Source organism: Spirosoma spitsbergense DSM 19989 (assembly GCF_000374085.1).
GTDB classification, from domain to species: domain Bacteria; phylum Bacteroidota; class Bacteroidia; order Cytophagales; family Spirosomataceae; genus Spirosoma; species Spirosoma spitsbergense.
The window spans coordinates 92,909-150,579 of sequence record NZ_KB893387.1; the positions used below are offsets into that span (position 1 = coordinate 92,909).

Here is a 57,671-nt window from a genome sequence, read left to right on the forward strand (position 1 = left end):
TTAGGGCCGTCTCATAGTCGCCCCGGGCCTGGTAAATTTGGGAGATGTTATTGAGGGTGGCACCTTCGCCAGATTTGTCGCCGATTTGCTGTGCAATGCCCAGGCTCTTCTCAAAATAGCTTTGTGCTTTTTCGTATTCTGAAAGATCGAACGACAACGAGCCAAGCTGGGAATACAGTGATTGACGTAAAGGCTTGTTCGATGGATCAAAAGCTTCGAGTTGCTGCGTCAATCGATCAATTTCTGCTTCTTTTTCACGCTTCGAATCTCCTCCCAACGACGATCCTTCAAGGCTAAGTTTACTGAACTCATTGGCGGTTTCAACGGTGACCCGATGAAAATCTAGTTCCAGAGACCGTAACGACCACCAATCGGGTACTTTTTCGGGGAGTTTTCGGTAGCTGGCGGGTTCGATGAAACAGACGAACGCGATGTCGAGTTGGGCAAAGGCATCCCGGCGCTGGTTAAAGGCAACACTCACCGTTTCGTTTCCCCCCTGGAGCAGCCAGTCGAAATCGGGAATGAGCAGAATACCTTTTCGAAAGCTGATAATTTCGTCAGCAATTTGGCGATAGTCTTTTCCCCGAAGGCGTAGTTCCAGCAAAGGACGCTCTTTGGCAAAGGTATCCGAAAGCCAGTCGGCGATATCCTTGTACAGGCTGTATCGATTGTGCCCGATCAGAATAAACCGGAAGGCTTCCTGTTTTAATGCATTAGCCAGCAACCGTAGCTCATCCTCAAACTGGGCTTCCATCAGGCTTCATTAACCACGCGATATTGATACAACTTTGAGGCTTCTACCAGCGGATTTACGCGCTTATACGTGCCATCATTGTATTCAAAAATTATTTCTTTTTCAAGCAGACTCTGAATGGAACTGTCGAAGCCGATGGGTTTGCCCGTATCCAGGTCCGTTTTGATGCTTTTCAGTTTCTCGAAATCTTCCGGTTCCAGGTAGCGGGCACTCATGTTGCTGAGTCTGTCAATCGCTTTTTCCATATTCTCACGCGTAATCTGCCCCAACTGACTATCCGATTGCCAGGCCGCCTGCTCGATAATGCGTAGTAACTGACGGGGAGAACCTCCGCTGTATTGGATAGCGAGGTGAACCGTATCCATTGAATCGAATAGAGAAACATCAACCCGTTTGCAAACAAATTCCTCGAACCGCTCAATTGCCTGGTGCACCAAACCACCGTCCCGCTCCCTGATTTTTATAAACGGAAACGTGACAATCTCGCTGAACTGCCGAATACGCTGTTCTTCTTTCATCAACTCGATGGGCAGCGTAAAAATCGTATTGGCGTTGATTTGCCGGATACGATTCGACTCTTCCATAATGATAGCCCGGCGGGTTTCGGCGCTCATAGTCTTTTCCAGCCCATCCACAATAAACAGCACTTCCTGCCCTTTGCCCTCGTTTCGTAATTGCTCATTAATCTGCTCGATAAACGTGTTGAACTTAATCGAGAAGTCGGGGAAGCGGTTCTTGATGGTTGTCCGAATCGCTAAAGCCCGTTCATGACTACCGGAGAGGCCTAACTTCAGTTTAGTCGTAATGCCCAGAAGTTTGCCAAGCAATCCGGGTACAGACAATGGATTACCATCACTGCCCCCCACTTCCAGTTCGGCGTTTGCTTCTGCTTTCAGGCTGTTGTTAATCTCTTTTACCCGCTCCTGAAACCACTGGTTCATACTTTCCAGAATGGAATCATCGACGGATAGATCCACTTCCTCTGCCTGTTTCAGTAGTTTCTCCAACTGAAAAACCAGAATATCCATGTATTCGACATTGTCCATGTCTAATTCTTTGTCCACATTGCAGGTGACCACAAAGAAGCAGTTTGGCGAGTGAAGTTTTTGTGCATACTTCGCCAGTTCGGACGTTTTGCCGGAGCCGCGCATGCCGGCCAGAAATAACAGCGTTTTGTTAAACCGGTTTGGCTGGTAATTGAAACGATATTGCCCATTTGCAATCGACACATTCAGCATTCGCACGACATCCTTTTCCTGAAAATCTCCTCTCAGGTTGGCAAAGTTTACGTAGAACGGATGGTCTGGTGTTACCGGCTCAAATTTGTTTACAGCCGCGTCGATACCATCTAACTGAGTTGCTTTTTCCATACTAACTCAACACGAAAATTCGAACGAAGGTACCACTAATTGTTATCGTGGTTGGTAAAAAAAATGGGGCTATCAGCTCGTCAAAGTATATCGTAAGGCGTGTGATGGTAGAATACCATTTGAACTGGTCACTAACATTTACGTAGTTTTCCGTCATTGATTCCACCCGATGTGAACGTTACCACCGGCTGTAATGGTACCGTAAACGATGTTTTTCTGGGAGGCTGGGTGGGTAGGCATAAGGACAGTTGACTAGTACCTGCAATAAATGAAAAATTAGTGTACATACCTATCAAAAATCAGTTCGACGACTGAGTACCAGCCTTCGATGCCCCGGCGATTACGACCTACTGGCTTATTTGCTGAATCAGGTTCCCGACTGGATGCACGTTGCGGTTGAGTTTCGGCAACCCAGCTGGCACACTGAGACTATAGTTAACCTACTGGAAGCGGATGGGGAAAGAGGTATTTGTGTATTTTAATAATGACGGCGGAGGCAATGCCATACGTAATGCCGAAACGCTCCGGTGGATGCTCGGGTAGCGCTCTTCCCCCCGACAACATCAGTTCTGCCCCTCCCTGAACAGTAAACGAAACGGGGCCTTATCTTTAACCCCCTACAGAGCACGGGGTTTTCCCGCTGCCGATAACCTGCACGTAGCATTTATGAATCAATCTCCAGACACTACCCGTCGGGCTTTTATCAAACTTGGTGCCCTGGCTGCATCAGCCACTTTTCTGCCTCAGTTGATGGCCTGTTCAAACAGTTCCTCCTCATCCTCTACGGAATCAACCACAGCCACGGCAGTGGAGACGACCAAAAAAGTGGGGCTGCAATTGTACACTCTGCGCGATTTGATGGGAAAAGACCCCGTAGGAACGCTCAAAAACGTGGCCGATATTGGCTACAAGGAAGTAGAAGCCTTTGGGTATGGTGATGGCAAGTTTTTTGGCAAAACCCCCAAAGAATACGCGGCTCTGCTGAACGATTTGGGTCTTTCTGGCCCCAGCGGGCACTACAACAGCGGCCTCTTTAAGGGAGCCAAAGACAAACAGGCTCAGGCTGACGTGTGGAAACGGGCCGTGGACGATGCCGCCGAAATTGGTCAGAAATACATGGTCTGGGCGTATCTGTTTCCGCAGGAGCGAACCAAACTGGACGACTACAAGCAGTTTGTCGACCTGTTCAACAAATCGGCGGAGGTTTGTAAGGCTGCCGGGATTCAATTCTGCTACCATAACCACGATTTTGAGTTTCAGGCGATAGATGGGCAGATGCCCTATGATATACTACTGAGTGGCACGGACAAGGATATGGTGCAACTGGAACTGGATTTGTACTGGGCTACCTTCGCGGGTCAGGACCCGGTGGAGTTATTCAAAAAGCACCCCGGCCGGTTCCCGCTCTGGCACGTGAAAGACATGGAAAAAACACCCGAACGGGCCTTTGCGCCGGTAGGTACGGGGTCCATCGATTTCCAGCGCATTTTTGACGCCAAGGAAACGTCGGGAATGACCCACTACTTTGTGGAGCAGGACGTATGCAAACTGCCCCCGCTGGAGTCCATTGCCATTAGCTACAAAAACGTGGAGAAACTGAAGGTGTAAATCCCACTTCACTGCCAACAGGAAACGTATCTGCCACAGAGCCATACCGCTCTGTGGCAGAAGACGGGTATATTTTCCAGTGTGTTGTCGATGGGCCGCTGAAAAAACGGGTTGATACCGTAAAATTTCAAGGCTACATGGCCAACAGATTAGTTATGAATTTAGTTAGTAAGCCGACGCCCTAAGGGCACAGAAGACATTGCCTTTTGACGGACTGATTGGTTTTTTTATCACGCAGGACTCCAGGATTGCACTGATTGAATGGCTGAAAATATTACCTCCTCTACTCAGGAGCCAACTAAAGAACCTTTTTCTGAATACGCCTTCCTGGCCGGGGGCGGAGAAATGGGTGAACGTACCCGCACCTATGACTGGCTGAACTCCCCCATGGGTGAGCCTGGAACGTGGCCAACCAGCCTGCGTACCCTACTGCATATGATGCTGACATCCCGTTTCCCGATGCTTATCTTTTGGGGAGCGGAACTAACCACGTTTTATAACGATGCTTTTCGGCCTAGTTTAGGCAACGATGGGAAGCACCCTTCTTCCTTAGGTCAGCCCGGTGAGCAAAGCTGGGCCGAATCCTGGCCAACTATCGGTCCCATGATCGACAGTATCATGAAAGGAGGGGAGGCCGTTTGGTTTGAAGACCAGAAGCTGCCTCTCTTTCGGGATGGGCAGATGGGATACGCCTACTGGACTTACAGTTTCAGCCCTGTCATCAACGATACCGGCGCGGTAAACGGTATATTAGTCACCTGCTCGGAGACTACCAGAGCGGTGGAGAGTGTTGAGCAACTCAAGGCAACAAATCAGGGATTACAGGAACTGCTGGAACAAAACAGCGTCCTTCGGCAGGAAGAACAGGCCGTTCAGGAACAACTCGAAGATAGCCAGCGCCAGCTTCTTCGTTCCTTTGAGCAGGCCCCCGTTGGTATTGCCATTTTAAGTGCCGACCAATTGATATTCCGTAATGCCAACCCATATTATGGTCAGCTGATGGGGCGGTCGCCCGGGCAACTCGTGGGTAAACCCTTCCTGGAGGCACTGCCTGAACTGGCGGGGCAGGGCTTTGATGGGCTGCTACAGGAAGTAATTGCAACGGGTAAGCCTTTCATAGCCAAGGAGGTAGTCGTTACCATTGCCCGAGAGAATAGCCTGGAAACTATCTACGTGGACCTGACTTATCAACCCCAGTGGGAAACCAACGAGAAGGTGAGCAGCCTATTGGTCGTGGCAACCAATGTTACCCAACAGGTGCAATCGCGCCGGGCCGTGGAGGAGAGTGAAGCCCAGCTGCGTAGTGTGGTGGAGGGTGCCCCCTTCCCGATCGGGGTTTACATTGGACCGCAGATGCGCATTCAACTGGCAAATCAGTCGATCATAGACGTTTTTGGCAAGGGTAATGATGTCATCGGTAAAAGCTGCAAAGAGATCCTGCCGGAACTGAACAATCAGCAAATCTTCGAGCAGATAACGGGCGTTCTTACAACGGGTATTCCCTACCATGCCCGTTATCAGCGGGTTGATATCGTTTTCGATGGACGATTGCAGCCTTACTATTTCAATTATAGTTTTACCCCCCTCTTCAATGCCGGGGGGCAGGTTTATGGCGTAATGAATACGGCCGCAGAAGTGACCGACCTGGTGGTAGCCCGCCAGAAAGTAGAGGAAAGCGAAGTACGTTACCGGCATTTATCCCGGGATCTGGATCTACAGGTGCAGCAGCGAACGGAAGAACTGGCGGCCACCAATGAAGAACTAATGGCCACGAATGAAGAACTAGCCAGTGTTAACGAAGAACTGGCGGTCTCCAACGAAGAACTTATTGAGTCAAATGACTTACTGATACAGTCGAATGACAATCTGGAAAAATTTGCCTACATCGCCAGCCATGATTTACAGGAACCGCTGCGTAAAATTCAGCAGTTTGGCGATCTGTTAAAGTCCCGGTATACTGATTTGGCCGGTGATTGTTTATTCCGGCTAATGAGAGCCAGTTAGATCAGTTGTTTCAAAACCTGTTGAGCAACGCGTTGAAGTTTCGTCGGGCGGAGGTGGTTCCCCGGATTGTTATCCGTTCCAGTCAGGTGCCAGCCTCTGATTTGCCTGTTGACGTAAAGCCTATGCTATCATCTACCCAATACTATCGGATTGATGTGGTGGATAATGGCATAGGCTTTGATGAAAAATACCTGAATCGCATCTTCCAGATTTTCCAGCGCCTGCACACAAAAGATCACTACGCTGGCACGGGTATCGGTCTGGCTATTTGTGAGAAAGTAGCGGTCAATCACGGAGGGGCCCTTACGGCCAGTAGCCAGCCGGGCCAGGGGGCCACTTTTAGTGTGTACCTTCCTCTATAATGGAACTCGTTGGTGAATAGCTGATTTGTGAGTAGGGACTGCTCTACATCACGAAGTAAATTCAGAAAAAAGTTCTGTCAATCGCAACGATGAGCGTTGTGGAGACTCAGCTATTCGGGCGGTCTAATGTCCGGCGTAATTCTTCACCCTCAAAGGGTTTACCCGTGAAGGGCCCCAATACACACCAGTCAAATAAACCAGCCGCCAAAGGCACCATGCCCAATGTCCCCCAGTTTAATTTATCAGACTTGGCTAAACCCGTAGCTACCAGCGTGAAGCCGACAGCAATCCGAACACCCCGCCCGGCCGGGCTAGCGATAAAGCGAAAAAAATCATCCATGACGTTGTTCCTATAAGTTGGTAAAGCTATTAGTAAAGACAAACCAGGGTTCGGTAATGTTTGGTATTACGCGAAATCAATTTAATCACTTATACACCTGGATTGTTCTGCTGCCTCGTACATAAACCCTTAACGTATACCCTCGTACCCATTGGTTACGACTTGTGTAGCTTCTTTTAGCAAATAGAAGGAGAATACGCCAAAGGCGTTCGACAGCCACTTTTTTGACTTTCAGGTGTGTACAAAAACGAGGATTTTTCGACCCTCGTTTTTGGTTGCTCAGTCTTCATGTAGCGTAGATACGTTAAGAGTTACCGTTTTTCAATACAATAGCCCGTGGTGCTTCGCTTACTCGAACTGAAAGGCAAAGTAGGTGCAACTACGCTGACCAACGTTTTGAATGTTATGCGGTACATTGGATTCCAGAAAAATAACATCGCCCGTTGTTGCCGTCTGCAACGCTCCATTGATGCTTTCCTGGGCGCTGTTGTCAACCATAAGCAGAATTTCGGCGGCCCGGTGTGTGTGGGGCGGATGACTCTGCATACCGGGATTGAGGGTTGTGACGTGCATCTCAAACCGTTTTGTCATCACGGTTCCGTAGTCAAACATCCGGCGGATACCTCCTTTGTCGTGCGGGGTGAACGGTACTTCTTCCCAGTCAACCCAGAATGAACCACCCGCCAGCCGGTACAGGTCTAAATCGGGCACTTCATTCGAGGTGTACCGCATAATGTAGTAGGTAAGCGGTTCGGTTGTTTTATTATCCAGGCGGTATGAATCGCCCGGCATAATGACCACGATACTGCCGGGGCCCAGTGTTTTATTCCGGTTACCCAGCTGTAGGGTCAATGCGCCTGCTTTAACGATAATCAGGGCTTCTTCGTCTAACTGCTGCTCAGGCTGCGAAGGCTGATGAGCAAACAGGGTAATGGCGTGAACGGATAAATTGGCAAAATCACGGGTAGTGCCTTCCAGTATAGTTTTATCCTCAAAGCCAGCCTGTTTCACAACGGATGATTGATTCCAGTTGTAAACTTTAGAGGGTATGGACTGAGACAATGCTGGCAGCGTGGCCAAACTGATCAGCCAGGAAAGAAAGACAACTTTCATAGAAAGGGATTAGCGCTGCGTATAGTAAAAGTCTGTTGCCTAACTCAAAGTTAATCAAAAAGCAGGACCGGGTAATCATAGATTACACGCGACCGACCGAACAGAGTTGAGTTTTACCCAAAACAATAGAAGCTCCTCAATATGGGGAGCTTCTATTGCTTAATTTATGGGTTAGCTTTACTGGATAAAGTACTATTAGGACCCATATTTTTCGGTGCGTCACAGATGAATTTAAAAAAATTATCTGGTTATTATAATGACTAAGAAGGCGTGGTAACGGCGGCCGACACGTCATCAACTTTGTTGATCATATCGATCTTCTCAACCGATACAACCAGCGTTGCCAGGGCTTCTTTTGTGCGGGGATCAATCATCAGAACCCAGTCTGTTTTTATGATACGGTGGGTTTTATGCCCGATAGGATCATGTATCGGCGTCGTTGCCGCTTCTTTTCGGGTCAGTGTCATATTGATGCTCTCCCCCTCCTTAAAGGTGGGTACAAAGCTAAAATAGCCATCAGCCACTACCCGGCCAGGCTTATTATCAGATGCCGGCTCAAAAAAAATAACTTTCAGTTTCTCGGATTGACTACTCATTGTTTGCTATTGGGTTAATGGATTTACACCTGGTTAACTGCCGGAGAGCCGTTAAGGTTATGGGTGGTTTAGGTCGTCCGGCAGTTTAAAAGAACGAAATTGACCCGTCAGGTTTTGCATAACGGTACGAATCCGCGTACTTTTGCGACATTGAACGGGTCCCGTAGCTCAGCTGGATAGAGCATCTTCCTTCTAAGAAGGCGGTCATTGGTTCGAATCCAATCGGGATCACTTTTTATAAATAAAGGCTAATCAGGATTTGCGTTAAATACGCTCAAAATCAACTGGTTAGCCTTTTTTTGTTGATTGTATTTTGTTGAAAATAAGGTGGTAAACCAACGTAAATCCGTCAACCAGTCAACAGGCCCCGACTGGTAGCCAGGGCCTGTTGACTGGTTGAGTAATAGGGGTATTAATTCACTTTCAGCACCCTGACGGTTTGTGATTGGCCCTGGCTACTGGCTCGCAGCAATAGGATGCCTGGGGCCAGGTTCGATACATCGAACCGATAATGCTCACTCGCACCCGCCCGCTCCGTGCGTCTTAGATCAACAAGGTGCCCCTTCACGTCAGTCAGCGACAGGTACAGGGGTGTGTTTTCACTACCGGTTACCTCCACCTCGACAACCTGATGTGCCGGGTTACCCAGTAGCTTCACCTGTAGTCCGGCTGTCGGTTCCTGGCTCGCACCCAGCCGGGCAACACCAATGCCCATGCAGTTGGCTAGCCAGTTGTAGTTGAAACTGGCCTCACCCGATGTGCCACTCTGCGTGGCCCTGAGCCTGATGATGGGATTGTCGGTGTACAAATGCAGGGTGTAGGGGCCGGGGTTGGTGGTGGGCAGCATCTCATTGATCACCGAGAAGCTGATGGGCTGGCCGCTTACACCGGCGTACTGAGGGGCAAAGGTCAACCGGCGCTCGGTGGCCGTTACCGCAGTACAGTTCACTGATGTTACGCCCGTGATAGCGAAGGGCGCTGGTGGGGTGAAACCGGCCTGGCAAACGGCCAGCCAGTTGTAGTCGACACTGGCCCCATCCGGTGTGCCGCCCTGCGTAGCCCTGAGCCTGATAATGGGGTTGTCGGTGTACAGACGCAGGGTGTAGGGGCCGGGGTTGGTGGTGGGCAGCATCTCGTTGATTACCGAGAAACTGACGGGCTGGCCGTTCAGGCCGGCGTACTCGGGGGTGAAGGTAAACTGCCGCTCCGTGGTCGTTACCGTCGCACAGCGTACCGGGGTCACGCTCGCAATGGCAAAGGCAGCAGGCGGGGCGCAGTTGATCAGTATCGAGAGGTTGTTAGAATTAAGGTTCGCAGTCGCCAGGTCGGGTCGGCCATCGCCGTTGAAGTTGCCCACCATTACCTGAAAAGGATCAGTACCGACCGCAAAGTTAGTGGGTGCCCCAAAGCCTCCACTGCCAGTACCCAACAGTACCGAAACGTTGCCAGACCCCGTTTTGGCGACAGCCAGGTCAGTCCGGCCATCGCCGTTGAAGTCACCCACCGCCACCGAATAGGAAAAACTACCGATGGGGAATTTAGTGGGTGCCCCAAAGCCTCCACTACCCGTACCCAGCAGTACCGAAACATCGTTACCATTAAAGTTCGCGGTCGCCAGGTCAGCCCGACCATCGCCGTTGAAATCACCCACCGCGACAGAAGTGGGATCACTACCGACGGGAAAGTTAGTGGGTGCTCCAAAGCTCCCACTACCCGTACCCAGCAGTACCGAGACGTTATTAGAACCCGAATTTGGCGTGACCAGGTCAGCCCGGCCATCGCCGTTGAAGTCGCCTACCACGACCGAATAGGGTTTCGTGCCGACGGGAAAGTTAGTCGGTGCGCCAAAGCTTCCACTACCCGTACCCAGCAGCACCGAAACGTAGTCAGAATTAAGGATGGCGACAGCCAGGTCAGCCCGGCCATCGCCGTTGAAGTCGCCCACTGCCACCGATTGGGGACCGGTACCGACCGCAAAATTAGCCGCGGCTCCAAATCCGCCACTGCCATTACCCAGCAATACCGAAACGTTGTTAGAACGCACGTTTGCCACAGCCAGGTCAACCCGGCCATCGCCGTTAAAGTCACCCGTGGCTATGGATTCAGGGTCATCGCCGACCGCAAAGCTAGTGGGTACGCCAAATCCGCCACTGCCATTACCCAGCAGTACCGAGACGTTGTTAGAACCCGCGTTCGGCGTGGCCAGGTCAGCCCGGCCATCGCCATTAAAGTCACCCACCGCCACCGAATGGGGGAAACTACCGCCCGAGGGTACGGCTGTAGCATTGAAACACTGCCCCCGGCCCACTGTGCTGAGGCCGGTTAGGAGCAAACAAACCAGCCACCAGCCGGGAGATACACCCACGCTGACCAGCTTACCGGATAAATAGGAATTTCGACCGCCAAGGGGACGGATTGATAGAAAAGTTTTCATAAAAGGGATGGATTTTTAGGGTAACTACACCTGACTTACACACGCAGTAAACACCGAAAAGTAATCTAGTCTGACGTGTTATCAGGTCAGCATGTGGATAACTGATCAGTGCCTGGCTAAATTGACCTAACGGAGAATAAGGTCAAAACAACGTACTGTACTGGCCGACAATGCTGAGACACGACTACGCCGGGAGGCTACAGTCGCGTGCGCTAAAAAAGACTATCTCTATAACAATAATGCCATAAAATAGGGCAATAGTTATTCGTTTATTTTATTAAACGGTAGTTGGCTCGAATCCCGTTGTGCTGAAAGGCAGTCTATCTACGTAGCTGTTTCAGCTGTGAGCGATAGCAGATGACATATCCCCAACGTCGGGAAAGGCATCCGGTTTGAGTTGATACTATACTGTGAGTACGGGGCAAAAACTAACCCCGTATTCACAGTGTAGGCAGGGCTTTCTTATAAAATCCCGTAGGAATGTAATCCTTGTAGAATTGGGCATATACGGTCCCGGAGAACTCCGTAGGAGTGACATCTCTACGTTAAGATACCACTCCTACGGAGTTCTTGGAGGGAGATGCGGGGTTATTACCTACACAGATGTCACCTCTACGAGGTTCTAACGTTTTATGAGAAAACCCTGACAGTGTAGGTAATCGAGCAAAATTAATTTGCTGTCTTTTTTGTCATTCTGAGGAACGAAGAATCTTCGCCAAGAGCAAAAAAAACGGACTTACCCGAAGATTCTTCGTTCCTCAGAATGACAAAAAACCAGTGAACTACACCGCGTAGGTTCCGTCGGCGGTTTGGCGCAGGAGGGCGAGGGCGGCTAAGGTATCCAGTAGGGGCTGTACTTTGCCGGGGGGTGTTTTCGCAAAAAAGGCGGCAACCTGTTTGGTACTGAGCGGAACACCCGACTGCTGCACCGTATCCCGAACGGCCTGCATCTGTTGGGCTAACTCTTTTGGCCATTCCTGTTTGAACGCCAGACCGTTTACCGCATCGGGGGCACTGGTTTTGGTTGCTGTGGTTGTCAGACCAAGATCCAACTGCTGTTGCGGTCCGGCGTTCCGGCCGGGTGCCGGAACGCCGGACCGCTGATATTCGGGGCGCAAATACCGGATTTGTCCGGCGGCTTCCTCCGCGGCTCGTTTGTGGTTTAGCTGAACAAGGCGGGTTAGTATTTCGCTCGGTCCGTCGCTACGGTCGGGCAGGCCATCCGGCCATCCGTAGGCATCGGCAACGGCCGCGTCTATCTGTTGGTGCAGACTGAGCACCACCGACGCCAACCCCTGTTGGTTGATTGTTTGGTCTTTGGCGTTCAACGGTTCGCTCCCGCGCAACTTTTCAACGACGTTGTAGAGGTCCGTAAGGGTCAGGGTAGAGTGTGCGGCCTGTTGGCGTTTACGGTGTGCGTCTAATTGTTCTGCCAGTTCACGAATGCGTTCCTGCTGTTGCGGTGTGGCATCGGGGAAAGGAAACGGGTCGAAACATCGGGTTTTGTTATATCGAGGTGTATTGCCGCCCAAATCACCACCAGCCGCTAATGCCCAAACTACATGAATATTGCTCGATAAGACGCCAAGATGATAAGAGTCATCCAAGGCGATTGCCACTAACATGTTGTCAGGAATAATATTTGAATCTAGGAATTGAAATACCCGGTGTTTAGCCGTTTCAACTGTGGCTATATAGCGTTTAGTCGGTTTGATAGCTGCTCTTAAATCGTCTCTCGTGCGACCGTGTAGCCACCACTTCTTTTTGACGTTAGGCTCTTTACTTGTGTCCCGTTCTGGCTTTACTCGTTCAAGAACGTGCTGGTAAACAATTGGATATCGTTGTAGGGCTTCGGCATCAGACAAACCAAAAAGGTCAATAATTTTTGCACCTCGACTATTTCCGGTAAAGTCCTTACCGTTTAGATAATCCTTAATTACCGCTACGCTTGCAGGGTCTTTTTGCAAGATGTCATCTGATTCTACTTCGTTTAAAATAAACCCTGATCCGTACAGTTGCATCCCCCTGTTAGATAAACCCTCATTAGCTTTTAGCGACCTAGTAGAGTCAAGTTCAGCACCGATTGTCAAATCAGATAAGATTGTGCCTTGTTGCGTGACAAATGATACTTCGGCGGCATCCTCTCCAATTGGTACACTTTCAGATTTTACCGTTAGTAGACTACCGTTGACCACTCCGTTACTCCGTCGTTCCCCTACTGTCATAGCAACTCTTACAGCAGCTCCATCTAAATTATCTACCCAAGGATGATCTGGAATTGCGAATACTAGAGACGCTTTATTTCTGTTACCCTCAATGTATTCTTGAACAATACGTCGATTGTACGTCTGAGTGATAGAGTTGGTTGTTATGAATCCAAAACGCTCTGATTCGCCTTGTACTAACGTCTTTGCAGCCTTGTACCACCAATACATAACTAAATCAACAGAGTCTGGGATATGACCAAAGTATGCTACACGTAATGCTTCTACGTACCCATCTCCCAATGATTCCTTCATTCGTTTACTTCCAACAAACGGCGGGTTGCCAACAATAAAATCAGCTTGCGGCCATTCGGCGGGTTGCGGGTTTGGGTAGTCGTAAACGGTCGTTTGGGCGGTTTCGTCAGGTACGGGTTGGCCGGTTGCCGAGTGTAATTTGGTCGTTACCCCATCCCACCGTGTAACGGGTTGCCCGCTGGTGTCCAAACGCGGAACAGGCGGGCCGTGTTGCAATACGGCATCCTGTTGGCGTATGTTCTCGTATTCGTCTAACAGCGGTTCGGGTAATTCACTTTCGCCGTGGGTGCGCAGGTGCCATTGCAGATAACCAATTTTCAGCACCACATCGGCAATAGCAGCCGCCCGGGGGTTCAGTTCCAGCCCCAACAGTTGCCGGGGTGAAATGGTCGTACCTCCGCTGAGGTTGAGCAAACCCGTTCCGCCGTAGGAGTTGATAGCCGCCAATACTTCACCCTCCAGGCGTTTGAGGTGTTCCAGCGTTACATACAGGAAATTGCCCGAACCACAGGCCGGGTCCAGAATTTTGATGGTCGTCAGCCGACGTAAGAACCGTTCCAGTTCGGCACGGGCCGCGTTCGGTCGGGCTGGTTTCTCTTTTCCTTCCTCCAACAGTTGTGCGGCCGCAGCCTGCGCAGCCGCCCATTCCCGGCGCAGGGGTTCCAGCACCGTAGGCAGTACCAACCGCTCCACATACCGGCGCGGGGTGTAGTGGGCACCCAGGCTATGCCGTTCGCGGGGGGCCAGCGCCCGTTCCAGCAAGGTGCCAAAAATGGCCGGTTCTACGGCGGTCCAGTCCGATTCTGCCGATTTGAGCAACAAGGCTATCTGATCAGCGGTCAACGGCAACGCCCGGGCATCGTGAAACAGTTTGCCGTTAAACTTTCGTAGCCGGGCCTTCAGTTCGGAAGAAAACCCGCCCGTATCCATCGTATGCCAGAGATTTTCTAAGGCATCGGGCAAAAATTCGCGTAGTTCCGGTTTTGAGTATTCGCGTAACAGACCCGTAAAGGAGGTTTTGGGTATCAGGCCCACATCTTCCGAAAACATGGTAAACAGGCACCGCATCAGGAACTGGGCCACCAGATCGGGCGTATGTCCTGCCCTTTCTAATTGCGCGGATAGGTTCGCTAAATAGCCCGCCAGTTCACGCGTTACGCGGGCGGCTCGTCGGCTGGAGTCCAGTTCGCGGGGGTCGGTAAAAATGAGCCGCAGCATGGCCCGCGTTTCTTCCTCCGCCAGTTTCGATAGGGGGAGCCGGTAACGGGTTTGATCCGGAAATGGTACAAACTGATCACCCACCCCCGAAAAGTTGCTGTACACGTCAATGCAGTAGCCAACGTCAGCCACCAGCACAAACAGGGGCCGGGGTTCGTCGTGGTCCGGCGTTCCGGCTGGCAATGCCCGCACGTAGCTTAATGCCTGTTGGCGGGCGGTCTGCATCATCTGTTGCCATTTGGTTGTGCCGCGTACGGCGTGCCTTTTCCGGCGTTTTTCGGGCGGCAATCCAAGTTCAGCCCGTTCCAGTGCCTTTTGTTGGTCGGGGGTTTCAGTCCCCTGTTTGGTTTCCAGCACAAAACAGCCGCGTTTGTAGAGGTCAATACGCCCGGTACTACGTTTGCCGTTGTCGTTAAATTCAACCGCCCGTTCCAGCACGTAGGCATCCTGAGCGGGGTTGTCGGTAGTGGGGTCAGGACTGGGTGCGCCAATGAGGGTGCAAAGGTCTTGCAGGAACAGACCATAGTTGGCGCGTTCGGCACCACCCGCCGGTTTCCAGCGGGCTTCAAATTCGGAATAGGTCACAAAAAGAAGAAAGTAAGAACAGGTGTGATCAAAAAAGACAAAGGTAAATACGCCCAAAAGCAAATACGCCCAAAAGATAATGATTGCGGGCAAATCTCTGGCTGATTTATTCAGGTATAGTTTGGAGAGAGGGGGAGGGGGGGATTAATTCTCTACCATTGGTTCACTGATTAACCGTCAGCCTGGCCAAAAAAACGGTGCCAAAATTCAGGGGGGATATTTTGATCTTACATGTTTTGACAGGCAATGCAAATGGGTTTCACGGACTAATTAACGGAGTGTAGAACGGCGATATCGGAAGGGCAATTACCTGACAATATTCTACCAAATCTGAAGATTAAGTATATTTCAGTCCGTAGAATTAACTAAACCTTTTTGACAGTAGCCGGTTGAGCTATATACTTAAAAATCAGTTTGACGATTGATTTCCTATTCATTGTCCACTTAATAAAATTCATTCACTACCTGATAAATAAAACGAGTCCCTTTCACTGAGAGGGACTCGTTTTAATAACCATTGAAAATGAGAAAGTTGAAACTAGTAGAATACGTTTAGCCGTTTGACCTGCCATGAAAAAACAACGTCATAGTTCATGTATTTACCAATACTCATCTAAACCGTTTGGCAGGATTTTTGTCAAAACCTAGTTTGTCTGTCTACTTACAGGTATGATCTATCCTTCTCAACAATTTCAATAATAATCACTCAGCGATGCGTCAGGCGTTAATCATTATTATGTTAATATTTGGTAGTCTACTCTCTATTGTTGGCTACTATATGATCTTGATGGATTGGATACAGGATATCGGTGAGGGTGTCTACAAGGAAAACTATTCGGAGCTTGTTTTTGAAACTTTAACCTTAGTATTGTATACTTATTTAGCCGTACGTTTCACAAGAAATAACGTGCATCTGTAGGCTGGACTGATTTTCTGACCGCCAGTAAAAGCTCTGATAACCAACGGAAAAACCTAATAAATTGACCTCTATGACAATAATTTACCCGATCAGCAGAAACAAAATAACCAAATTGATAAATCCTTATGTATCGTTTCTGGTGCTGGGGTTAGTGCTGTTTTTTTCGGAACTCGTACAGGCTCAGTCTACCAGTCGGTCCGGTAAATTCAAACAGGTTTATGTAGAAGCCGGAGGTTTCGTTGTGAGCGGAACAATGCCCTTTTGGTTGCGGGCCAATCAGTCGGGAATTGTCCCATTAGCGGGGTCAACGGGGTCAGTACGGGTAGGTTTTTTCAGGGGATACCGACAGGTAAATTCAGCCGATAGTTTAACTAAACCCAAAAAAGTAGACTGGGGGTATGGGCTGGAGATGGTTGGAAATGCAGGGCAGCAGAGTCAGTTCTTACTACCCCAAGCCTATCTAAAAGCCAGGTTGGGGCGATTCGAACTTTATGCCGGTCGTCGGCGTGATCGAATCGGTCTGGTCGATACGGCCCTTACATCGGGTTCCTACGCCTGGTCAGGGAATGCACTGCCTATCCCCAAAGTGCAACTTGGCACGCTCGGCTATGTCCCGATACCCTTTACAAAGGGACTTATTTCGTTCAATGCCCTGTACAACCATGGCTGGTTCGAAAATGCCAACAAGCAAGTTATAGACACCCGTTTACACCAGGCAGCTCTGTATGTACAGCTTGGTAAGCCCAAATGGGCCGTAAAACTCTACGGCGGAATCAACCATCAGGTCGTATGGGGAGGCTATTCGTCGGTATTAGACAATGGGGTGTCAAATAACGGGGCCTTACCTTCCTCATTAAAGGCCTATTTTTATGCGGTTACGGCACAAACCGCTTCTTCGCTGGAAACGGATCCAAATGTTTCTTTCTTTGACGGGACGAACCGCATTGGCAATCACCTGGGCTCGGTAGACATTGGCACTTCGATTACGTTGCCACTGGGTAGGTTCATGTTATATCGTCAGAACCCTTACGAAACGGGTGCATTGTTTCATATGACAACCCTGGCTGATGGACTCAGCGGGCTTAGTTTCCGGCGGCATCGACCTGGCAAGGGGTGGCTCACGCTGGATGGAGCCGTTCTGGAATGGCTCTACACAAAAAATCAGGGCGGGCCGGGGTTCATTGAAAATGATCCTTATGGCCGTGGTAAAGTCAATTATTTTAATAATGAGCAGTACATTGATGGATGGCAATATAACAGCCGGGTAATTGGCACACCCTTTCTGACTCCCCAGACAGAGGTGAATACGACCTTACCCCGTGGCTATCCTATTGCCAACAATAGGGTGTCCTTGTGGCATGTTGGCGTATCGGGTCGGGTTGTCAGGCAGGTACAGTGGCTAACCAAATTATCTTATAGCCAGAATTTTGGTACCTATGAAATTCCTTATCCCGCTGGGATCAACCAGTTTTCAGGCTTACTTCAACTGACGGCTCCCGTACAGATGCCCGCCCTGGGACAGGTTCATCTCCAGACGGCTCTGGCGCTGGATACGGGTCAATTATTGAACAATTCATCGGGTGGCTATTTCAGTATCCGCAAAACCCTGTCTTACTGACACAGTTTGAATAGCGTTGATGTAAGTTGATAGGCAGCTATTCACAGGGATTTACTGTATAGCCTGCATCAGGTGAGCCCTATTTTTTCCATTAGTCTCTCGAGTTCACCTCCGAGAATCAACCAGCAAACCGGGGGCGTACAAAAAACATACCTAACCAGGCAACCCGTTTGCGGGTAATGATGGAGATTGCACGGGATGCAATGCGGAAGATGGAGCAGGAAAGGCAATAATCGCCCGGAACAATTTGGGAATAAGTGCACACTAAACTTGCAAATTCGGTGTGCCGATAAACCGAATCATCCCAGCAGGCTCCTAACAGAATTTATCAGGGCCAGTATAAGTCTACTGCCGCGCCCAATCCGCAACCGGTAGTCCGGCCGAAAAAAATCGGTGTCAGCATTCGGGGAAAGGGGTATGGATTTGCCTTTAGTGAAAAATCAGAAAAGACGGCTATCTGAACAATGAAGGACGAACGAATCTGAACGTTTGGAGGGGCATTATCCGGCTTTTTACCACGGTGTTTAAGTAATTTTCAGTAGGTATAATTAGTCAAACCTTTTTGAATGTAATGAGTTATTACCGTTGATCGATTCTACAATCAACAGTAAATTTGACGTTTAAAACCACATTCACTACCTAATTAACAAAACCAATTTAACACCTATTAATTGATAAGGTTTCTTTCTCTGAAAGGGGCCTTATTTTTATTCTGCTGACTGAGAAAAACAGACTGTTTTCTCCTGGGAAATTTTAACTGATGGGGGATAGTATAAAAAATAGTTGCTTGATTTAGAAAAACACGACTACCCTGTTAAACTATCCGGCAGGGTTGCTGTCCAAAACTTAATTTGTTTGTTCTGCAAACCTACTCTATTCTTTCTCATCCGTAATTATTTAGCGATGCGTCAATTACTGTTCGTCGTCATTTCAATTATTGGTGGTCTGGCTTCTTTCACAGGATTCTGTCTGGCCCTGATTGACTGGGTGCAGGATATGGAGGAGGGAATCTATCAGGAGAGTCATTTGGAGGCTTTCCTGGAAACGGGTGCTTTAGTTCTTTATACTTCTCTGGCCATACGTTTTATGCGGAATAAATTGAATTTATAAGCTGGGTTAGTTTTCAGGTAGTCAATATAGTTCATTGGCTGAGGACTAATCTCTTTAACTTTATTACAGAATCATTAACGATTTTTGCTATTTTTGTTTAACCGTTAATTGCCTTTTATTCTTACCTTTTGGTAAGTTTTGGGCCGATGCTCATTGAGGAATTAACTCTTTCAGGCTATGGTATACCTGGCCATAGTTTCAGCTTGATTTTATGCCTAACTATCAACCACTTTCAATCTTAGTTGTAGAACCAAATCCTGATCATCATTTACTGGTTGGGTACAGTTGTAAAGTAAATAAATTTCAGGTGAATCCTGTTTTTGCTACGGATTCTTTGTCGGCATTAAGTCATCTGGAAAAAGATACAACCAGTAAAAATCCATTTCCGAAATTGGTTTTGCTGGATCTCTTTTTGCCTGATCCAGAGAGAGGTCTGGCGTTTCTCAAACAGGTCAAAAAAATGTACCCCCGACTACCAGTCATTATTCTGAGTAATCAACAGACTGAACATTATATTCAGCAGGTTTATGATTTAGGGGCTAACTCGTTTATTTCTAAACCATCTACCCTGGAAGGTTGGGAAAGGCAATTTCAGGTATTACTGGCTTATTGGTTCGATGTTGTCACGTTAGCACCTGTCTGCTAAAATAAAAACGTAGCAGGCAGATAGAACCTGAAAAAACGGCCGGGGAATCGCACGGGCCACCCAGCACCCTATCGACTCTGACCAAACCAGGCAGCCATTCCTGGCCACTCGTATCAACTGTGCTATCAACCCGGCCCATCAGTCACTGACCTACTCACCAAATCAGGCGTAGCTGTTCATTGGCTGATTTCACATAAACATCGCCTGAATCTCTTCCTTGAGTGTTTTAAGCGCCATAGAGGTGGGTTGTTTATCCAGCTGAATAATCCGTTCGAAGATTCGCTTCGAGAGGTCGAGGGCGGGGGCATCAGGACGGGTATCGCCCGATGCCTGATTGATGAGCATCATGACATCGTTCATGGCGGCCTGAATCTGATCCCAAACGGCCTGACTCATGTATACCTGCTGCGATAGGTTATGGTTATATTCATCCCGGATTTCCTGCAATAACCGTTGTTGAAACTCCAGCACTGTAGTGGAACTGCCCCCGAGCCGCAGTAATAAATTGTTGGGGCTAATGCGCTCCAGAAACAGAACCATTCGTTCGTATGCCTGTAGCCGGATGGGTACAACCGTTTCAGTATAGCGAGCCTGCACATCGAAGCGATGGCGGCCGGCTTCCCGTTCCAGTAGTAACTTAACGGTCAGGTACATGCCGTACAGGACTAATCCGGCGGGCACAATCAGTTTCAGAAAATCACTCAGTAAGTCCATAGAAAGAAGGAACGTTATCCGTAAAATGGGTAATTTTGAAAAAAGGGTTACTACTGCTTTATGTTGACAATTGATAATCCGGTTTACGTTCGGCCCGAAGCACGTCAGCAAATTCTGGACACGTTACTGGCTAATAAAATTCCGGCAGCCTATGGCTTACGGGTGGGAGTGCGGGGGGGCGGCTGTGGAGCCTCCTGGTTACTGGGACTTGATCTAGCCGGCCCCTCCGACGAAGTGTATAACGTAGAAGGAGTGCAGGTCATTATTGACCGTAAGCATTTACTGTATGTATTGGGTGCCGAAATTGGGTACGAATCGGGTGGCTATACCGTTGATAAACCGCCGTCTGTTAGGTAAATTAAAGTCGGATAGCCGGCCAGAATGAAGAAGTGCCAAAAACTTGGCATGATTTTAGGACGATATCCGATAATAAGACACTACTGCCCGTTAAGTGAAACGTATCGAGAACCATATTTTCCTGTTGTTGGCAGCACTGGCCGTCGGTTTATCGGTCCTGTATTTCCTGCTGCTGGAGCAGAATGCGCCGGGTGCTACGGATGAGCAGTACGTGAGTGCCGTTCAGCAACGGGTGAAGGCCGAGATGCGGATCAGTACGGCCGAACTGGATACGCTGTCGGGTTTATTGATGCAGAAGCCGAATCCAACGTTTACCGATTTAGTCAAAATTCCCTCGAAGTACCCTTACTTCATATTCCACAATAAAGAGTTAGTATACTGGTCCGATTACCGCTTTGTTCCCGACATAGCCCAGCTTTCTACGGTTGCCAGCGTACCAAAGCTTATCAATTTCGACCAGGGACGCTACATCGTCAGCCACCGGCGGGTGGCAGCCGATAAAAAAATACTGGATGTTTTCTCACTGGTCAATATTTATCGCTTATACCACAGTAACAACTCCTATCTGCAGTCGGGCTATAATCCTGAACTGTTTGCTGTTGATCCGCAGGCTGTTACCGACAAGAGACAAAACACTTACCAGGCTATTTACGACAATGCATCGGCCTTTCTGTTTTCTGTTGTACCGCCCAAGGTAGATGCTTACCGAAATCATTCCACGCCGGTCAATACCGTTATTCTGGCCACATTGGGGGTTATTTTCCTGGGTCTCTACGTGTTTCAACTGATGATTCGTCTGAGAGACAGGCGTCAATACGAGAAGGGGCTGGTGGCGCTGGCTGTCTATTTAGTGTTGTTGCGGGTCGTGATGCTCTATTTTGGGGTGCCGTTTTTATTCATAGAGTCCGATCTGTTCAATGCCAAATATTATGCGGCTTCGGTTCTGAATCCCTCCCTGGGCGATCTGCTGCTCAACGCTCTGGTGGTGGCTGTATTGGTATTTTACTGGGTGAAGTACTACTATTGTTCGCAGACGTACCTGTTTCTGGTAAATCTACCCTACTGGCTGAAATTGCTCCTGTCAGTAGGGTGTGTTGTACTCAGTTACGTTGCTTTCATGCTTTACTACAGGGAGCTTAACAACATCTACGATAAGTCGCAGTTTACGCTCGACATCACGCTTAACATTCATTTCTCTTTTCTGAAAGTAGTTTGCCTGGGGATATTCATCGTTATTTCCTGCATCTACTTTCTGGTCATTCATTTGCTGACCAGTCTTTTTATTCGGTACAACCGGTTTCATCACGTTGGTATCGGTTTTCTGCTTATTCTGACCGGTACGTTCCTGAGTGGCGGAATTTGGTTGCTCAGGGGCGAATCGCTGAATAGTATTTTCCTGTTGAACAGTTTCTATTTTCTGATCGTATACGCCAGTAAACTCCCCAGAACACTGTACGCGTTTCGCTATACGACCTCGATATACCTGTTTTTGGCGGCTTTTATCTGTGCCTTCATTACGGCTTACGTAGTGTATAACCAGGAAATTCGGAAGCAACTGAGCCGCGAGCAGGCATTTGCCGTGCAACTGCTGGCCGAGAATGATGACCTCGGTGAGTTTTTGATGAGCAAAGCACTGGAATCGATTAAATCGGATGCCGAAATAGGCCATGCGCTGCAAACGGATACCCTGCTGGTACGTGAACGCATTCAGCAACGGGTAAAAAGTATACACCTCGATAAGTATTTTGACAAATACGATATTGAGGTGTTCTCGTTCCGGGCCAATGGCCGTCCGCTCGATATCAGCCCAAGACCGATATCGCTGGCTGCGTTTAAAGCCCGCTATAACCAGCCTGGTTATAAAACAGATTACACGAATGTGTTCTTTGTCAATGAGGTAAGAAATCAGTTTGTCAAGCAGTACGTATGCTTTGTCCCGATTCAAAAGCAACCTGCATCGCCCGCAGCGACGCGCAGAAAAAATAGTCCTGCCCTGTCGGATACGCTGGGCTATGTGGTACTGGATTTGAGATTGCGTAATGAACGCATGAAAAGTGTATATCCCGAATTGCTGGTCGACACGAAGTTTACCCAGGATCCCGATACGCCTGAATACAGTCACGCTTTTTTCTCCGGTCCGCGACAGGGTAGTACATCACTGGGGCCAGCGCAACACCAGCTTTTATACAGTGGGGCCGGCACGTATAATTACGACCGGAAACTTGATGTCTCCTTACTGAACAACCCTGCCTTGTTCACCACGGGTATATCGAACAATAACTACCAGCACGTGGCCCAGAAGGGGAAAGATGGGCGTATTGTCGTGGTGTCCTCGCCGGAATATCCATTGAGGAATATATTCTCCAACTTCTCCTTCCTGTACCTACTACTGGTTTTTACGGTTATTCTGGTTATTCTGGGGTATGCAATCAATTACCGCTTCTCCAGACTGAATATCAACTATTCGACCCGGATTCAGATTCTGCTGAACCTGGCTTTTTTCATGCCGCTGATCTTCGTGATTCTCATCATTCTGGGCGTTATCAGTTCTACCTACATTGACGATCAGCGGGATACATACATCAGCAATACCCGTAACATCGCGTCTAACTTCCTGCCCTATCTGGAGGAGTTCTATACCCAGAAGCGCAGTAAAGGGTCGATGGAAGAGGAGCTAAGTAAGATTGCCCGCGATGCCAGTATCGACGTTAATTTATTCGATACACAGGGGCAGCTATATACCTCAACGCAACCGCTTATCTATGAAAGCGGATACCTCTCCAAACGCATCAACCCGGACGCCTATATTCATATCATTGAGGATAAAGAAAATCAGGTACTGCTGGATGAATCGCTGGGAAACAAAAAATACCGGACGGCTTATGCCGCAATCAAAGCCTACGATGGTCGGCTGTTAGGCGTATTGAGTATCCCTTATTTTTATGCTCAACCCGAACTCGACCGGAAAATCATTGAAGTGATTGCTACGTCGCTCAGTATCTTCACGGCCCTGTTCATCTTCTTTCTCGTGCTGTCTTATTTCGCATCGCACATGCTGACCAGACCGCTCCGGATGCTGACGCAGAAGGTCAAAAAAACAAATCTTGAATTACCCAATGATCCGCTGCTCTGGCAATCGGATGACGAGATTGGTTTGCTCATTCGCGAATATAACCGGATGCTGCTCAAACTGGAAGAAAGCAAACAGGCACTGGCCCAGACGGAAAAACAATCGGCCTGGCGTGAAATGGCCAAGCAGGTTGCCCACGAAATCAAGAATCCACTGACACCCATGAAACTGACGCTACAGCATTTGCAGCGAACGTTTCCCAGCGCCAGAAATAGTACGGCAGGCGCCAGTGACCCGGCCCGTGGGGTTATTCTGCGAACGTTTGATTCCCTGCTAGATCAGATTGATAACCTAAGCGATATAGCCACCTCGTTTTCGGAATTCGCGAAAATGCCATTGCCTAAAAGAGAGGAATTTGAAGTGACGGGCGTGTTTAACAAAACCATCGACCTGTACGCCGACGATGTGCGGATTTCGCTGCAGCGTGAAGTAGAAACCGGCCCCGTTATAGCCGTTGGTGACCGTCAGCTCATTGGGCGTATTCTGACCAACCTGCTCATCAACGCCATCCAGTCGGTGCCTTCTGATCGTAAACCGGTTATCAAGGTTAAGCTCTATACGAACAGCGATGCGGTACAGATCGAAATTCACGATAATGGCGCGGGTATTCCAGAGGCCATTCGCAGTAAAGTATTCCTGGCTAACTTCAGTACAAAGCGGGGCGGGTCGGGACTAGGCCTGGCTATTGCCAAACGGGGAGTTGAACACGCAGGGGGCACAATCTGGTTCGAAACCACCGAGAATGTCGGTACCTCCTTCTTTGTGTCATTACCCTTAGCGGGTGTCACCGGCCCCCTGGTGGGCGAATCCGTCAATTACTGACCGGGATAGAACAGGCATTTAAGAAGCGCCTGTGATGCCAGGGGCGTTTCTGGACGAATCATTCCAGGGTAACGTGCTTCCAGTTTTCGCCCGACCGAATCCGGTTGAGTTGGGTATGCGTAATGCCAAATTGCTTGGCAATCATTTTCAGGCGATTCTTATCATTCAGCAGTAACTTCTTGATAATCCTGACCTTACTTTCTGTCAGTTTATAATTACGGGTCTGGCGGGGTAGTTGACGGTTTTTGAGACTGGGATTGTTTCTATTGTGTTCAATCATCTCCGCTTTCGTTACCCAGCGCAGGTTTAAATGGTAGTTGTTCTGCTTATCGTGATCGAGGTGGATAACAAAAATCTGGTCGGGGTCAGAGTGGCTGACAAAGTGCTCGGCTACCAGTTTATGAATGTATCGATTCAGGGTTTTTCCTTCCGAACGGATATTGAGTGACCGATACCCCTGAATGACTGATCCTTTAATTAAGCGGCTGGTTTTACCCGCATCGTTCGCATCGGATTGGGCGGACGATGATAGTTGAAAACTGCGTAATCGCCCATAGTTGGATACTTCATAGTGGGGAGGATTCTCAATACCGTCAAACACAATCGGTGTCCATTTTTCATTCCAGAAACTTTGGCTCCCTCTGTTATCCATGACCGACGCTGGTTGTTTTAGGTTGGACTTATGTGGCAACACACGAGCTGTTTGTCAGGTATGCGTACACAATTAATGTTTAACAACTACCGGATGAAATAGTTGTCAGTTTAGTAATATATTGATCGTACTCCATGCACGATAGCATTATACAGTCAGCTATCTGGACAAGCGGTTGATCATGGGCATATTAGTAAAAAAGTAGATAAGATTAATGATTTTGTCTGGTATATCAGGTACGTGACAGATGAAACTACCCGGTTCCGGGATGAGTTTAAATCAGGAGTAAACCTATCTTTTGCTGGAACGATGAATATGGATGAAAGGAAGACGGTGGTTATGGGCGCAACGGAAAAGCCGGGCCGCTATGCCAACTTAGCGGCTCATAGCCTGCTGAGGCATGGTCATGCTATCGAGCTGGTAGGCTTGAAAGCAGGACAGATTGAGGGGAACCCGATCCGGACAGGGCAACCGGCTATCAGCAACGTTGATACGGTAACGATGTACGTCGGGCCACAAAACCAGCCCCCCCTATACGAGTACATTAAAAGCCTGAAACCCCGCCGGGTAATATTCAATCCCGGTGCCGAAAATCCGGCGTTCCAGGAGCAATTACAGGCCGAAGGCATCGAGCCAATTGAAGCCTGTACCCTGGTTATGCTATCAGTAGGGACGTATTGATTGTGGAATTGTAGAGACGCAATACCTTGCGTCTCTACGGAAAATTACCATTTTATCAGCGCCGATGCCCAGGTAAAACCGCTGCCAAAAGCGGCAAGGCAAATTAAATCGCCGGGCTGAACGTGGCCTTTCTCAAAGGCTTCAGTCAGCGCGATGGGGATGGATGCTGCCGTGGTGTTGCCGTATTGCTGAATGTTGTTGAACACTTTCTCTTCCGGTAGGCCCATTTGCTGGCGCACGTACTCCGAAATGCGAATATTGGCCTGATGAGGAACAAGGAGTGCAATATCCTCTGCTTTGTAGTTATTAGCTTCCAGACTCTCGTTAATAACCTCCATAAACCGAACAACGGCGTGTTTGAAAACGGTATTACCGTTCATCGTCACATTGTACTGTTTATCGGCTAAGGTTGTTTCATTGATCCACTGCCCCTCGCGGCTGCTACCCGGATCACGCACGTACAACTCTTCTGCATAGCGACCGTCGGCGTGCAAATGGGTCGATAAAATACGGTGCTCAGGATCGGTGGTAGCCTGAACAACAGCGGCCCCGGCTCCATCGCCAAAAATGACGGCTACGCCCCGACCCTCGTTGCTTTTATTCAGATACGACGATTGAATCTCGGAACCAACCACCAAAACGGTTTTGTACATACCCGTTTTTATGAACTGGTCGGCAATGGAGAGCGCGTAAATGAAGCCGGAACATTGATTGCGAATGTCGATAACTCCGATGCCCTCCAGACCCAGCTCACGCTGCATCAGAAACGCCGAACCGGGGAAATAATAATCCGGGGTTATGGTCGCATAAACAATCAGATCGACGGCTGATGCATCGAGGCCCGCCCGGTCGAGGGCCATACGGGAGGCTGCCGTAGCCATACTGGCATTGGTGTCTTTGCCGTACGTAAAATAACGTCGTTGTTTAATGCCCGTCCGTTCCTGAATCCAGGCATCAGACGTGTCCATGTACTGCGTCAGGTCATCGTTCGTAACGATATTGTCTGGAACGTAAAACCCTAATCCTTTAATACTTGTGTAAACCGTATTCATTTAATGCGAATAAATCCCCCGCAAAAATAGCATTTTTTGTGGGGGATGTTCTCCTGATTGATTCATTTGTACAACTGATGTCGGAAAAAGACAATCGCGGCACCGCTATCAGGCGGGGTGTAGTTCAAAGGAATATTCTTCCATGATAAGATTGGCCAGGAGCTGTTTGCAGGCTTCGTCAACGGTTTGACGGGCTTTCTCTTCGGTATCTGCTTCCACGTTGAGCCGGATGTGCTTGCCGATACGAACATTATCGATAGTGTCCATATGGAGATTATGAAGCCCTAATTTGACCGCCTTTCCCTGAGGATCCAGAATTTCAGAACGGGTCATGATGTTAATTTCAGCGATGTATGTCATTTTTTAATGAGTGAAAGTGTGAAAGAGCGAAAGAGCGGCTGACGCGAGCAATCTGTATGCTTCAGCCGCTCTTTCGCTCTTTCACACTTTCACTCTTTGAAATTAGTGAAACGAGGATGTACAATAAAATAATGAGCGGGATGGCCGCAAACTGCAAAAATAACAGGAGTAAGACGGAAGCAATCAGAAAACTGTATGTAACGCGGTTTGCGGCCCAGCCGAAGGATTTAAATTTAAGGGCAAATAGCGGTAAATCCATCACCATCATAAACGAAAACGCAATCAGCATACCCCAGGCAATGTCGTTTTGCCAGATCGCGTTGTACTGCGGCTGATACCGCTCCATAAGGGGAAGGGCTGCAATCAGCATGGTGTTGGCAGGCGTGGGTAAGCCAATGAACTGGTCGCTCTGGCGGGTGTCGATGTTGAATCGGGCGAGTCGCAGGGCGGATAAAACCGCGATCAAAAAAGCCCCGTACGAGATTGGTCCCAACCCCTGAAACCAGCCGTATTGAAAAACAATGGTAGCGGGCAATACGCCGAACGTGACGACATCGGCCAGCGAATCGAGTTCTTTTCCGAATGGACCGGCAACGTTGACCAGGCGGGCCACGAAGCCATCACCAAAGTCCAGTATCAGGGCCAGCCCGACTAGCCAGGCAGCCGTGTCAAGATGCCCGCGCAGCGTCATTACGATGCCAATGCACCCGCACAACAGGTTGCCGCAGGTCATGGCGTTAGGGATATGCTTCAAATCTTAGTTATAAATGTTGACCGAGTCGCCGGTGCGATGATGAAGTATGAATGAGACCGGCACCAGACAAAAGAAAGCTAACATCATTCATAATTCATCATTTATAATTCCTGAAGGTACGGGTTTGTTTTTTTCTCCTTCCCAATGGTTGTGGGTTCCATGTGTCCAGGATAAACAACGTAATCATCAGGCAGGGTAAAAAACTGGGTCTTTATACTATTTAGCAGGGCCTCGTGGCTACAAAAAGGAAAATCGGTTCGCCCAACGCTCCCGTTGAACAGCACATCACCCCCAATTACGTAGCGATCGGCATGATTGACAAACGCTACATGACCTGGTGCGTGGCCCGGTACAAAGATGACATCTAAAACGGTATTGCCGAAGCGAATTGGCTCGCCTGCTACCAGGGGTTCGTCAATGTCAGATGGTTCGTATCCGCGTAAACCATATAGGGCGCAGCGCGCAGGTACATCGTCGTATATGACGTTATCCAACGGGTGGAGATAGGCTTTAACCCCGAATTTTCGCTTTACGTAGGCTACACCAAAGACATGATCGAGGTGAGCGTGGGTGAGCAGCAGGTACTTAACGCTGAGTTTATGATCAGTAATGAATTCGCTCAAAGCCTCTTTTTCGGCCTGATCATAACAGCCGGGATCGATAATGACCGCTTCGCCCGTAGTGTCATCGGCAACGACGTACGTGTTTTCCTGAAAGGGCGAGAACGTGAACGATTTAATCATAGATGGATTCTACTACTTTTTCACTACAAAAGTAGAAATACCGTTGGTTTTTTGCGCAAATCGGGGATGGCCGATTTCCATTCCTTGATGGTTAGGGTGCGGACAAACGCATCGGGCGCGGTTACGTTGCACGCTACACACAAGCGGGTATTCGCCTGGCAATTGGCTAGTACATCCGCAAAGAGCGCATCATTCCGGTAGGGGGTTTCCATGAAAATCTGCGTCTGAATACGTTGCTGTGCCTCCTTCTCCAGGTTACGTATGGCGCGGGCGCGGTCCTGCCGTTCGATGGGCAGGTAGCCGTGAAAAACAAACGATTGCCCACTCATACCCGATGCCATCAGGGCCAGTAAAATGGACGATGGCCCCACCAGTGGTTCTACCCGCCAACCCAGCGAATGCGCCATGCCCACCACCACGGCACCCGGATCAGCCACGCCGGGGCAACCTGCTTCAGACAGCACGCCCGCGTTTTTTTTTCGCTCCATCGTGGCCTGAATCTGTCGGCGTGTGTCGGCGGGGGGGGTATCCTTGTCGAGGTTGAAAAACGTGGTTTCATCGATGACCCGGCTCGTTTTCAGGCCCGTGATAAACCGCCGGGCCGACCGTACATTTTCAACGAAATAGGTATCCGTTTTTTCGATAACGTCCCGAATGGCCGGGGGTAACACCAGCGAAGCGGTATCGTCGGCAAGCAGGGTTGGTATGAGGTAGAGTGTAGGCATATTTTTTTGTAGGCAGAGATGCAAAGAAAACCTCAGCATTCTTTTCTGTTATTCTTGCGTCTGTGCGGTTAAAAAGGACACCAGTATCGTCACAAACTCGGCTGGTTTCTCGGCCTGTATCCAGTGCCCGGCCCCCTGAATAGTTTCGATTTGAACGGTGGAGAAAATTTGCCTGATACCCGGTATGTCTTCATCCAGGATGTAGGGCGATTCGCTGCCCCGGATGAACAATGTTGGCTCGGGCACGATTTGGGGGTTTGTCAGTTCTCCGCCTACGCCGTGTAGCTCGCGCTCGATAACGGGCAGGTTCAGGCGCCAGGCAAAATGGCCATCTTCACTTCGGTACAGGTTCTTGAGTAAAAACTGCCGTACCGTCAGGGAGGGTTCGTAGGCCGAGAGAGCCGCATCGGCATCGCCCCGACTTTTGATGGTTGCCAGGTCAATCGACTTCAGTCCCCGGACAAGTTCGGCATGATGAACCGGGTAAAACTTGGGGGCAATATCGACCACAACCAGTTTGGCAAACGTGCCCGGATAGGTCATCGCGTACTGCATCACCGTTTTTCCACCCATCGAGTGACCAACCAGCACCGGTTTTTCCAGGTTGTGTTCAACCAGGAACTCGCGCAGGTCGGCAGCCATACTCGGGTAATCCTGATCATCGCCCCGTGGTGACTGTCCGTGATTTCGCTGATCAACCGCGAAGATGCGGTATCCCTGAGCCGCGATGGTTTTGCTGATGGTTAGCCAGTTGTCCGAAGAACCAAAAATGCCATGAAGAATGACAAGGACCGGACCGGTCTCCCCAATTTCTCTAAAATAAAGTTTCATCGTAAAGGTTTCATCGCAAAGACGCGATGGTGAGCGCAAAGAACGCAACAGCTACACGAAAAAACACGGTGTTCTTTGCGAATCCTTCGCGTCTTTGTGGTGAATGACTTATTGTACATACACGGCTTTTTCCCGTTTCTCGACCAACTCGCCAAACGAGTGTAGGGTCATGCCGTTTTCGGTAGCTACCCGTTCAAATTCTTCGGTGTCTCTGGGTTCAACGGCAATGAGCAGGCCACCCGACGTTTGCGGGTCGGCGAGTATGTATTTTTGCTGTTCGTTAAGTTCACTGATTTTATGGCCGTAACTGTCCCAGTTGCGGACGGTGCCGCCCGGAAAACTTTTCTGAGCCAGATACTCATCAATCATAGGTAGTTTGGGTACAGCCTCAAAATCAACGATGGCACTGAGCCCTGACCCTTCGGCCATTTCGACCAGATGGCCAAGCAAACCAAAGCCCGTTACATCGGTCAGGGCTCTCACGTAGGGCAACTTGCCCAGGGTAGCGCCAAACCTATTGAGTTGGGCCATCTGAGCGGGTGCTACATCGGCGTGTTCGGGTTTGAGAATCCCTTTTTTCTGAGCAGTTGTCAGAATGCCCACACCCAGGGGTTTGGTCAGGTATAGTTTACAGCCCTCTGTAGCGGTGTTGTTCTGTTTGAGGTGGTCGATGCGTACTTTGCCCGTTACGGCCAGACCAAAAATGGGTTCTACCGTATCGATGCTGTGACCACCCGCCAACGGAATGCCTGCTTCCCGACAGATGGAACGCGCACCTTCCATCACCTGACCAGCCACTTCGGGCGGCAACTTATCCACGGGCCAGCCCAGAATTGCGATAGCCATAATGGGTTCTCCCCCCATAGCATACACGTCGCTGATGGCGTTGGCGGAGGCAATACGGCCAAAATCGAAGGCATCATCCACGATGGGCATAAAAAAATCGGTGGTACTGATAATGGCTTCACCATTGCCCAGGTCGAGCACCGCTGCATCATCGCGGGAGTCGTTACCAACCAGTAAGCTATTATAATGGGGTTGAGCAGCGGTGTCGTTGCTGTGCAGAATCTGGTCCAGTATTTTCGGCGAAATCTTACAGCCGCAGCCTGCGCCGTGGCTGTACTGAGTGAGTTTAAAGGAAACGGTTTCAGTTGATGTCATAACAGGATAAAACTAAGAGTGAAAAAGAAAAATGGATGGTCTTTTTCCTTAATAAGTACACTTGCAAAAGATTAATGGTTCTTTAATGGATAGCGGTTATCTACGTGATACTGTGTTGTTAATAATTTGGTAATACGCACTAGCAGGCAGTAATACAGTCGAAATAAAACTATTCTAAGGTAAATTTTTAATAATCAGTGTAAAGTGGTACTTTTTTGGGATATTTGCTTTTACACCATCAAAAAAAAAGAGCATCTTTGCATCTAAATGGGCAACCTGGCGGATAAGCCCTGCCCCATCGAACTACTAACAAAACAAACACTTCTATGTCTAAAAAACTACTGCAATTTCGGGTGGCTTTGGTGCTGGTCGGCAGTATGCTATTGGCTTTGCTCAGTGGGAGCGGGGCACTAGCTCAGGTAACTTCATCTGCGATTAACGGGTTCGTGACCGACACGAAGGGGGAAGCGTTGCCTGGTGCCACCGTGGTAGCTATTCACACGCCATCTGGTACTCGATACGGTGCTGTGACCAACACGGCGGGTGTCTATAACATGCCCAACGTTCGGGTTGGTGGACCATATACCATCACGGTATCGTACGTTGGTTTCAAAGAAAAGATTCAGGAGAACGTCTTTGCTGCTTTGGGCACTACGGCCAATAATAACTTCAAACTCGATGAAGAAGGTACGAACCTGAACGAAGTAGTTATATCAGGAAACCGGAGCGATATTTTTAGTTCTGACCGCACAGGCGCGGCTTCTTCGTTCAACCGGGAAGCCATCAACACCATTCCGACCATTGGTCGTACACTAACCGATATCACCAAATACAACCCCTACGGTAATGGACAGTCATTCGCTGGTCAGGACCCGCGTTTCAATAACTTCACCATCGATGGTGCGGTATTTAACAATGGCTTTGGTTTGGGCGGCTCGGCATTAGCTGGTGGCCGTACGGGTACAACGGCGGTTTCTATTGATGCGCTGGATCAAATTCAGGTGAACGTGGCTCCGTTCGATATTCGGCAGTCGGGTTTCACCGGTGCTGGAATTAACGCTGTAACCCGGTCAGGGACCAACGATTTCTCGGGATCGGTTTATCACCTTTTCCGGAACACGGGTCTGGTGGGTAAAACAGCGAATGGCAATTCGATAGGTACGGTTAACGTGGATGAAAAAACCTACGGTTTCCGGTTAGGTGGCCCAATCATCAAAAATAAACTGTTCTTCTTCATCAACGGCGAACAGTTTACCAGTAGCAACCCGGCTTTGAGTTTCGTAGCCAAACAGGATGGTGCTGCGGGTAACGTTTCGAACGTGTTATACTCCGACCTGGTTGATCTGAAAAGCTTCATGCAAACAAACTTCGGTTTAGACCTGGGGGCCATTGATAATTATAATAACGAAGTGAAGAGCACCAAAGGGCTGATTCGTATTGATTATAACATCAATGACAACAACAAACTGTCGGTTCGGTATTCGCACCACAATTCATCGTCGGGTCAGGTAATCAGCAACAGTAACAGTAGCAATACGGCTGGTAACGGTAACCGGAACGTTTTCCCGAACTCGCTGTCACCACAGAATACGGGTTATATTATTGCTGACAACACTCGTTCTCTATCAGTCGAACTGACTTCGAGCTTCAACAGCAAGTTTTCCAACAACCTGATTGGTACCTATAATAAGCAAATTGAAGACCGGACGTACCGGACGCAGTTGTTCCCAACTATCGATATTGCACCGGGTGGAACTACGTACACATCTGTTGGATTCGACCCCTTTACGCCTAATAACAAACTGAACTATTCGACGTTCAACATCACGGATAACCTCAGCTATTTTGCCGGCAAGCATACCCTGACGGCGGGCGTTGTTTTTGAGAAGTACACGTCGAATAACGTGTTTTTCCCCTCCTCAAACGGTGCATATGTATACAACTCCATTGCGGATTTCAAAACGGCTGCTTTAGCGTCGATTAGTAATCCTACGGCTATTTCGTCGCCCGTTACGGTGGCTAGATATAACCTGCGCTACTCGCTTTTGCCTGGTGGTGCTGAGCCCCTCCAGCAATTGAAGCGTAACCTTTACAGTGCTTATGTGCAGGACGAGTACTTAGCCAGCCCAAACCTGAAACTGACGCTTGGTTTGCGCGGTGATCTGTTTGATTACGACAATAGTACTGCTTCGTCTTTCAACAACCCGGTTGTAGCAGGTCTGACGTTCAACGATGAAAACGGCAACCCCTACAAAATTACGACGGGTGCCTTCCCGAAGCCAAAACTGCTCCTGTCGCCCCGTTTTGGATTTAACTTCGACGTGAAAGGTGATAAGACAACCCAGATTCGCGGTGGTACGGGTATTTTTGTATCGCGTATTCCTGAAGTGTTAATTTCTAACCAGTTGGGTAACAATGGTGTAAACACTATATTGACTACTGTAACCAGCACAACAGCTATCCCATTCAGAACTGATCCGAGCCTGTTACCGGCTTCTGTTCGGCTGGATCCGACGACGGTTAATGTCAATACCCTGCCTCCATACACGATCAATGCATCAGACCCTGACCTGAAGTATCCGCAAATCTGGAAGACAAACATTGCGGTTGATCAACGCTTGCCCTTTGGTTTGATTGCAACGGTAGAGTTTATCTACAACAAGAACATTCAGGCCCTGCGTTATATCGACGCGAACCTGAAAGCGCCTACCAAAACACTGAGCGGTCCTGATACACGATCCCTGTTCCCTGCGTTTGGTGTTGTAAGTAGTGGTTCTGGTGCTGCTAATACAGTCAATCAGGCTCGTTATATTAACCCTGGAATAGCTAACGCATTCGTGCTGAAAAATACCAACAAGGGTGATTCGTACATTGTTACGTTCAAACTGGAGAAGCCCGTTACCCGGGGTTTTGGTGGTACAGTTGCCTATACCTACGGACAAGCCCGCGACCTGGCTTTTGTGGGTAGTACGGTTCAGGCCAACGTACCGACTACGGTTGGTCAGAATTACCTGAATACGTCGTTTGCGGATAATGACCTGCGTCACCGTATTAACGGCTATGTTAACTATCGTCTGAACTACGGTGGTGAGTTTGGTGGCTCTACAGCCTTTACGCTGGGTGGTACTTATGCCAGTGGAGGCAAAATTTCGTACACCTATAACCAGGATATCAACTCTGACGGACAAACCCAGAACGACCTAATGTATGTACCCAGAAGCGCGTCTGAACTAACGTTTAGTCCGCTTGTTGTAGGGACAGGGGCAACGGCCGTAACGTACTCCCCAGAGCAACAGCAGGCCGCTTTCGATGCGTACATTAATGGTAACGAATACCTGAGCACCCGCCGGGGGCAGTACGCTGAGCGCAATGGCGGTGCCTACCCATGGCTGGCCCGTTTCGACTTTACAGCCATTCAGGAGTTTTATATAAAGGTTGGTGGCAAACGCAACACGCTTCAGTTCCGGGTTGATATTTTGAACGTGGGTAACCTGCTTAACGATAAGTGGGGTGTAGGTAATCTGCAAACGACGTTTAATCCGCTGGCCGTAGCGAGTGTAAACACGACGACGGGCATACCAAGCTACCGGTTGGCTACGCAGAACATCGGCGGTCAGACGGTTCTGCTCAAAGACTCGTTCGTGAAAAGTGCCTCGCTTAACAATGGTGACGTATATCAGGCCCAGATCGGTCTGCGTTACATCTTCAACTAAGAACGGTTACTTTAATTGACCAAAAATCCCCCGCACGAACAACGTGACGGGGGATTTTTATTGATACCGCTGGATACAATGAAAACTGGTATTTCTATTTTGTTTAGTGTTCTCTTATCGGGTCCGGTATTGGCGCAGTCGGTCAATCGGTTTCAGGATAGTCAGGCGATTGACGTTTTGCTGCAATACCAGCCGGGCCGTCAGAAACCGCTTATTCTGGCTCATCGGGGAGGGCCTGGTTTGGTGGATACGGAGAATTCAATCGTCACGTTTACCCAGACTGCGAGCGCCCTTCCAGATGTTATTATCGAAATGGATGTGCGGATGACTCTCGATAGTGGCTTTGTTTTACTTCATGATGCTACGCTGGATCGGGAGTCGAATGCTACAGGGGCGGTGGCGGAACAAACCCTGGTTGACTTGAAGAACGTTAAACTCAAAACGCTCTCCGGCGAACGGACAAATCAAACGATAACGACCTTTACCGAGGTGCTGAACTGGAATAAAAACAGCTATCTGTTAGCACTGGATGTCAAGCCGGGAACAGACCCCCTACGGGTGATGCAGGAAGTGGAAATGCATCAGGCCGTGCATTCCGTATTTATTATCTGTTACTCATTCGCCGAAGCGCAGCGTGTACGTGACCAGTATCCGACGGTATGGTTAGCGGTTGGAGTGAACAGCATGGCTGATCTGGACCGATTAGAAACGAATTCACTGGCATCGGGCCATTTGATCGCTCTGACCCCGCAGCAGCTTCAACCAGCATCGTACTATGAACGTTTACACAAACTTGGAGTTCTGTGCGCTGTGGGCACGTACGGCACTGGCCAGTTAGATGAAAAGCCAATAAAAGAGGCTGCTATTGGCTATCGGGACGTATTTAGCCGAGGGGGAGACGTACTAACCACCGACCGGCCACTTGAGGTATCGGTGTTGTTCTGATGGTTAGGCCACTCTTAAGGTTACGGGTGGCGTCATTACGGCAAAATAGATACCTTTCCGTCTGATTGCTTCATTTTCAGCGTGAAAATACCCGCCTGATACCCCTGCACGATCATCCGGCCGATGTCGTCGGAGTTGAACTTCATCAGGTTGAGCGACAAGGGCTCTGTAGGCCGGATAAGGGTCAGTTTGAGGTCGCGTCCATGCAACCTTTCCCGTTCTGCGAATCGCTCAGCCCAGGCAATGTCATTATTGACCAGCTGATTGACGGTAATGTCTTTAACCCGATCCATCAGGTTCAGCAGGTTGCGGTAGTTGAACTTCTCGTTGTATATTTTTTTTGCGTGGCAGGCTATGCAGGCAATATCCGTTGCGCCATCTTCAATCGCTACGCGCAGAGGAGCCACTTCGCGGAGGCCCCCGTCCAGAAACGCCCGCCGGTGATCCCCGCCAATTTGCATGGCAGGCATTAGAAAGGGCAGCGAACTACTTGCATACACAAAATCCAGAAAGTTAGGGTCGTGTGCATCGGCATAATACATGTCTCCCTCAATAATATCCACCGCGCCCACCTTGAGGGTTACAGGACCGTTTCTCAGGGCTTCTATATCAACATTTTTTTTTATCAGGTTCTGGATGGGGGAGTTGTCCAGCAATCCATCAAACCGCTTCATCAGGGTATTGTAACCCATCCGGAACCGGGACCGGATTATGGCTACATCATCCGGTTTGGTAATATTCCGAATCCAGAACTCAATTAGGTACTTCCCCACTTTTATCCAGTCAACCTGACCTGACTGGGCTTGTTGGCGGGCGGCCTCATTGGCCAGAAATGTCGCATTGAGACTCCCTACCGAAATGCCGTACAGGTGATCCGGGACAAATCCCGACTCAAAAAGGGCCATAGCTGCTCCTGCCTGAAAGGCTCCTTTGAGCGAACCGCCACCCAATACGAGCGCACAGCCAGATGATTGAGGTTCAGGTATAATGCTGGCTGTTTTCGGAACGGGAGGTATTGGATTGTCGATCATACAAGGTAATAGCAAAAGGTGTACGCTGGCTGCGTAGCTGGTAAATTGAGGTTTTTCGTGGAATAAACAAAACGAATTGAAAGCAGGGACAGTTATCAAAAAGAGTAAGTACCACGATCAACACCTTTTCGGTGTCTGCGCTTTCCTTGCTAATATTGCCAAAAAATAGCCAGTAGGTTGTAATAGTCGTAAGTGGTATTAGTCATAAGTGGCTGGCGCATCCGTATTGCCTGTGCCGGCCACTTATGCCGACCACGACTTACGACTACTAAAACTCACTTACGCTTCCCACTTACTTACAACTCGTCCAATGCCCCTTACCGTCGCTGATATACAGGCCCCCATTGCTGCCGAAATGGAATTGTTCGAGCAGAAGTTTCGGGGACAGATGAAAAGCGATGTGATGCTGCTCGATCAGATTATGAAATACATCGTGAAGCGGAAGGGGAAGCAGCTTCGGCCCATGTTCGTTTTTTTGATGGCGGGTGTATGCGGGACAATCACGGAGGCAACCTACCGGGGGGCATCACTAATTGAATTACTTCATACCGCTACCCTTGTTCACGACGATGTGGTCGATGAGTCAAATTACCGGCGCGGATTTTTCTCCATCAATGCGCTCTGGAAAAATAAAGTTGCCGTACTGGTGGGCGATTATCTACTATCCAGAGGGTTATTGCTTTCGGTCGACAATGGCGATTACGACCTGCTTAAAATCGTTTCCAGGGCGGTACGGGAGATAAGCGAAGGCGAATTACTCCAGCTCTACAAAGCCCGGCGATTAGACATTACCGAGGCTATCTATTATGAAATAATCCGTCAGAAAACGGCATCCCTCATTGCCGCCTGTTGTGCCGTAGGAGCGCGTTCTGTCGATGTTGGAGAAGATATTGTGGAGCAGGCGCGGGTGTTTGGGGAGAAAGTTGGCATTGCTTTTCAGATTAAAGACGACCTGTTCGACTACGGTACGGCCGAAATCGGGAAGCCGCTGGGTATCGACATCAAAGAAAAAAAGATGACGCTACCGCTCATTTATGCCCTCAACAACGCTGGTTTTCTGGAAAAAAGACGGATTATCAATATCATCAAAAACGAAAGTGAAAAACCTAAAAAGGTAGATGAGGTCATCACCTTTGTCAAGCAATCGGGCGGTATCGAATACGCTACGGCAGCCATGAATAGTTACGTTGCCGAAGCGCAGACGTTGCTCAATTCTTTTCCCGAATCCCCTTATCGTCAGTCGCTCCACCAGTTGGTGCAGTATACGATTGACAGGAGCAAGTAATTTTTAAGTAGTAGGAGTGAGGAGTTGCTGATGTGTCGATAATAATACGCGTCAGCCACTCCTCACTCCTCACTCCTCACTCCTCACTCCCAATCCAGACTTCGCCGTTTTCTCCTTAAACAGCCGATGGAAGTCGGGGCTTTCCGTATTCATCCACTTATCCCAGAATGTGAAGTAAAGTCCATAGTTGAACCGGAACTGCGTATGATGCAGGCTATGGTGCGTAGCACCGATAAGCCATCGCCCCAGCCAGTGGGTATTGAAATTGTGGGGATATATTTCGGTATTAAGGTGGTTAATAGCACTCGATATGGTCATAATGACCAGAATGATGCCAATAGCCGACGTGTGCAAGGGTATCACAAAGGTTAGCAGTGGGATAATAATTGCCTGTAAGGTACTTTCTGTGGGGTGGAATGAGAAGGCAGTCCAGGGGGAAGTGGTCAGGCTGTCGTGGTGCGTTTTGTGTACCAGTTTATACACGCCGGGTCGGTGCATCCAGCGGTGAAGCCAGTAGTAGTAGGTTTCATGGATAAACAGAACCAGTAAAATGCTGAACGGATACCACACCAGTGGATAAGCATTGAAATCGGTATAAATCAGGCCATAGCCAGAATTATAGGCCAGAATGACGGCCACTGCCATGAGGGTGAAAATGAGGGAAGTTATAACCGACCAGCCAATCTCCCGCCAGTCCTGACCCGGTTTACGGGGTCGGTTCTGCACCGCACGATGGGTGAATTGCTGTTTCATCGACACGTTGAATAACCACCAGAACCCCAGCGAAAACAGGACATACCGGCCAAAGATGGCGGTGAAAAATAGCAAGCCTGTCAGCCATAAGGAACCCGGACCAAAAATCTGAATCATGCTGTTTACATTGATTGATTACCCTAAAACCAGTGTGTAAGCAAAAAAACTGACAAAGTTGACAGGCCGCTACGTTGATTATCAGCGTTATCAAAGTTTAGTTCAAATTACTTGTGTGCTAAAACCTCTCTCTCTCTGTTAAACGCAGGCGAGCATACTTCACATACACACCACCCAATGAAGTCAATTGTCCAGAAATTTGTTTTGTACATTTGTCAAAGCATTACTAAATCATTCACAAACGGCTATATGCGCCTGATCTCTTCAGCTCTTTTTCTGGTTTCACTGACCATAACCACCTTTGCCCAATCCAGGAAATTAGTAAATACCGCGGTAAAGAATACAACTGCAACGCAGGTGAGCCCGCAAATGGGTAAGCCAAAACTCGTTGTTGGCATCGTCATCGACCAAATGCGCTATGACTACCTCTATCGGTACTATGCTAAGTTTGGAACGACAGCTACTACAGGAAGTGGATTCCGGCGGTTGATGGATGAGGGATTTAATGCCCGAAACAATCACTACCATTACGCAGCTACCTACACTGGTCCTGGTCATGCGGCCATCTATACGGGGTCGGCACCCGCAATCAATGGTATTGTTGGTAATGACTTTTACGAACGAAATCTGGGACGGTTGATGTACTGTGCCGAAGATACGACAGTAAGCACAGTTGGAAATACCGGTACAGCCGGTAAAATGTCGCCCCGAAATTTACAGGTCACTACCATTGGCGATCAACTTAAACTCGCCACCGACGGGCGGGCCAAAGTCATTGGCATTGCCCTGAAAGACCGGGGAGCTATCCTGCCTGCCGGCCATGCTGCCAATGCCGCTTACTGGTTCGACTCGAAAGACGGCAGCTTTATCAGCAGCACCTTTTACCAGAACGATCTGCCAAAATGGGTACAGGAGTTTAACGCCCGGAAGCTGGGCGATCAGTTTTTAGGTCAGAAATGGGAACCTGTACTGCCCCTGAATCAATATACCGAAAGTACGACCGACGATCAGGCGTATGAAAACGCTATGCCCGGCGAAGCCAAACCTGTTTTCCCGCATGAGTTTGCGGTTCAGGCGGGTAGTAGTAAATATGAAGTATTGCGTACCAGTCCCTATGGTGATCAAATCACGAAAGAGTTTGCGCTGGCTGCCTTGAAAGGGGAGCAATTAGGGCAGGATGACATCACGGATATGCTGTGCGTCAGCTTCTCGTCGCCCGATTACGTTGGTCACGCCTTTGGTACGCACGCCATTGAAACAGAAGATCAGTACATCCGGCTCGACCGGCAACTGGCCGATTTGTTTACGCAACTGGATGCCAGTGTGGGCAAGGGTCAATGGCTGGCGTTTCTGTCTGCCGACCATGGCGTAGTGGATGCGCCGGGTTTTTTGCAGCAGTATCGTATTCCAGCGGGCGTTAAGGGGTACGGCGACATTGGCGAAACGGTGAAAGCGTCGCTCGAAAAAGCCTATGGACCCGGCAAATGGATGCTTTCATACATCAATCAGCAGGTATACCTCAATCACGCCCTGCTGGCCGAAAAGAAGATTGCGCTTCAGGACGTGTACGCGTTGCTGCGAACTGATTTGCTTCGGCAGAAAGCCGTTGTCAATGTCATCAACCTCCATAATCTGGGGGCCGAGGCTCTGCCACAGTTGCAGGAAAACTTACTGCGTAATGTGTATTACCCAAACCGCAGCGGAGATTTTTACATCCTTCAATCGCCGGGCTGGATTGAGGGCCGCACGAAGGGGACAACCCACGGGAGCAGCTATGCCTATGATACACACGTTCCTTTTTTGCTCTACGGGTGGGGTATAAAACCGGGGCAAACGCTACGTAGAACCCATATTCATGACATCGCCCCTACGATAACCGCTTTACTCGGAATACTGGAACCCAGCGGTTGTATCGGTAACCCGGTAGAGGAAGCGATTAAATAAAAGCGCGAAAGAGTGATTGTGCGATGATTTCACTCTTTCGCACTTTCGCACTTTAAAAAACTCACTTCCTTAAACCCAAAGTGCCGCACTTGTCCCTGACTGGCAATAGCTAATTGTCCGGTCTCATCTACGTCCACAATGGTTCCCGCGAATGACTGTCCGTCGGCCTCGAATGTGTGCTCCTGCTGGTATCGGTACAGCACGCCTAAATAATCCTTTTTCAATGCATCCCGTTGCCCCGCCCGTAGTTGCAGGTACCGCTGTTCCAATGTTTCGCACAGTCGGCTGATGAGGCCCGGCAGGTTGTATCCGTTGGGTAGGGGAGCCTGTAATTGCAGCGATGTAGCGGTCGAAAATGTAAAATCGGTCTGATTCACGTTCAGTCCAATTCCTGCCACCGACCAGGTAATACCGTACCCGTGCAGCGTATTTTCAATCAGAATGCCGCCAAGCTTTTGATTTCCCACGTACACATCATTTGGCCACTTGATTCGTAGCGTCTCCCCCAGTAGTGGCTGGAAGGCATCGTAAACGCCCATAGAAATAGCCATGTTGAGCCAGAACTGCTCGCTGGCGATCAGAAAATTGGGTTTCAGGATGAGCGAAAAAGTTAAGTTCTGCCCCGATCTGGCTTCCCACTGATTACCCCGTTGCCCACGACCGACAGTTTGGTTATCCGTTATGACAAGCAGTCCTTCGGCGGGGTCTTTTTGGGCAATCAAAGCAGACGCTTCGTCGTTAGTAGACTGACAGCTTGGCAGGTATTGTATTATTTGACCAAGAAAAAGGGTTTTGGGATAGATTTTGTACAAAATATTGTATAGTTTAGTATAGAGCTAGTAAATGGTGCTCAGGGCTTTTAGCCCCCAGGCAAAGTACCCGCTGATTAGCGTGGCAATGTTAAATCGAAAATATGAGAATTAAGAACAATAAAGAGTTTACCGCCGAGCAAATTCGTGATTTCGTTGTCCGGGGAATGCAGGAAAAAAAAGCACAGGACATCGTAATAATGAACCTGCGCAACGTCAAAAACGCCATCTGTGATTACTTCGTCCTGTGTTCAGGCACATCCGATACGCAGATTGACGCCATTTCAACATCCATTGAAGAAGAGGTTTATAAAGCCAGTCAACAGGACCCCTGGCACAAAGAAGGTAAGCTGAATCGGGAATGGATTCTGCTTGATTATGTTGATGTAGTCGTTCACGTATTTAAAAAGGACCGTCGGGAGTTTTATGATCTCGAACAACTTTGGGGCGATGCTGAAATTCATTCCGTTGCTGACAGCGACCTTATTGAAGCATCCTGAAAATTGATTTTGCGCGTTTCGGCGAGTCACCGATAAAAAGTGCTCGTTACGGGCCGTTTATTGGATAAGATGACCGTTTATCCCAACCGTTTGCAGGAAGAAACATTCATCTGCAAAACGGTGTTACTTCTTGAAATCCGTTTGTATAACCTAGAAAATGGCAGAAAATAATAATAGAAATCCATTAGTACCCCGTGGTGGGCCACGTAAGCCCAACTTTCAGGGTTGGATTGTTGCCTTACTCATTGCCGCTATACTTGGCATCACGTTCTTTAACAAAAGCTCAGCCGTTCGCGAAACATCGCAGAAAAGGTTTGAAGCTATGGTGAAAGATCATGAAGTAGCCGAAGTAGTAGTGGTGAACGATAAAATTGCTGAAGTGACGCTCACGCAGCAAGCCGCGCAAAGCCAGAAATACAAGTCCATGTTTACCGATAAGCCTTACTTCGGCTCAAATCATGGTCCACATTTTCAGTTTCAGATTGCCTCCAGCGAAACGTTCAAGAAAGACCTGGAAGCGATGCAGGAGGGCGTGCCGGCTAGCGAAAAAGTTGACTACCGGTTTGAACAGCGCAGCGACTTTGGCAGTATCATCAGCACCTGGGGATTTTTGATCGTCATGATTCTGGCCATGTATTTTTTACTGGGTCGAATGTCGGGTGCAGGTGGTCCGGGTGGTCAGATATTTAATATCGGCAAATCCAAGGCGGCTCTTTTTGATGCGGATAGTAAGGTGAAGATTACGTTTAATGACGTAGCCGGGCTTGATGAAGCGAAAGAAGAAATCAAGGAAATTGTCGATTACCTGAAGAACCCCACCAAGTTTACGAAACTGGGTGCCAAAATCCCTAAAGGGGCACTGTTGATTGGCCCTCCGGGTACCGGTAAAACCTTACTGGCAAAAGCCGTTGCGGGCGAAGCAGGTGTTCCATTCTTTTCGCTGTCGGGTTCCGATTTTGTCGAAATGTTTGTGGGTGTCGGTGCTGCTCGGGTGCGTGACCTCTTCAAACAGGCTAAGGAGAAAGCGCCCTGCATTATTTTCATTGATGAGATTGACGCGGTAGGTCGTTCGCGGGGGCGGGGTTCCATGCCCGGTGCCAACGATGAGCGTGAGAATACGCTGAACTCTCTGCTGGTAGAAATGGATGGTTTTGCGACCGATTCGGGCATCATTATCCTGGCCGCTACCAACCGCCCCGACGTGCTTGACTCGGCTTTATCGCGTCCGGGTCGTTTTGACCGTCAGATTAGCATTGACAAACCAGATATAATTGGCCGGGAAGCAATTTTCCGGGTTCACCTGAAGCCAATCAAATTGTCGGCCGATGTTGATCCGAGAGAACTGGCTGCTCAAACGCCGGGGTTTGCTGGTGCTGAGATTGCCAATGTCTGCAACGAAGCTGCGTTGATTGCTGCCCGTAGCGATAAGGAAGCCGTTGATATGGTAGACTTTCAGGATGCTATGGACCGGGTAATTGGTGGACTGGAGAAGAAGAATAAAATCATTTCGCCGGAAGAGAAGGAGATTGTAGCTTATCATGAAGCAGGTCATGCCGTAGCGGGGTGGTTCCTTGAGTTTGCTGATCCGCTGGTGAAAGTATCGATCGTACCGCGTGGTGTAGCCGCTCTTGGCTATGCGCAGTACCTGCCTCGTGAGCAGTATCTGTATCGTGCGGAGCAACTTACGGATGAGATGTGTATGGCACTGGGCGGTCGGGCATCCGAGGATATTATTTTCGGTAAGGTTTCGACAGGTGCTTTGAGTGATCTGGAGCGTATCACTAAGCTGGCCTACAGCATGGTGACCATGTATGGCATGAACGATAAGATAGGTAATATATCGTTCTATGATTCAAAACAATCGGAGTACGCTTTTAACAAACCCTATTCGGAAGAGACTGCCAAACATATCGACGATGAAGTGCGTAAGATTGTTAGTCTGGCCTATGAACGGACGAAGGAACTCCTGACCGAACACCGGGATGCGCTGGAAATTCTGGCGAAAGAGCTCTTGTCCAAAGAAATTCTGTATCAGAATGATCTGGTTCGACTGATTGGTAAGCGTCCGTTTGAGCGCGAAACTGTTTATCAGGCGTATAAGAATAAGGGCATTGCCGAAGAAGTTAAAGAACAAATTAGTGAGGAATCAAAACCGGAAGCTATTGAGCCGCAAACGCTGCCTATCTGACGGATAATATAAGCAACTAAAAAAGGGGATTCCTGTATAGGAATCCCCTTTTTTAGTTGAAGGTGTCGCAGACTTTACAATTAGTCATACTATACGTTTACCTATTTTTTCCCTAGTTCAATCACCTGCATATCCAGCACTTTCCCACTGTCCAGGGAGAACCGGACGGCGGTTCGCATGAGGTGAAACCCTGTTTTGCCAGCCGCACCGGGGTTCATAAAAATCAGGTTATTCATGGTCGGATCACGCGTGATTTTCAGTATGTGCGAATGCCCGCAAATGAACAGATCAGGCGGCTTTGTTCGTAATACTGGCCTGACTACCGGATTGTATTTTGGTGGTGAGCCACCAATGTGGGTCATCCAGATAGTTAGCCCTTCGAGCACGAAACGTTGATCGAGTGGTAATTCGGCCGATACCTGATCAATGTTTCCAGATACAATCCGTAACGGACGAAAAGCCCGTAACTGCTCCGCAACCGCAAGCGCACCTACATCGCCCGCATGCCAGATTTCGTCGCAGGTGTCGAAGTGGGAGAAAACAGTATGGTCCAGATAACTGTGTGTATCCGACAAAAGGCCGATTCTTGTCATGCACTCAAGGTAGTAAATGATCGGGTTAGGCGGATAATATGGCCTCTTTCATCTCGCTCCGGATGCGTTTCTTGTCAATTTTACCGACACTGGTTTTCGGAATCTCCGGTACGATCAGGATGCGGTCAGGAACGTACCATTTGTGAAGTTCACCCCGCTTTACTTTAGCTTGTAATCCCTCTTTTATGGCCTCTGCCGTTAATTGAAATCCCGGTTTCTGCACGATGAGTGCGTGGGGGCGTTCGCCCCATCGGTCGTCGGGAAGGCCAATAACGGCAGATTCTGCCACGCCATCTACCTGCGAAAGGGCGTCTTCCATATCCAGCGAAGAAACCCACTCGCCCCCGGTTTTGATGACATCTTTAGTCCGGTCGGCCACAACAATCCAGTGGTCGGGGGTAATGCTGGCCACGTCGCCGGTATGTAGCCAGCCGCCTTTCCAAAGTTCGGCTCCGCGCTCTGGATCATTAAAGTACCCCTGGGTTGTCCAGGGCGTTCGAACCACTATTTCGCCCAGTGCGTGTCCATCGTGGGGTAGAAAATTGCCGCTATCGTCCATCAGCCGCGCATCCACAAAGGGAGCAATCCGGCCTGCCCGCACCCGGAGGTCTATCTGCTGTTCGGGGGGGAGTTTACGTTCGGTATCGTTCAGGTACACGACCGACAGGATAGGAGCCGTTTCGGACATACCGTAGCCCGACGATACGTTTATACCAAGGTCCATCGCCATTTTGGCCAGCCCTTTCGTCAGCGCCGAGCCGCCAATCAGCACACTCCATTTGCTCAGGGTATCCTGGAATTTCTGTGCGGCCGGATTACTGACCAGCATATTCAGAATGGTGGGTACGCAGTGGGATAGCGTTACCTTCTCCGTAACCAGTAGTTTCAGCAACATTTCCGGCTCGTATTTTCCTGGATACACCTGTTTGGCTGCTAACAGCGTAGCCAGGAAAGGGAATCCCCAGGCATGTACGTGGAACATAGGAGTGATGGGCATGTACACATCCGTTCGTGAGCGGAAGGGCAGTGCCTCGTAGCCGATCAGGTACGTTAACAGGCACATAGTGTGCATGAATAACTGACGATGGGAGAAATAAACACCCTTCGGATTTCCCGTTGTGCCCGTTGTGTAGAACGTAGTCGCCCAGGTGTTTTCGTCAAAGTCCGGGAATTCGTACTCCGGCTTTTCTGCTTTCAGCAAGGCTTCGTACTCGCCCCCAACGTAGTCTGGTACGTCAGAAAGTGTTGTAGCCGCATTTTCTCCGTACACCTTATCGCTCAGAATAACGTAGGTATCGACGGTAGTAATCTGGTCTTTTATAGCGGTCAGAATGGGCAGGAAATCTTCGTGTATCAGGATAACCTTGTCCTGAGCGTGGTTGATGGTATACAGAATCTGAGCCGGAGACAGGCGTACGTTGATGGTGTGCAGAATAGCCCCAATGCTGGTGACGCCGAAGAAACATTCGAGGTACCGGTGGCTGTCCCAATCCATTACCGCTACCATATCGCCCGGTTTCACGCCCAGGCTGGTGAGTGCATTGGCCAACTGCCGAACCCGCTGATTGAACTGGCTATAGTTCATACGAAACAGATCGCGATAAACGATTTCCCGAGTGGGTTCGTATTTAAGCGACTCGGCCAGAATATTCTTTATGAGGAGGGGCGGCTCACTGGCTTCCGCCGTGCGTGGTATTAGTTTTGTCTGAATCATTCGGATCGAAGAGTTTGATATATAAACGTGCTGACCGAAGATATGATTGAATTATGGAAAGAAAAAGTAGTACTACTAGCAATTAGGTCTTTAGCCAGATAAGCGGGAGTGAGGTAGCCCCCAAGTTTGGGTAGTTTCACCGTCACGTAAATTATAGTTGAGAGAATTGGTGACGTTTAGGCTACGGAGGCACACTCATAAACCACCAGTTTACGATCGTTGCCGGGGGGTATGGGCTTACCACGAACATGTTTATTCCCAATGAGGAGTTCAAGGGGAAACGTGTCCGCTGGGAAATGAATTATGTTGGACTTCACCAACAACCCGCTCCGGTTAATTCACCTGACCGGAAATGTGCTGGCCAGTGGTGGGTATGTTGGTAAGTACTTATACAGAAACAATTTTTCTGAGCGTGGTCAGTCGACGGGATTCGACTATGAGCGAAGCTTCTTGTATGCCCTAGAGGGGGATCGACACTCAAATTACCCGTGTCCGGGAGCCCTCGAATATCATGAAAAAGAGAGACTCGTGAAATCACCCTAATGTAGAAGACTTCAACTGGGTTGTTCCAGACAAGCGAATTTAAAACTGACACGGAAGGTTGAATGGAATGAGGGGAGAAATGACTTGTCCGGAAACGGATCAAATGTTGAAATGGTTTAACAAAAGCATTCGTTAATCTGTGTTTCAGAAGAATAAGTGAAGGGCGCCATCACTACCCAGACTGGTACTGCGTTCACGAATAAACTCATATTCGTATATAAACGTAGGAATTGTAGTTTTTTTTAGCGTACTTCGCCTTTCTTTATAAATTAGTATGCAAACAGGAACTGTAAAATTTTTTAATGAAACCAAAGGATTTGGCTTCATTAACCCCGATGATGGTGGAGAGGACATATTTGTCCATGCTTCAGGCTTAGTGGATCAAATCCGGGAGAACGACAAAGTGAAGTTCAATGTAGAGACCGGAAAGAAGGGCTTAAACGCCGTAAACGTCGAAATGGCTTAATCGAAAGATATTCCAAGATAATCATGGTCAAAAACATGCCTATTCGGCATGTTTTTTTGTTGTAATAGAGCTATAAAGCGATGTTAACAGGATTTGTAACTCGGATAATAACCTGCTTTTCACGCCTGGAAGCAGTTCGGATTATTAATTTGAGACCAAAATCAGGCACTCAAATAGCTTCCAGATCATAAGCAAGTAAATAATATTAGTCAACTAACTGGCTCAGATTTTAAATTGATTTGCTGGTTGGTTCATATACTACACGATTGATTCGCGATAACTCAAAAGACAAAAGAATAAAGGCCCATTAAGGTAACTCCTTATCGCTGTATTCCCCCCTGATACTGCCAACTGTCTTCATGCTACGATCTATTCATGATCAGTTACGGCTAATGGACATGCCTGATCCTGGCATTGAAGCTGTTTAAATGAGAAAACCTTTTTGGGTTAACATCACACCTGTTCTATTAATCTACCCAAATACCAGGTTCATTCGATTCTACCTTAAAAAACTGTACCTGCTACTCAGGTTCAAGCGTTACTGACTTATGAATTTATTTAATTTCCTGACAAGTGATATTGCGATTGATTTAGGTACGGCCAATACGCTCATTATGTATAAAGATCGGATTGTGGTGGATGAGCCTTCGATTATTGCGATTGATAAAGTCAGCGGTAAGGTGCTAGCTATCGGGCATAAAGCCAGCCTGATGCATGAGAAAACCAACGAAAATATCAAGACCATCCGCCCGCTCCGGGATGGTGTCATTGCCGATTTTACGGCTGCAGAACTACTGATTCGTGGATTAATCAAAATGCTTGAAACGAGTAGACCATTGTTTGCAGCCTCGCACCGGATGGTAGTTTCCATTCCGTCGGGCATTACAGAGGTCGAAAAGCGAGCCGTTAGAGACTCATGCGAACATGCGGGAGCAAAAGAGGTCAATATGGTCTATGAGCCGATTGCTGCTGCCATCGGCATTGGCATTGATATCACGCAACCCAATGGTACAATGATCGTTGACATTGGGGGGGGCACTACTGAAATTGCTATCATTGCCTTATCCGGTATTGTTTGTGAACAATCAATCCGAACGGCGGGAGACGTTTTCACCCGCGATATCGTCGATTACATTCGTCGTGAACATAACCTGTTCATTGGCGAACGGTCTGCTGAACAGATAAAGATGATGGTTGGCTCAGCTCTTATTGAGTTAGCGAATCCGCCATCAGACTATGAAGTGCGGGGGCGCGACTTAATGACGGGTATCCCCAAAGAAATTAGGGTTACCTATAGTGAAATTGCGTATGCCCTGGAAAAATCAGTTTCGAAAATCGAAGAGGCCACGATGAAAGTACTTGAAATGGCACCTCCCGAATTATCGGCTGATATTTATACCAATGGAATTCACCTGACGGGGGGCGGAGCGCTGTTGCATGGGCTAGACAAGCGCCTGGCGTTAAGAACCAAATTGCCGGTTCATGTTGCTGAGGATCCTCTCAAGGCCGTTGTAAAAGGCACGGGTGAAGTCATCAGGCATATGGACCTGTACAGAGCGGTTCTGATTCGATAGAATGGTTCATAATGCATGACCATAACGGTCATAATGCTGTTCGTTCAGGTGCTTTCAGAGCGTCTGTACATGTCAATTCCCAGCGTAGTATTGTAAAACTTTGGAAAGAGATATCTGACTAAGGGATTTACCTTGCTCAACATTAAGCCGATTCTTGAAATTATCTACGGCGTTCTGAGCCTCATGAGCCTGTTGGCCCGATAAACGCTCCTGGGGAATGAAACCGGTAATGGCCTGTAGAGTAGGTATACATACCAGGGATTGCTGGACCTCCGGAACAAAACAAAACCCCGGCATGCTGCCAGGGCCAGTTGAAATACGATTCTAAATCGATGGATACAATACGTTGTCCACCAAAAGTTACCGCTTAGAGCAGCGTGCCAACCTTAACCGGGAGGGGTAACCGGGCTATGCCGCTGATGCGCAGGCAAATCTGACCCAATTCGATCGACGAGTTGGCCTCACCAATCTCGTTTTTCCAAGCCAGTAGATGGGTTTTTATAGGCGGAGACCCAGCGAGTCGGTCAAGTTGAGACAGGGCCAGATTTAAAACACCTTTGGCCGCTGTTAGCATCTTAAGCATCTTGGATATCGGGTTAATACCCTGACTTTGGTTCCGTTCGGCAATCACCAATGTCTCGAAACTACGGGCTTTTAAAAAGGAGCCTTCTCCCAGGCCGCTCATGACCAGATTTTTATAAGCGTTGTCATATGTTTGAAAATCGTTGTCACTCATTCACAGTTTGGTTTACCTGACTTTATTTTGAATGTATAAATATATGAATAAAATATCAGCTTATTGGCACGCCTGGAAGTCAGCTGCTGAAACGAATCGCGCCAAGTCGTTTTTCGGGAGAAGAACCAGGTAATCCGCACCGCTCTGGTGTAGCGGAAGGGTTAACCATGATTATATCGCTGTTGCTGTTACAGGCGACAACAAACACTACTGAAACAACCATACCCACAGTTAAACAGTACCAGCTTCATTTTTCTGATTGGTTGACCCAGAGTCAGTCAGACCCAACGCAGACAATCTGACCTGGTATGTGTTTATCCGAGATGGCTGTTAAAATCCTTTGGGAGTGGGGAAATTTATTCCTTCGTCAACTGCCTGATGTCGTTGATCAGTTGCTCGGCCTCAAGTTGAAGGGTTCCGTTGAAAATGCCCCTGATACGCCGGTCTTTGTCGATGAGCAGAACGTGTTCGGTGTGCAGAAACTCGGTGCTGTCTTTAGTAAAGCCCAGGTCTTCTTCGGCGAAATACGACTGACGGGCCAGGGTATAAATAGCGGCTTTGTTACCCGTTAGCAGGTGCCAGTTGGGCGAGTCGATGCCTTTGGCAACAGCGAATTTTTTCAGCCGGGCCACATCGTCAATCCAGGGCGTAACGCTGTAGGAGAGAATTATTATACTGGTATCATTTCGGAAGGCATCCTGCACTAATTTCAGATGCTTCGTCATGACGGGGCAAATGCTGCCACAACTGGTAAAAATGAAGTTGGCCACGTGAATTTTACCGGTAATGTCCCGCTCGGTAATGCGCTGCCCGTTCTGATCGGTGAACGCGAATGGGCTGATGGTATGACTGATTTTTCGAGCGACATCCTGCTGATTAGCCATAAACAGCGGGGTGAAATCGGGGGTATTGTAGTAGGGCAGTGGGTGGGTCGTTTCGGCAGGTTTTCCTGTACAGGCAAGCAAGAGCAGGAGCCATACCAGACTACTGCCTGAACACACTATCCGACACGTTAACGCAGTTTTTAGTACCCAGCAACCCGTAGCGTCTACCGTCGATAATGGTGTAGTTGGCCCGCACTTTTCCGTCGTTGTAGAATAACTTCTGCGTCCCTTCTTCATGGCCTTTGTGATAGTTCATTTCCTGTATTAAAACCCCCTTTTCATTCCATTCCCGGCAGGTTCCTTCGTACTCATCCTGGCTGAACTGGTACTGGAGTTGTTGCTGTCCATTCGGCCACCAGGCCACGTAATCGCCCATTTTCTGGCCCCTGTCGTAGACGCGTTGCTCCCGCAGGTTGCCACCGGGGTAATACTGTTTCCAGATGCCGTGTTGGCGGCCTTCGCGATAGCCTGCCCGTTCGGCGGTGTCGGTAGTAGCGGGAAAGAGGGAAAAAACGGTGCCTGTAAACGGTTTATCGGCCAGGTAAACAATATCGTTTACCAGCCGCAAACGGGAATATTCCCGGTTGATCGATACCGTGCCTGTCTGGCGAGTAGGTGACGAACACGCGGCCAGGAACAGCAGCAAGAGCCAGCAACTACCGGGAAACCGTACCGGCGGTGCCGTAAAAGCCGTTGCCATTGATGTAGGGGTCCGCATCCGTAATGTGGTAGTGATAAATGCCGTTGGGGTAGTCGGGGGTGGCGCTGGTGTGACCATGGTACGCATCCAGCATGGCATTGGTGACGGTGGCGTTGTTTTCCTGCGGACCGTAAACCGGGAAACCATCGAGCAAAAAGCCCAGCAGTGCTGACTTTGACGCTTTTACGGTGGTGAGGTACAGTGGCTCTACATGGTAATGATATTGGCCCGTTTGCTGCGGGTGGCCCCAGTACTGGTCAAAACTGGTGACTTCGTTGGTCAGCGGCTGATTCGGCCCGGCGTATTGGTTGAAGATAGCCACACCATTCAGCGCAACGCCAATTGGCCCTAACGGCGTAGCGGTATGATTGGCCGCTACGGTTGGGTTGAGGGGTATTTTGACTGTCAGTGACTGCGTAGCAATAGCATTCGGGTTTTTGGCGAATGTGTACCCGCCGAAGGTCTTGCCGTTGAAATTCTCGTACAGGCTGTTCGAAGTGGCGTAGTAAACGCTTTTGTGATCAGGCATACCCGTCGATTTAATGGTGATGTAGGTACCATCGGAGGTAATGCTGGTAGCACCGTACAGTTTTTTGTAAACGTCTGGCACCATTGTATCCGTGGTAGCGGGCGTGATGGTGGCGTCTTCACTACTTTTCGAGCAGCAAAAAAGCACCGAAACAATGATAATACTGGTGAGTAACAGGGGTGGTCTGCTCATATGGGTAAACGTAGTTTAAAATGGATGAATTATCGGCCCATCGGCGGCCTTTTACCAATAGCGAAATAGTCCGCCAGTGAAGTGGTCAGGTCGTTGAATTTATCTTTCTGGTCGGGTGTGCAGAGATTCTTCAAGGCCATAAAATGAGTATAATGCGCTGTTTCAACCTGCCGCTGCAACGCCCCTAAACGGCTTATGAAGAAATCTTCACGGGATTCGCTGTCACTGGCCAGCGTTGCATACAGGTTGTTTTTTGTTTTCCGTATTTCATCATTCAGTCGCCTGATTTCTGCCTGATGCTCCGTAATCAACTGGTCATAGCGTGCGGTTTGGGCCTCGGTTAACCCCAGCTTCTCGATAATCACGTTTCTGGGGCCATCCTGCCTCTCGTGGGGCGGGGGGGCTGGCTTTCTCAACACCAGAAAAGCGATGAGGCCCAGGTTTACTGCTAACAGACCTACCACTGCCAAAGTCAGCATCGTTACCTTACTCATGGTAGAAATCGTTATTGGTGGATAACTGCATAGCACTCACCACATCGGAAACACTGCTTTCCCGCTTCGTATTGGTTGCCGTGAGTAGTACGCCCATATTTAGTGCCAGCACCAGCACAGCACCTAAGGAAAATCCCCAGGCCCATTGCCGGGGTGCCGGGGCTTCGGTCAGCGCGTCGATCCGGCTTTGAATACGGGTGTACAGGAAGGGTGGAGTATCCACCTGCCTGATTTTTTTTAGTTCGTTTAGCTGGTCATCTGCGTTCATGGTCTGGTGCTGTGTTTTGTTATACGAGATGAAAATCAAAATCCTTCGGTACGTCCTGCTTTTTTTGAGAAATTCTCTTTGGCCCGCTGTAGTAACGACTCTATAGCCTTGGGGGTCAGCTGCATAATGTCAGCTACTTCCTTTATGGAGCGGTCTTCTATTTTGGTCAGAATCAGCGCTGTCCGCTGATTGTCGGGCAGGGTGTCGATAAGGGCAAACAGGCGTTGTATGGCCTCTTTGTTTTCGAGGGCCACGCCGGGGTGGTCAAAATGGGCGGCTTCGGGGATGGGTTCGCTGGTATCGGGAGAGAACAAACCGGTTACGAACCCAAACCGTTTTTTTGATCTTCTGGCCTTGATAACGTCGAGACAGTGGTTGATGGTAATCTGGTAAATCCAGGTTTTCAGCGAGGAGAGATGGGGTTTGTAATCTGCATATCGCTGATATACTTTTACGAATACCTCCTGCGTAACATCCTGAGCATCTTCCTCATTAAGCACGTAACTCAGGGCCAGATTATAAACCAGCCGCCCGAACTCGTTGTAAATGGTCTCAAACTGCGTGTTGCTCAGCATGACGGATCAAAAAGGAGTAACGGGGCCACGATCAGAATGATAGTTGATCAGTTACTTCACAATCTAATCGACGCTAACAATCTAATCAACGCTAACATCGCAACAATCAATTGAAATCCTGCCAGGAGCACAAAGGGGCTCCGGTGAAATTCCGACTAAATCATCGTTCTGACAGAAGTTGTTATATGAGCCTATTGCTCAGGATTCTATCCACTCTTTTGCCGCTTCCTTCTCATCCAGCGAAAACTGTTTTGCCTTGATATTGGGCACTAAACCAGCGGCAAAGGTCGAGAGCTTTGTCCATGTCTCATCCGATACAAAAGCCGCTTTCTCGAAATCGCCGAGGTGCGTCAGGTCAAATTTTAGATCGGCCATTAGTGCATCCAGTGAAATATCGTCAATGTCTTCAGCTTCGACATAAACGCGCAGTTTCTGGGGTGCTTCGCTTTTCTGATCGAGCAGGGTAGCCCACGATTTTATTTCGTCTTCGGTGATGGTACCGGCCATGCGAAAGCCGATAATGTTTGCGGATTGAAACTTAACGGGTGTAATCATAATATGTTGGGGTTTCTTAAGACTATCCAACTAGATAACTGATTTGCCCGGATAATGTCAGCGGAGCCGGATCGGGATTACTAAAAAAGATGAATTTGACGCGGCAAACCTATCGGTTATACGGGTCAAAGAAGGCTATTTTCTCATGCTTTGGGTTGATGAAAAGCGGGTCAAAACCTCGATCCGGCTGTGGCTCGGACTATTTGTTAAAATTCCGTTAAATAAAAAACCTCCTCCACTCTATCAGGTTGGTATTCTGTAGGTATCCTTTTCACTTAACTCTTTTCTATCATGGCAAAACAAGTAAGTGATTACATACTCGAACGGCTAAACGAATGGGGTATTACCCGCATCTTTGGCTTTCCCGGTGATGGCATCAACGGCGTAATGGGCGCGCTGGACCGGGCGGGTGACAAAATGGATTTTGTGCAGGTACGGCACGAGGAAATGGCTGCGTTTATGGCCTGTGCCCATTCCAAATTTACCGGCGAAGTTGGTGTTTGTATGGCCACTTCCGGCCCCGGTGCGGTGCATCTGCTCAATGGACTATACGATGCCAAAATGGACCATCAGTCCGTAGTTGCCATTGTGGGGCAGCAGGCCCGGCGGGCGCTGGGCGGCAGCTACCAGCAGGAAATTGACCTGATTTCGCTGTTTAAAGACGTGGCCGGTGAATACGTACACATGGTTACCGAACCCGCGCAGGCCCGACAGGTAATTGACCGGGCCGTGCGCATTGCCAAAGCGGAACGCACCGTTACCTGCGTTATCCTACCCAATGATTTGCAGGAAATGGACGCTGTTGAAGCTCCCCCCCGCGAGCACGGCAGCGTATTTACGGGCGTTGGTCACGCAGTAAGCGCTCCTGTGCCGCCCAAAAGTGAACTGGAACGGGCTGCGCAAATCCTGAACGAAGGCAAAAAAGTAGCCATTCTGATTGGCGCCGGGGCTATTGGCGCGGGTGAACAGGTTAAACGAATTGCCGAGAAACTCGGCGCGGGCGTAGCCAAAGCCCTGCTCGGTAAAGCCGCCCTGCCCGATGATATTCCCTACGTAACCGGCTCCATCGGGTTGCTCGGTACGGAGCCCAGTTCAGACATGATGAACGATTGCGATACCCTGCTGATGATTGGCAGTAGTTTCCCGTACTCGGAATTTCTGCCCAAAGAGGGGCAGGCGCGGGGCGTTCAGATCGACATCGACGGGAAAATGCTCAGCCTGCGCTATCCAATGGAATTAAACCTGATTGGCGATAGTAAAGCCACGCTGGAAGCACTAATTCCACTCATCGAGTACAAAAAAGACCGTTCGTGGCGCGAAACCATCGAGGAAAATAGTAAAGATTACTGGAAAGTGCTGGAGGCCCGTGCCATGAACGCGGCCAATCCCATCAACCCACAACGCGTGTTCTGGGAATTGTCGCCCAAACTCCCCGACAACTGCATTCTGGCCGCTGATTCGGGATCGTCGGCCAACTGGTTTGCCCGCGATCTGAAAATTCGGGAGGGTATGATGGCTTCGCTGTCGGGTAATCTGGCCACTATGTGCCCCGGTGTTCCGTATGTTATTGCGGCCAAATTTGCTTACCCCGACCGTATTCCCATTGCCCTCGTGGGCGACGGGGCCATGCAGATGCTGGGCATCAATGGTCTGATTACCATCGCTAAATACTGGAAACGCTGGAAAGATCCGCGCCTGGTAATTATGGTGCTCAAAAACTGCGATCTAAATCAGGTAACGTGGGAGCAGCGCATCATGTCGGGCAATCCGGAGTATACGGGTTCACAGGAGGTGCCCGATTTTCCGTACGCGCAGTACGCCGAAATGCTTGGCCTGAAAGGTGTGAAAGTCGATGACCCCGATAAAGTAGCCGATGCCTGGGATCAGGTCCTGAATGCCGACCGCCCCGCCATTCTGGAAGCTGTCACCGACCCCAATGTACCGACGCTGCCGCCCCACATCAGCTTCGATCAGGCATTCCAGTTTGCCAAAACGCTGGTCAAAGGTGACCCAAAAGAAGGGGGCATCATCAAACAGAGCTTGAAAGAAGTAGCAGACACGTTTTTGCCACATTAGTTTTTTGTCACTCCCCCGGCGTTATCGCCTGTCATTTACTTCGTGTCATCCAACTTGACGCTACGAATGACCAGCTAATGACGCAAAGCGAATGACAGGCAATGACCATTAATGACAGCCTAGCCAATGACTATTTCCGCGCTCACCGTTTCCGTATACACTGTCCCCACTGATGCGCCCGAAGCCGACGGTACGCTGGACTGGAACAGCACAACGATAGTGCTGGTCGAAATAGAAGCGGGTAACAAGCGAGGGATGGGGTATACATACGCCCACGAAGCGGCAGGGCAGTTTATCCGGCAGAAACTGGCTCCTGTCGTTACCGGCAAAGACGCGTTCGATATCCCGGCGCGGTGGCTTGATATGGCCATGACTATTCGGAATGAAGGCAGTTGCGGCATGGCGTACATGGCTCTTTCAGCGGTGGATAATGCGCTCTGGGATTTGAAAGCCAAACTTCTCGACCTACCGCTCTGCGTGTTGCTGGGCAAGGTGCGGGATAAGGCATTGGTCTATGGCAGTGGTGGATTCACGTCCTATTCGCACGAGCAGTTGCAACGGCAACTCGGGGACTGGGCGGAGGATGGACTGAAAAAAGTAAAAATGAAAATCGGGCGAGACCCAAAGGCCGACGTAGAACGGGTAAAAACCGCCCGCGAAGCCATTGGCCCCGATGTGGATCTGATGGTAGATGCCAACGGGGCCTACGACGTAAAAACCGCCCTTGCCCAAGCTGAAACATTTGTGCAACAGGGTGTTACCTGGCTTGAGGAACCTGTCTCGTCCGACAATTTGAACGGGCTAGCCTTTATTCGCAATCATGCCCCGGCTTCCATACAGATAGCGGCTGGCGAATACGGGTACAGCATCGAGTATTTTGCCGCTATGCTGCATTATGGTGCGGTAGATGTGCTTCAGGCCGATGCGACCCGATGCGGGGGAATCACGGGCTTTCTGAAAACGGGTTATCTGACGGAAGCGGAGCAGTTGCCTTATTCATTTCACTGCGCCCCGGCACTGCATCTGCACCCGTCACTAGCGCTGAACCGGTATGTTGTGGGGGAATATTTCCACGACCACGCCCGGATTGAGAACCTTTTTTTCGATGGCGTTCAAAAGCCTGTGGATGGGTACTTATCGCCTGATTTGAGCCGTCCCGGTTTAGGATTGGAGCTAAAAAAGGCAGATGCTGAGAAGTTTAAAGTTTAGCCATTAAGTGGTCATCTACTGCACATCGTTAGCTGCGCGTCCGTCAATGGTCATTCATTGAAAAAGATGACTGATTACTAATGACATGCAGTGAATGACC

At 49.1% G+C, this 57,671-nt stretch carries 48 protein-coding genes, 1 tRNA gene and 2 pseudogenes; 22 read left to right on the top strand and 29 right to left on the bottom strand.

Features of this window, described 5'->3' with window-relative positions; translation table 11 throughout:
* Positions 1–754 (bottom strand): tetratricopeptide repeat protein (locus B157_RS34075; RefSeq protein WP_041951818.1); only part of this gene is annotated, 754 nt, incomplete at its 3' end.
* Positions 754–2,124: a hypothetical protein gene (locus B157_RS0100420; protein WP_020601395.1), complete on the bottom strand. Its 1,371-nt coding sequence runs from the start codon at positions 2,122–2,124 to the stop codon at positions 754–756. The genes B157_RS0100420 and B157_RS34075, both read right to left, overlap by 1 nt.
* A gap of 311 nt (positions 2,125–2,435) precedes the next feature.
* Between B157_RS0100420 and B157_RS40210 the strand changes: the two genes are divergently transcribed.
* The 5 genes and pseudogenes from B157_RS40210 to B157_RS40355 form a co-directional block, all read left to right on the top strand.
* On the top strand, positions 2,436–2,606 hold the full coding sequence (locus tag B157_RS40210) for a DUF72 domain-containing protein (RefSeq protein WP_342664681.1): 171 nt from the start codon (positions 2,436–2,438) through the stop codon (positions 2,604–2,606).
* A complete protein-coding gene (locus B157_RS40215; RefSeq protein ID WP_342664679.1) occupies positions 2,578–2,667 on the top strand; it encodes a hypothetical protein in 90 nt (29 codons plus the stop codon). The genes B157_RS40210 and B157_RS40215 overlap by 29 nt, the downstream gene beginning before the upstream one ends.
* A 123-nt stretch (positions 2,668–2,790) precedes the next feature.
* Positions 2,791–3,732 (top strand): sugar phosphate isomerase/epimerase family protein, encoded by a 942-nt coding sequence (locus tag B157_RS0100425; RefSeq protein WP_020601396.1) that lies wholly within the window; start codon positions 2,791–2,793, stop codon positions 3,730–3,732.
* A 681-nt stretch (positions 3,733–4,413) separates the two neighbouring features.
* A pseudogene (locus tag B157_RS40350) lies at positions 4,414–5,337 on the top strand (PAS domain-containing protein); the annotation flags it as partial.
* 141 nt (positions 5,338–5,478) lie between these two features.
* Positions 5,479–6,098: pseudogene (locus B157_RS40355) on the top strand (sensor histidine kinase); the annotation flags it as partial.
* A gap of 106 nt (positions 6,099–6,204) precedes the next feature.
* On the opposite strand, the gene B157_RS34080 reads toward B157_RS40355, so the two are convergent.
* The 3 genes from B157_RS34080 to B157_RS0100450 all read right to left on the bottom strand — a co-directional run bounded on the left by B157_RS34080 (position 6,205) and on the right by B157_RS0100450 (position 8,147).
* Positions 6,205–6,438 (bottom strand): YgaP family membrane protein, encoded by a 234-nt coding sequence (locus B157_RS34080; RefSeq protein WP_020601399.1) that lies wholly within the window; start codon positions 6,436–6,438, stop codon positions 6,205–6,207.
* A gap of 348 nt (positions 6,439–6,786) precedes the next feature.
* A complete protein-coding gene (locus tag B157_RS0100445) occupies positions 6,787–7,551 on the bottom strand; it encodes a cupin domain-containing protein (protein ID WP_020601400.1) in 765 nt (254 codons plus the stop codon).
* A 260-nt stretch (positions 7,552–7,811) separates the two neighbouring features.
* A complete protein-coding gene (locus tag B157_RS0100450; RefSeq protein WP_020601401.1) occupies positions 7,812–8,147 on the bottom strand; it encodes a hypothetical protein in 336 nt (111 codons plus the stop codon).
* A 157-nt stretch (positions 8,148–8,304) separates the two neighbouring features.
* Here B157_RS0100450 and B157_RS0100455 point away from each other — a divergent pair.
* Positions 8,305–8,378, top strand: a tRNA-Arg gene (locus B157_RS0100455).
* Positions 8,379–8,559: 181 nt separating this feature from the next.
* Here the strand turns inward: B157_RS0100455 and B157_RS0100460 are convergent.
* Together B157_RS0100460 and B157_RS0100465 are read right to left on the bottom strand one after the other, a co-directional pair.
* A complete protein-coding gene (locus B157_RS0100460) occupies positions 8,560–10,581 on the bottom strand; it encodes an FG-GAP-like repeat-containing protein (RefSeq protein WP_020601402.1) in 2,022 nt (673 codons plus the stop codon).
* Between the two features lie 782 nt (positions 10,582–11,363).
* Positions 11,364–14,903 (bottom strand): class I SAM-dependent DNA methyltransferase, encoded by a 3,540-nt coding sequence (locus B157_RS0100465; RefSeq protein ID WP_041951825.1) that lies wholly within the window; start codon positions 14,901–14,903, stop codon positions 11,364–11,366.
* A 989-nt stretch (positions 14,904–15,892) separates the two neighbouring features.
* On the opposite strand from B157_RS0100465, the gene B157_RS0100475 reads away from it, so the two are divergent.
* From B157_RS0100475 to B157_RS34085, 3 genes are all read left to right on the top strand, one after another.
* Positions 15,893–17,440: a capsule assembly Wzi family protein gene (locus tag B157_RS0100475; RefSeq protein WP_020601405.1), complete on the top strand. Its 1,548-nt coding sequence runs from the start codon at positions 15,893–15,895 to the stop codon at positions 17,438–17,440.
* 903 nt (positions 17,441–18,343) lie between these two features.
* Positions 18,344–18,550 carry a hypothetical protein gene (locus B157_RS0100480; protein ID WP_026308380.1) on the top strand — a complete coding sequence of 69 codons (207 nt, stop codon included), beginning with the start codon at positions 18,344–18,346 and terminating at the stop codon, positions 18,548–18,550.
* 211 nt (positions 18,551–18,761) lie between these two features.
* Complete coding sequence (locus B157_RS34085; protein ID WP_026308381.1) at positions 18,762–19,196, top strand: response regulator; 435 nt, start codon at positions 18,762–18,764, stop codon at positions 19,194–19,196.
* Positions 19,197–19,385: 189 nt separating this feature from the next.
* Here B157_RS34085 and B157_RS0100490 read toward each other — a convergent pair whose 3' ends face one another.
* Positions 19,386–19,910 carry a DUF7935 family protein gene (locus tag B157_RS0100490; RefSeq protein WP_020601408.1) on the bottom strand — a complete coding sequence of 175 codons (525 nt, stop codon included), beginning with the start codon at positions 19,908–19,910 and terminating at the stop codon, positions 19,386–19,388.
* A gap of 60 nt (positions 19,911–19,970) precedes the next feature.
* Between B157_RS0100490 and B157_RS0100495 the strand changes: the two genes are divergently transcribed.
* Together B157_RS0100495 and B157_RS0100500 are read left to right on the top strand one after the other, a co-directional pair.
* Positions 19,971–20,267, top strand: a complete 297-nt coding sequence (locus tag B157_RS0100495) for an iron-sulfur cluster assembly accessory protein (RefSeq protein WP_020601409.1) — start codon at positions 19,971–19,973, stop codon at positions 20,265–20,267.
* A 94-nt stretch (positions 20,268–20,361) separates the two neighbouring features.
* On the top strand, positions 20,362–24,219 hold the full coding sequence (locus tag B157_RS0100500; protein ID WP_020601410.1) for a sensor histidine kinase: 3,858 nt from the start codon (positions 20,362–20,364) through the stop codon (positions 24,217–24,219).
* 58 nt (positions 24,220–24,277) lie between these two features.
* Here B157_RS0100500 and B157_RS0100505 read toward each other — a convergent pair whose 3' ends face one another.
* A complete protein-coding gene (locus tag B157_RS0100505) occupies positions 24,278–24,871 on the bottom strand; it encodes an HNH endonuclease (RefSeq protein WP_020601411.1) in 594 nt (197 codons plus the stop codon).
* A gap of 309 nt (positions 24,872–25,180) precedes the next feature.
* Between B157_RS0100505 and B157_RS0100510 the strand changes: the two genes are divergently transcribed.
* On the top strand, positions 25,181–25,552 hold the full coding sequence (locus B157_RS0100510; RefSeq protein ID WP_020601412.1) for a CoA-binding protein: 372 nt from the start codon (positions 25,181–25,183) through the stop codon (positions 25,550–25,552).
* A gap of 44 nt (positions 25,553–25,596) precedes the next feature.
* Here B157_RS0100510 and B157_RS0100515 read toward each other — a convergent pair whose 3' ends face one another.
* From B157_RS0100515 to selD, 7 genes are all read right to left on the bottom strand, one after another.
* Entirely contained in the window at positions 25,597–26,604 is a 1,008-nt protein-coding gene (locus tag B157_RS0100515; RefSeq protein WP_020601413.1) for a 3-oxoacyl-ACP synthase III family protein, read from the bottom strand.
* Between the two features lie 108 nt (positions 26,605–26,712).
* Positions 26,713–26,964, bottom strand: coding sequence for a phosphoribosylformylglycinamidine synthase subunit PurS (gene purS, locus B157_RS0100520; protein WP_020601414.1), 252 nt, complete (start codon positions 26,962–26,964; stop codon positions 26,713–26,715).
* Positions 26,965–27,025: 61 nt separating this feature from the next.
* Positions 27,026–27,697 carry a CDP-diacylglycerol--serine O-phosphatidyltransferase gene (pssA, locus tag B157_RS0100525; RefSeq protein WP_020601415.1) on the bottom strand — a complete coding sequence of 224 codons (672 nt, stop codon included), beginning with the start codon at positions 27,695–27,697 and terminating at the stop codon, positions 27,026–27,028.
* Positions 27,698–27,819: 122 nt separating this feature from the next.
* Positions 27,820–28,461, bottom strand: a complete 642-nt coding sequence (locus tag B157_RS0100530; protein ID WP_020601416.1) for an MBL fold metallo-hydrolase — start codon at positions 28,459–28,461, stop codon at positions 27,820–27,822.
* Positions 28,462–28,484: 23 nt separating this feature from the next.
* Positions 28,485–29,186, bottom strand: a complete 702-nt coding sequence (locus B157_RS0100535) for an SAM-dependent methyltransferase (RefSeq protein ID WP_020601417.1) — start codon at positions 29,184–29,186, stop codon at positions 28,485–28,487.
* A 48-nt stretch (positions 29,187–29,234) separates the two neighbouring features.
* Complete coding sequence (locus tag B157_RS0100540) at positions 29,235–30,017, bottom strand: alpha/beta fold hydrolase (protein ID WP_020601418.1); 783 nt, start codon at positions 30,015–30,017, stop codon at positions 29,235–29,237.
* A 108-nt stretch (positions 30,018–30,125) separates the two neighbouring features.
* Positions 30,126–31,178: a selenide, water dikinase SelD gene (gene selD, locus B157_RS0100545; protein WP_020601419.1), complete on the bottom strand. Its 1,053-nt coding sequence runs from the start codon at positions 31,176–31,178 to the stop codon at positions 30,126–30,128.
* Between the two features lie 326 nt (positions 31,179–31,504).
* Here selD and B157_RS0100550 point away from each other — a divergent pair, with 326 nt between their 5' ends.
* Both B157_RS0100550 and B157_RS0100555 read left to right on the top strand, forming a co-directional pair.
* Positions 31,505–34,891 carry a TonB-dependent receptor gene (locus tag B157_RS0100550; protein ID WP_020601420.1) on the top strand — a complete coding sequence of 1,129 codons (3,387 nt, stop codon included), beginning with the start codon at positions 31,505–31,507 and terminating at the stop codon, positions 34,889–34,891.
* 78 nt (positions 34,892–34,969) lie between these two features.
* Complete coding sequence (locus B157_RS0100555; RefSeq protein ID WP_026308382.1) at positions 34,970–35,836, top strand: glycerophosphodiester phosphodiesterase family protein; 867 nt, start codon at positions 34,970–34,972, stop codon at positions 35,834–35,836.
* Positions 35,837–35,871: 35 nt separating this feature from the next.
* On the opposite strand, the gene B157_RS0100560 is transcribed toward B157_RS0100555, so the two are convergent.
* Positions 35,872–36,867 (bottom strand): patatin-like phospholipase family protein, encoded by a 996-nt coding sequence (locus B157_RS0100560; RefSeq protein WP_026308383.1) that lies wholly within the window; start codon positions 36,865–36,867, stop codon positions 35,872–35,874.
* Positions 36,868–37,177: 310 nt separating this feature from the next.
* Here B157_RS0100560 and B157_RS0100565 point away from each other — a divergent pair, with 310 nt between their 5' ends.
* Positions 37,178–38,152 (top strand): polyprenyl synthetase family protein, encoded by a 975-nt coding sequence (locus B157_RS0100565; RefSeq protein ID WP_020601423.1) that lies wholly within the window; start codon positions 37,178–37,180, stop codon positions 38,150–38,152.
* A 69-nt stretch (positions 38,153–38,221) separates the two neighbouring features.
* Here the strand turns inward: B157_RS0100565 and B157_RS0100570 are convergent, their stop codons facing one another.
* Positions 38,222–39,022, bottom strand: coding sequence for a sterol desaturase family protein (locus tag B157_RS0100570; protein ID WP_020601424.1), 801 nt, complete (start codon positions 39,020–39,022; stop codon positions 38,222–38,224).
* A 249-nt stretch (positions 39,023–39,271) separates the two neighbouring features.
* Between B157_RS0100570 and pafA the strand changes: the two genes are divergently transcribed.
* A complete protein-coding gene (pafA, locus tag B157_RS0100575; protein WP_020601425.1) occupies positions 39,272–40,966 on the top strand; it encodes an alkaline phosphatase PafA in 1,695 nt (564 codons plus the stop codon).
* 29 nt (positions 40,967–40,995) lie between these two features.
* Here pafA and B157_RS0100580 read toward each other — a convergent pair whose 3' ends face one another.
* Entirely contained in the window at positions 40,996–41,778 is a 783-nt protein-coding gene (locus tag B157_RS0100580) for a biotin--[acetyl-CoA-carboxylase] ligase (protein WP_020601426.1), read from the bottom strand.
* A gap of 101 nt (positions 41,779–41,879) precedes the next feature.
* On the opposite strand from B157_RS0100580, the gene rsfS reads away from it, so the two are divergent.
* Both rsfS and ftsH read left to right on the top strand, forming a co-directional pair.
* Positions 41,880–42,275, top strand: coding sequence for a ribosome silencing factor (rsfS, locus tag B157_RS0100585; RefSeq protein WP_020601427.1), 396 nt, complete (start codon positions 41,880–41,882; stop codon positions 42,273–42,275).
* A gap of 157 nt (positions 42,276–42,432) precedes the next feature.
* Positions 42,433–44,463 (top strand): ATP-dependent zinc metalloprotease FtsH, encoded by a 2,031-nt coding sequence (gene ftsH / locus B157_RS0100590; protein WP_020601428.1) that lies wholly within the window; start codon positions 42,433–42,435, stop codon positions 44,461–44,463.
* Positions 44,464–44,564: 101 nt separating this feature from the next.
* Here the strand turns inward: ftsH and B157_RS0100595 are convergent, their stop codons facing one another.
* Both B157_RS0100595 and B157_RS0100600 read right to left on the bottom strand, forming a co-directional pair.
* The gene (locus B157_RS0100595; RefSeq protein ID WP_020601429.1) at positions 44,565–45,056 is read right to left on the bottom strand and encodes a metallophosphoesterase family protein; all 492 of its coding nucleotides are present in this window, start codon (positions 45,054–45,056) and stop codon (positions 44,565–44,567) included.
* Between the two features lie 25 nt (positions 45,057–45,081).
* Positions 45,082–46,770 (bottom strand): fatty acid--CoA ligase, encoded by a 1,689-nt coding sequence (locus tag B157_RS0100600; protein WP_020601430.1) that lies wholly within the window; start codon positions 46,768–46,770, stop codon positions 45,082–45,084.
* An 817-nt stretch (positions 46,771–47,587) separates the two neighbouring features.
* On the opposite strand from B157_RS0100600, the gene B157_RS0100605 reads away from it, so the two are divergent.
* Together B157_RS0100605 and B157_RS0100610 are read left to right on the top strand one after the other, a co-directional pair.
* The gene (locus B157_RS0100605) at positions 47,588–47,779 is read left to right on the top strand and encodes a cold-shock protein (RefSeq protein ID WP_020601431.1); all 192 of its coding nucleotides are present in this window, start codon (positions 47,588–47,590) and stop codon (positions 47,777–47,779) included.
* A 548-nt stretch (positions 47,780–48,327) separates the two neighbouring features.
* Positions 48,328–49,353, top strand: coding sequence for a rod shape-determining protein (locus tag B157_RS0100610; RefSeq protein WP_020601432.1), 1,026 nt, complete (start codon positions 48,328–48,330; stop codon positions 49,351–49,353).
* Positions 49,354–49,720: 367 nt separating this feature from the next.
* On the opposite strand, the gene B157_RS0100620 is transcribed toward B157_RS0100610, so the two are convergent.
* From B157_RS0100620 to B157_RS34090, 8 genes are all read right to left on the bottom strand, one after another.
* On the bottom strand, positions 49,721–50,089 hold the full coding sequence (locus tag B157_RS0100620) for a hypothetical protein (RefSeq protein ID WP_020601434.1): 369 nt from the start codon (positions 50,087–50,089) through the stop codon (positions 49,721–49,723).
* Between the two features lie 356 nt (positions 50,090–50,445).
* Positions 50,446–51,090 carry an SCO family protein gene (locus B157_RS0100625; protein WP_020601435.1) on the bottom strand — a complete coding sequence of 215 codons (645 nt, stop codon included), beginning with the start codon at positions 51,088–51,090 and terminating at the stop codon, positions 50,446–50,448.
* Entirely contained in the window at positions 51,074–51,673 is a 600-nt protein-coding gene (locus B157_RS39525; RefSeq protein ID WP_020601436.1) for a toxin-antitoxin system YwqK family antitoxin, read from the bottom strand. The genes B157_RS0100625 and B157_RS39525 overlap by 17 nt, the downstream gene beginning before the upstream one ends.
* Positions 51,630–52,394 (bottom strand): YHYH protein, encoded by a 765-nt coding sequence (locus tag B157_RS0100635; protein ID WP_020601437.1) that lies wholly within the window; start codon positions 52,392–52,394, stop codon positions 51,630–51,632. The genes B157_RS39525 and B157_RS0100635 overlap by 44 nt, the downstream gene beginning before the upstream one ends.
* 29 nt (positions 52,395–52,423) lie before the next feature.
* Entirely contained in the window at positions 52,424–52,888 is a 465-nt protein-coding gene (locus B157_RS0100640; protein ID WP_020601438.1) for a Spy/CpxP family protein refolding chaperone, read from the bottom strand.
* Positions 52,881–53,156: a hypothetical protein gene (locus B157_RS0100645; protein ID WP_157618255.1), complete on the bottom strand. Its 276-nt coding sequence runs from the start codon at positions 53,154–53,156 to the stop codon at positions 52,881–52,883. The genes B157_RS0100640 and B157_RS0100645 overlap by 8 nt, the downstream gene beginning before the upstream one ends.
* Before the next feature lie 35 nt (positions 53,157–53,191).
* Positions 53,192–53,731, bottom strand: a complete 540-nt coding sequence (locus B157_RS0100650; RefSeq protein WP_020601440.1) for an RNA polymerase sigma factor — start codon at positions 53,729–53,731, stop codon at positions 53,192–53,194.
* Positions 53,732–53,929: 198 nt separating this feature from the next.
* Positions 53,930–54,286: a SpoIIAA family protein gene (locus B157_RS34090; protein WP_020601441.1), complete on the bottom strand. Its 357-nt coding sequence runs from the start codon at positions 54,284–54,286 to the stop codon at positions 53,930–53,932.
* A gap of 291 nt (positions 54,287–54,577) precedes the next feature.
* On the opposite strand from B157_RS34090, the gene B157_RS0100665 reads away from it, so the two are divergent.
* Together B157_RS0100665 and B157_RS0100670 are read left to right on the top strand one after the other, a co-directional pair.
* On the top strand, positions 54,578–56,362 hold the full coding sequence (locus B157_RS0100665; RefSeq protein WP_020601442.1) for a thiamine pyrophosphate-requiring protein: 1,785 nt from the start codon (positions 54,578–54,580) through the stop codon (positions 56,360–56,362).
* Positions 56,363–56,488: 126 nt separating this feature from the next.
* Positions 56,489–57,571 (top strand): enolase C-terminal domain-like protein, encoded by a 1,083-nt coding sequence (locus tag B157_RS0100670; protein WP_020601443.1) that lies wholly within the window; start codon positions 56,489–56,491, stop codon positions 57,569–57,571.
* The last annotated feature ends 100 nt before the right edge of the window (positions 57,572–57,671 follow it).

What these genes read in the sequence shown, in the direction of transcription:
- B157_RS0100420 (WP_020601395.1), bottom strand. Translation starts at nt 2,124, where the DNA reads ATGGAAAAAGCAACTCAGTTAGATGGTATCGACGCGGCTGTAAACAAA.
- B157_RS40215 (WP_342664679.1), top strand. Translation starts at nt 2,578, where the DNA reads ATGGGGAAAGAGGTATTTGTGTATTTTAATAATGACGGCGGAGGCAAT.
- B157_RS0100425 (WP_020601396.1), top strand. Translation starts at nt 2,791, where the DNA reads ATGAATCAATCTCCAGACACTACCCGTCGGGCTTTTATCAAACTTGGT.
- B157_RS34080 (WP_020601399.1), bottom strand. Translation starts at nt 6,438, where the DNA reads ATGGATGATTTTTTTCGCTTTATCGCTAGCCCGGCCGGGCGGGGTGTT.
- B157_RS0100445 (WP_020601400.1), bottom strand. Translation starts at nt 7,551, where the DNA reads ATGAAAGTTGTCTTTCTTTCCTGGCTGATCAGTTTGGCCACGCTGCCA.
- B157_RS0100450 (WP_020601401.1), bottom strand. Translation starts at nt 8,147, where the DNA reads ATGAGTAGTCAATCCGAGAAACTGAAAGTTATTTTTTTTGAGCCGGCA.
- B157_RS0100460 (WP_020601402.1), bottom strand. Translation starts at nt 10,581, where the DNA reads ATGAAAACTTTTCTATCAATCCGTCCCCTTGGCGGTCGAAATTCCTAT.
- B157_RS0100475 (WP_020601405.1), top strand. Translation starts at nt 15,893, where the DNA reads ATGACAATAATTTACCCGATCAGCAGAAACAAAATAACCAAATTGATA.
- B157_RS0100480 (WP_026308380.1), top strand. Translation starts at nt 18,344, where the DNA reads ATGCGTCAATTACTGTTCGTCGTCATTTCAATTATTGGTGGTCTGGCT.
- B157_RS34085 (WP_026308381.1), top strand. Translation starts at nt 18,762, where the DNA reads ATGCCTAACTATCAACCACTTTCAATCTTAGTTGTAGAACCAAATCCT.
- B157_RS0100490 (WP_020601408.1), bottom strand. Translation starts at nt 19,910, where the DNA reads ATGGACTTACTGAGTGATTTTCTGAAACTGATTGTGCCCGCCGGATTA.
- B157_RS0100495 (WP_020601409.1), top strand. Translation starts at nt 19,971, where the DNA reads ATGTTGACAATTGATAATCCGGTTTACGTTCGGCCCGAAGCACGTCAG.
- B157_RS0100505 (WP_020601411.1), bottom strand. Translation starts at nt 24,871, where the DNA reads ATGGATAACAGAGGGAGCCAAAGTTTCTGGAATGAAAAATGGACACCG.
- B157_RS0100510 (WP_020601412.1), top strand. Translation starts at nt 25,181, where the DNA reads ATGAATATGGATGAAAGGAAGACGGTGGTTATGGGCGCAACGGAAAAG.
- B157_RS0100515 (WP_020601413.1), bottom strand. Translation starts at nt 26,604, where the DNA reads ATGAATACGGTTTACACAAGTATTAAAGGATTAGGGTTTTACGTTCCA.
- purS (WP_020601414.1), bottom strand. Translation starts at nt 26,964, where the DNA reads ATGACATACATCGCTGAAATTAACATCATGACCCGTTCTGAAATTCTG.
- pssA (WP_020601415.1), bottom strand. Translation starts at nt 27,697, where the DNA reads ATGACCTGCGGCAACCTGTTGTGCGGGTGCATTGGCATCGTAATGACG.
- B157_RS0100530 (WP_020601416.1), bottom strand. Translation starts at nt 28,461, where the DNA reads ATGATTAAATCGTTCACGTTCTCGCCCTTTCAGGAAAACACGTACGTC.
- B157_RS0100535 (WP_020601417.1), bottom strand. Translation starts at nt 29,186, where the DNA reads ATGCCTACACTCTACCTCATACCAACCCTGCTTGCCGACGATACCGCT.
- B157_RS0100540 (WP_020601418.1), bottom strand. Translation starts at nt 30,017, where the DNA reads ATGAAACTTTATTTTAGAGAAATTGGGGAGACCGGTCCGGTCCTTGTC.
- selD (WP_020601419.1), bottom strand. Translation starts at nt 31,178, where the DNA reads ATGACATCAACTGAAACCGTTTCCTTTAAACTCACTCAGTACAGCCAC.
- B157_RS0100550 (WP_020601420.1), top strand. Translation starts at nt 31,505, where the DNA reads ATGTCTAAAAAACTACTGCAATTTCGGGTGGCTTTGGTGCTGGTCGGC.
- B157_RS0100555 (WP_026308382.1), top strand. Translation starts at nt 34,970, where the DNA reads ATGAAAACTGGTATTTCTATTTTGTTTAGTGTTCTCTTATCGGGTCCG.
- B157_RS0100560 (WP_026308383.1), bottom strand. Translation starts at nt 36,867, where the DNA reads ATGATCGACAATCCAATACCTCCCGTTCCGAAAACAGCCAGCATTATA.
- B157_RS0100565 (WP_020601423.1), top strand. Translation starts at nt 37,178, where the DNA reads ATGCCCCTTACCGTCGCTGATATACAGGCCCCCATTGCTGCCGAAATG.
- B157_RS0100570 (WP_020601424.1), bottom strand. Translation starts at nt 39,022, where the DNA reads ATGATTCAGATTTTTGGTCCGGGTTCCTTATGGCTGACAGGCTTGCTA.
- pafA (WP_020601425.1), top strand. Translation starts at nt 39,272, where the DNA reads ATGCGCCTGATCTCTTCAGCTCTTTTTCTGGTTTCACTGACCATAACC.
- rsfS (WP_020601427.1), top strand. Translation starts at nt 41,880, where the DNA reads ATGAGAATTAAGAACAATAAAGAGTTTACCGCCGAGCAAATTCGTGAT.
- ftsH (WP_020601428.1), top strand. Translation starts at nt 42,433, where the DNA reads ATGGCAGAAAATAATAATAGAAATCCATTAGTACCCCGTGGTGGGCCA.
- B157_RS0100595 (WP_020601429.1), bottom strand. Translation starts at nt 45,056, where the DNA reads ATGACAAGAATCGGCCTTTTGTCGGATACACACAGTTATCTGGACCAT.
- B157_RS0100600 (WP_020601430.1), bottom strand. Translation starts at nt 46,770, where the DNA reads ATGATTCAGACAAAACTAATACCACGCACGGCGGAAGCCAGTGAGCCG.
- B157_RS0100605 (WP_020601431.1), top strand. Translation starts at nt 47,588, where the DNA reads ATGCAAACAGGAACTGTAAAATTTTTTAATGAAACCAAAGGATTTGGC.
- B157_RS0100610 (WP_020601432.1), top strand. Translation starts at nt 48,328, where the DNA reads ATGAATTTATTTAATTTCCTGACAAGTGATATTGCGATTGATTTAGGT.
- B157_RS0100620 (WP_020601434.1), bottom strand. Translation starts at nt 50,089, where the DNA reads ATGAGTGACAACGATTTTCAAACATATGACAACGCTTATAAAAATCTG.
- B157_RS39525 (WP_020601436.1), bottom strand. Translation starts at nt 51,673, where the DNA reads ATGGCAACGGCTTTTACGGCACCGCCGGTACGGTTTCCCGGTAGTTGC.
- B157_RS0100635 (WP_020601437.1), bottom strand. Translation starts at nt 52,394, where the DNA reads ATGAGCAGACCACCCCTGTTACTCACCAGTATTATCATTGTTTCGGTG.
- B157_RS0100640 (WP_020601438.1), bottom strand. Translation starts at nt 52,888, where the DNA reads ATGAGTAAGGTAACGATGCTGACTTTGGCAGTGGTAGGTCTGTTAGCA.
- B157_RS0100645 (WP_157618255.1), bottom strand. Translation starts at nt 53,156, where the DNA reads ATGAACGCAGATGACCAGCTAAACGAACTAAAAAAAATCAGGCAGGTG.
- B157_RS0100650 (WP_020601440.1), bottom strand. Translation starts at nt 53,731, where the DNA reads ATGCTGAGCAACACGCAGTTTGAGACCATTTACAACGAGTTCGGGCGG.
- B157_RS34090 (WP_020601441.1), bottom strand. Translation starts at nt 54,286, where the DNA reads ATGATTACACCCGTTAAGTTTCAATCCGCAAACATTATCGGCTTTCGC.
- B157_RS0100665 (WP_020601442.1), top strand. Translation starts at nt 54,578, where the DNA reads ATGGCAAAACAAGTAAGTGATTACATACTCGAACGGCTAAACGAATGG.
- B157_RS0100670 (WP_020601443.1), top strand. Translation starts at nt 56,489, where the DNA reads ATGACTATTTCCGCGCTCACCGTTTCCGTATACACTGTCCCCACTGAT.